This is a genomic window from Streptosporangium sp. NPDC000239 (assembly GCF_040300765.1).
In the GTDB taxonomy this organism is placed as follows: Bacteria; Actinomycetota; Actinomycetes; order Streptosporangiales; family Streptosporangiaceae; genus Streptosporangium.
This window is the reverse complement of sequence record NZ_JBEPEI010000033.1, coordinates 1-56259: the sequence shown is the minus strand read 5'-3', so window position 1 is coordinate 56259 and position 56259 is coordinate 1. Positions and strand designations below refer to the sequence as shown.

General features: G+C 70.7%; 55 protein-coding genes and 3 tRNA genes (1 of these 58 only partly in view). 42 read left to right on the top strand and 16 right to left on the bottom strand.

Annotation, left to right across the window (positions count from 1 at the left end):
* From ABT340_RS41080 to ABT340_RS40975, 22 genes are all read left to right on the top strand, one after another.
* Window positions 1–402: the 3' end of a bifunctional folylpolyglutamate synthase/dihydrofolate synthase gene (locus tag ABT340_RS41080; protein ID WP_352016365.1), read on the top strand. It extends 891 nt beyond the left edge of the window; only the last 402 of its 1293 coding nucleotides appear in the window; the start codon falls outside the window, past its left edge; its stop codon occupies window positions 400–402.
* On the top strand, window positions 399–755 hold the full coding sequence (locus ABT340_RS41075; protein ID WP_352016363.1) for a DUF4233 domain-containing protein: 357 nt from the start codon (window positions 399–401) through the stop codon (window positions 753–755). Before ABT340_RS41080 ends, ABT340_RS41075 begins: the two co-directional genes overlap by 4 nt.
* Window positions 756–766: 11 nt before the next feature.
* A complete protein-coding gene (locus ABT340_RS41070) occupies window positions 767–2461 on the top strand; it encodes an ICP22 family protein (protein WP_352016362.1) in 1695 nt (564 codons plus the stop codon).
* A 91-nt stretch (window positions 2462–2552) separates the two neighbouring features.
* The gene (gene ndk / locus ABT340_RS41065) at window positions 2553–2963 is read left to right on the top strand and encodes a nucleoside-diphosphate kinase (protein WP_352016361.1); all 411 of its coding nucleotides are present in this window, start codon (window positions 2553–2555) and stop codon (window positions 2961–2963) included.
* Between the two features lie 182 nt (window positions 2964–3145).
* Entirely contained in the window at window positions 3146–4177 is a 1032-nt protein-coding gene (locus tag ABT340_RS41060) for a rod shape-determining protein (RefSeq protein ID WP_352016360.1), read from the top strand.
* Window positions 4177–5100 (top strand): rod shape-determining protein MreC, encoded by a 924-nt coding sequence (mreC, locus tag ABT340_RS41055; RefSeq protein WP_352016359.1) that lies wholly within the window; start codon window positions 4177–4179, stop codon window positions 5098–5100. Before ABT340_RS41060 ends, mreC begins: the two co-directional genes overlap by 1 nt.
* On the top strand, window positions 5090–5617 hold the full coding sequence (gene mreD, locus ABT340_RS41050; protein ID WP_352016358.1) for a rod shape-determining protein MreD: 528 nt from the start codon (window positions 5090–5092) through the stop codon (window positions 5615–5617). Before mreC ends, mreD begins: the two co-directional genes overlap by 11 nt.
* Before the next feature lie 52 nt (window positions 5618–5669).
* Complete coding sequence (gene mrdA, locus ABT340_RS41045; RefSeq protein WP_352016357.1) at window positions 5670–7748, top strand: penicillin-binding protein 2; 2079 nt, start codon at window positions 5670–5672, stop codon at window positions 7746–7748.
* Entirely contained in the window at window positions 7745–8908 is a 1164-nt protein-coding gene (gene rodA / locus ABT340_RS41040) for a rod shape-determining protein RodA (RefSeq protein WP_352016356.1), read from the top strand. Before mrdA ends, rodA begins: the two co-directional genes overlap by 4 nt.
* Before the next feature lie 114 nt (window positions 8909–9022).
* Complete coding sequence (locus ABT340_RS41035; protein WP_184715420.1) at window positions 9023–9247, top strand: hypothetical protein; 225 nt, start codon at window positions 9023–9025, stop codon at window positions 9245–9247.
* Window positions 9248–9350: 103 nt separating this feature from the next.
* A complete protein-coding gene (locus tag ABT340_RS41030; RefSeq protein WP_352016355.1) occupies window positions 9351–10778 on the top strand; it encodes an NsdA family TPR-like regulatory protein in 1428 nt (475 codons plus the stop codon).
* Complete coding sequence (locus ABT340_RS41025; RefSeq protein ID WP_352016354.1) at window positions 10775–11671, top strand: phosphotransferase family protein; 897 nt, start codon at window positions 10775–10777, stop codon at window positions 11669–11671. The genes ABT340_RS41030 and ABT340_RS41025 overlap by 4 nt, the downstream gene beginning before the upstream one ends.
* Window positions 11672–11688: 17 nt before the next feature.
* Window positions 11689–13599 carry a TIGR03960 family B12-binding radical SAM protein gene (locus tag ABT340_RS41020; protein ID WP_352016353.1) on the top strand — a complete coding sequence of 637 codons (1911 nt, stop codon included), beginning with the start codon at window positions 11689–11691 and terminating at the stop codon, window positions 13597–13599.
* Between the two features lie 69 nt (window positions 13600–13668).
* Window positions 13669–14493 carry a TIGR03936 family radical SAM-associated protein gene (locus tag ABT340_RS41015; protein ID WP_352016364.1) on the top strand — a complete coding sequence of 275 codons (825 nt, stop codon included), beginning with the start codon at window positions 13669–13671 and terminating at the stop codon, window positions 14491–14493.
* A 97-nt stretch (window positions 14494–14590) separates the two neighbouring features.
* Window positions 14591–17290 (top strand): Rne/Rng family ribonuclease, encoded by a 2700-nt coding sequence (locus ABT340_RS41010; RefSeq protein WP_352016352.1) that lies wholly within the window; start codon window positions 14591–14593, stop codon window positions 17288–17290.
* Window positions 17291–17511: 221 nt separating this feature from the next.
* Complete coding sequence (gene rplU, locus ABT340_RS41005; protein WP_352016351.1) at window positions 17512–17814, top strand: 50S ribosomal protein L21; 303 nt, start codon at window positions 17512–17514, stop codon at window positions 17812–17814.
* A gap of 19 nt (window positions 17815–17833) precedes the next feature.
* A complete protein-coding gene (gene rpmA, locus ABT340_RS41000; RefSeq protein ID WP_352016350.1) occupies window positions 17834–18091 on the top strand; it encodes a 50S ribosomal protein L27 in 258 nt (85 codons plus the stop codon).
* A gap of 104 nt (window positions 18092–18195) precedes the next feature.
* On the top strand, window positions 18196–19548 hold the full coding sequence (gene obgE, locus ABT340_RS40995; RefSeq protein WP_352016349.1) for a GTPase ObgE: 1353 nt from the start codon (window positions 18196–18198) through the stop codon (window positions 19546–19548).
* 58 nt (window positions 19549–19606) lie between these two features.
* Window positions 19607–20731, top strand: a complete 1125-nt coding sequence (proB, locus tag ABT340_RS40990) for a glutamate 5-kinase (protein WP_352016348.1) — start codon at window positions 19607–19609, stop codon at window positions 20729–20731.
* Between the two features lie 17 nt (window positions 20732–20748).
* Window positions 20749–22041 carry a glutamate-5-semialdehyde dehydrogenase gene (locus ABT340_RS40985; RefSeq protein ID WP_352016347.1) on the top strand — a complete coding sequence of 431 codons (1293 nt, stop codon included), beginning with the start codon at window positions 20749–20751 and terminating at the stop codon, window positions 22039–22041.
* A gap of 49 nt (window positions 22042–22090) precedes the next feature.
* Window positions 22091–22264 carry a hypothetical protein gene (locus tag ABT340_RS40980; protein WP_352016346.1) on the top strand — a complete coding sequence of 58 codons (174 nt, stop codon included), beginning with the start codon at window positions 22091–22093 and terminating at the stop codon, window positions 22262–22264.
* 166 nt (window positions 22265–22430) lie between these two features.
* Complete coding sequence (locus ABT340_RS40975) at window positions 22431–24011, top strand: serine/threonine-protein kinase (protein ID WP_352016345.1); 1581 nt, start codon at window positions 22431–22433, stop codon at window positions 24009–24011.
* Window positions 24012–24103: 92 nt separating this feature from the next.
* Here ABT340_RS40975 and ABT340_RS40970 read toward each other — a convergent pair whose 3' ends face one another.
* Window positions 24104–25129, bottom strand: coding sequence for a M48 family metallopeptidase (locus ABT340_RS40970; protein WP_184715434.1), 1026 nt, complete (start codon window positions 25127–25129; stop codon window positions 24104–24106).
* A 74-nt stretch (window positions 25130–25203) separates the two neighbouring features.
* Between ABT340_RS40970 and nadD the strand changes: the two genes are divergently transcribed.
* The 5 genes from nadD (at window position 25204) to ABT340_RS40945 (ending at window position 30509) form a co-directional block, all read left to right on the top strand.
* Window positions 25204–25872 (top strand): nicotinate-nucleotide adenylyltransferase, encoded by a 669-nt coding sequence (gene nadD / locus ABT340_RS40965; protein ID WP_352016344.1) that lies wholly within the window; start codon window positions 25204–25206, stop codon window positions 25870–25872.
* A gap of 90 nt (window positions 25873–25962) precedes the next feature.
* Entirely contained in the window at window positions 25963–26370 is a 408-nt protein-coding gene (gene rsfS, locus ABT340_RS40960) for a ribosome silencing factor (protein WP_352016343.1), read from the top strand.
* Entirely contained in the window at window positions 26367–26999 is a 633-nt protein-coding gene (locus tag ABT340_RS40955) for a histidine phosphatase family protein (RefSeq protein ID WP_352016342.1), read from the top strand. The genes rsfS and ABT340_RS40955 overlap by 4 nt, the downstream gene beginning before the upstream one ends.
* Window positions 27000–27120: 121 nt before the next feature.
* A tRNA-Ala gene (locus tag ABT340_RS40950) sits at window positions 27121–27193 on the top strand.
* Window positions 27194–27326: 133 nt separating this feature from the next.
* Complete coding sequence (locus ABT340_RS40945; RefSeq protein WP_352016341.1) at window positions 27327–30509, top strand: AfsR/SARP family transcriptional regulator; 3183 nt, start codon at window positions 27327–27329, stop codon at window positions 30507–30509.
* A gap of 9 nt (window positions 30510–30518) precedes the next feature.
* Here ABT340_RS40945 and ABT340_RS40940 read toward each other — a convergent pair whose 3' ends face one another.
* On the bottom strand, window positions 30519–31877 hold the full coding sequence (locus tag ABT340_RS40940; RefSeq protein ID WP_352016340.1) for a sensor histidine kinase: 1359 nt from the start codon (window positions 31875–31877) through the stop codon (window positions 30519–30521).
* Entirely contained in the window at window positions 31874–32551 is a 678-nt protein-coding gene (locus ABT340_RS40935) for a response regulator transcription factor (protein ID WP_352016339.1), read from the bottom strand. The genes ABT340_RS40940 and ABT340_RS40935 overlap by 4 nt, the downstream gene beginning before the upstream one ends.
* Before the next feature lie 50 nt (window positions 32552–32601).
* Here ABT340_RS40935 and ABT340_RS40930 point away from each other — a divergent pair, with 50 nt between their 5' ends.
* Window positions 32602–33321 (top strand): hypothetical protein, encoded by a 720-nt coding sequence (locus ABT340_RS40930; RefSeq protein ID WP_352016338.1) that lies wholly within the window; start codon window positions 32602–32604, stop codon window positions 33319–33321.
* A 7-nt stretch (window positions 33322–33328) separates the two neighbouring features.
* Here the strand turns inward: ABT340_RS40930 and ABT340_RS40925 are convergent, their stop codons facing one another.
* The gene (locus tag ABT340_RS40925) at window positions 33329–33826 is read right to left on the bottom strand and encodes a 2-thiouracil desulfurase family protein (protein WP_352016337.1); all 498 of its coding nucleotides are present in this window, start codon (window positions 33824–33826) and stop codon (window positions 33329–33331) included.
* Between the two features lie 87 nt (window positions 33827–33913).
* Between ABT340_RS40925 and ABT340_RS40920 the strand changes: the two genes are divergently transcribed.
* The 7 genes from ABT340_RS40920 to ABT340_RS40890 all read left to right on the top strand — a co-directional run bounded on the left by ABT340_RS40920 (window position 33914) and on the right by ABT340_RS40890 (window position 39443).
* Window positions 33914–34276 (top strand): hypothetical protein, encoded by a 363-nt coding sequence (locus ABT340_RS40920; protein WP_352016336.1) that lies wholly within the window; start codon window positions 33914–33916, stop codon window positions 34274–34276.
* Window positions 34273–34653: a hypothetical protein gene (locus tag ABT340_RS40915; protein ID WP_352016335.1), complete on the top strand. Its 381-nt coding sequence runs from the start codon at window positions 34273–34275 to the stop codon at window positions 34651–34653. The genes ABT340_RS40920 and ABT340_RS40915 overlap by 4 nt, the downstream gene beginning before the upstream one ends.
* A gap of 60 nt (window positions 34654–34713) precedes the next feature.
* Window positions 34714–35397, top strand: a complete 684-nt coding sequence (locus ABT340_RS40910; protein ID WP_352016334.1) for an SRPBCC family protein — start codon at window positions 34714–34716, stop codon at window positions 35395–35397.
* Between the two features lie 200 nt (window positions 35398–35597).
* On the top strand, window positions 35598–36830 hold the full coding sequence (locus tag ABT340_RS40905; protein WP_386192425.1) for a CynX/NimT family MFS transporter: 1233 nt from the start codon (window positions 35598–35600) through the stop codon (window positions 36828–36830).
* Window positions 36831–36936: 106 nt separating this feature from the next.
* Window positions 36937–37776, top strand: a complete 840-nt coding sequence (locus ABT340_RS40900; RefSeq protein WP_352016332.1) for an alanyl-tRNA editing protein — start codon at window positions 36937–36939, stop codon at window positions 37774–37776.
* Between the two features lie 142 nt (window positions 37777–37918).
* Window positions 37919–39349: an MFS transporter gene (locus ABT340_RS40895; RefSeq protein WP_352016331.1), complete on the top strand. Its 1431-nt coding sequence runs from the start codon at window positions 37919–37921 to the stop codon at window positions 39347–39349.
* Between the two features lie 21 nt (window positions 39350–39370).
* Window positions 39371–39443: transfer RNA gene (locus ABT340_RS40890), tRNA-Ala, on the top strand.
* A 120-nt stretch (window positions 39444–39563) separates the two neighbouring features.
* On the opposite strand, the gene ABT340_RS40885 is transcribed toward ABT340_RS40890, so the two are convergent.
* The 7 genes from ABT340_RS40885 to ABT340_RS40855 form a co-directional block, all read right to left on the bottom strand.
* On the bottom strand, window positions 39564–40034 hold the full coding sequence (locus tag ABT340_RS40885) for a S26 family signal peptidase (protein WP_352016330.1): 471 nt from the start codon (window positions 40032–40034) through the stop codon (window positions 39564–39566).
* Window positions 40031–41905 carry an ABC transporter ATP-binding protein gene (locus ABT340_RS40880; RefSeq protein ID WP_352016329.1) on the bottom strand — a complete coding sequence of 625 codons (1875 nt, stop codon included), beginning with the start codon at window positions 41903–41905 and terminating at the stop codon, window positions 40031–40033. Before ABT340_RS40880 ends, ABT340_RS40885 begins: the two co-directional genes overlap by 4 nt.
* Window positions 41902–42459, bottom strand: coding sequence for a TlpA family protein disulfide reductase (locus tag ABT340_RS40875; RefSeq protein ID WP_352016328.1), 558 nt, complete (start codon window positions 42457–42459; stop codon window positions 41902–41904). Before ABT340_RS40875 ends, ABT340_RS40880 begins: the two co-directional genes overlap by 4 nt.
* 46 nt (window positions 42460–42505) lie before the next feature.
* Entirely contained in the window at window positions 42506–43015 is a 510-nt protein-coding gene (locus ABT340_RS40870) for a MauE/DoxX family redox-associated membrane protein (RefSeq protein ID WP_352016327.1), read from the bottom strand.
* 95 nt (window positions 43016–43110) lie between these two features.
* Window positions 43111–43320 (bottom strand): hypothetical protein, encoded by a 210-nt coding sequence (locus ABT340_RS40865; RefSeq protein WP_352016326.1) that lies wholly within the window; start codon window positions 43318–43320, stop codon window positions 43111–43113.
* Window positions 43321–43352: 32 nt separating this feature from the next.
* On the bottom strand, window positions 43353–43517 hold the full coding sequence (locus ABT340_RS40860) for a hypothetical protein (RefSeq protein WP_352016325.1): 165 nt from the start codon (window positions 43515–43517) through the stop codon (window positions 43353–43355).
* Window positions 43518–44007: 490 nt separating this feature from the next.
* Window positions 44008–44550 carry a hypothetical protein gene (locus ABT340_RS40855; protein WP_352016324.1) on the bottom strand — a complete coding sequence of 181 codons (543 nt, stop codon included), beginning with the start codon at window positions 44548–44550 and terminating at the stop codon, window positions 44008–44010.
* 63 nt (window positions 44551–44613) lie between these two features.
* Between ABT340_RS40855 and ABT340_RS40850 the strand changes: the two genes are divergently transcribed.
* The 5 genes from ABT340_RS40850 to ABT340_RS40830 all read left to right on the top strand — a co-directional run bounded on the left by ABT340_RS40850 (window position 44614) and on the right by ABT340_RS40830 (window position 48636).
* A complete protein-coding gene (locus ABT340_RS40850; protein WP_352016323.1) occupies window positions 44614–45504 on the top strand; it encodes a hypothetical protein in 891 nt (296 codons plus the stop codon).
* A 66-nt stretch (window positions 45505–45570) separates the two neighbouring features.
* A complete protein-coding gene (locus ABT340_RS40845) occupies window positions 45571–45840 on the top strand; it encodes a metal-sensitive transcriptional regulator (RefSeq protein ID WP_352016322.1) in 270 nt (89 codons plus the stop codon).
* Between the two features lie 125 nt (window positions 45841–45965).
* Window positions 45966–47303, top strand: a complete 1338-nt coding sequence (locus ABT340_RS40840; protein WP_352016321.1) for an MBL fold metallo-hydrolase — start codon at window positions 45966–45968, stop codon at window positions 47301–47303.
* A complete protein-coding gene (locus tag ABT340_RS40835; protein WP_352016320.1) occupies window positions 47300–47869 on the top strand; it encodes a rhodanese-like domain-containing protein in 570 nt (189 codons plus the stop codon). The genes ABT340_RS40840 and ABT340_RS40835 overlap by 4 nt, the downstream gene beginning before the upstream one ends.
* Entirely contained in the window at window positions 47866–48636 is a 771-nt protein-coding gene (locus ABT340_RS40830) for a sulfite exporter TauE/SafE family protein (RefSeq protein ID WP_352016319.1), read from the top strand. Before ABT340_RS40835 ends, ABT340_RS40830 begins: the two co-directional genes overlap by 4 nt.
* A gap of 81 nt (window positions 48637–48717) precedes the next feature.
* Here the strand turns inward: ABT340_RS40830 and ABT340_RS40825 are convergent, their stop codons facing one another.
* The 4 genes from ABT340_RS40825 to ABT340_RS40810 all read right to left on the bottom strand — a co-directional run bounded on the left by ABT340_RS40825 (window position 48718) and on the right by ABT340_RS40810 (window position 53511).
* Window positions 48718–49536, bottom strand: coding sequence for a MerR family transcriptional regulator (locus ABT340_RS40825; RefSeq protein ID WP_352016318.1), 819 nt, complete (start codon window positions 49534–49536; stop codon window positions 48718–48720).
* A 46-nt stretch (window positions 49537–49582) separates the two neighbouring features.
* Window positions 49583–50182: a hypothetical protein gene (locus tag ABT340_RS40820; RefSeq protein WP_352016317.1), complete on the bottom strand. Its 600-nt coding sequence runs from the start codon at window positions 50180–50182 to the stop codon at window positions 49583–49585.
* A gap of 87 nt (window positions 50183–50269) precedes the next feature.
* On the bottom strand, window positions 50270–51658 hold the full coding sequence (locus ABT340_RS40815; RefSeq protein ID WP_352016316.1) for a selenium-binding protein SBP56-related protein: 1389 nt from the start codon (window positions 51656–51658) through the stop codon (window positions 50270–50272).
* 83 nt (window positions 51659–51741) lie between these two features.
* Window positions 51742–53511, bottom strand: coding sequence for an asparagine synthase-related protein (locus ABT340_RS40810; protein ID WP_352016315.1), 1770 nt, complete (start codon window positions 53509–53511; stop codon window positions 51742–51744).
* Window positions 53512–53766: 255 nt separating this feature from the next.
* On the opposite strand from ABT340_RS40810, the gene ABT340_RS40805 reads away from it, so the two are divergent.
* Together ABT340_RS40805 and ABT340_RS40800 are read left to right on the top strand one after the other, a co-directional pair.
* Complete coding sequence (locus tag ABT340_RS40805) at window positions 53767–55239, top strand: vWA domain-containing protein (protein ID WP_352016314.1); 1473 nt, start codon at window positions 53767–53769, stop codon at window positions 55237–55239.
* A gap of 118 nt (window positions 55240–55357) precedes the next feature.
* Window positions 55358–55430 (top strand) — tRNA-Ala (locus tag ABT340_RS40800).
* 161 nt (window positions 55431–55591) lie between these two features.
* Here the strand turns inward: ABT340_RS40800 and ABT340_RS40795 are convergent.
* Complete coding sequence (locus ABT340_RS40795; RefSeq protein WP_352016313.1) at window positions 55592–56074, bottom strand: hypothetical protein; 483 nt, start codon at window positions 56072–56074, stop codon at window positions 55592–55594.
* Window positions 56075–56259: the final 185 nt, after the last annotated feature.

Here is a 56259-nt window from a genome sequence, read left to right as displayed (position 1 = left end):
GTGCTCGTGGACGCCGCGCACAACCCGGGCGGGGTGCAGGCGACCCTGGAGGCCGTCCACGAGTCCTTCGGCTTCGGCAAGCTCATCGGTGTGGTGGCCATGTTCGCGGACAAGGACGTCCAGGGCATTCTCGAGCTGATGGAGCCCATGATGGACGAGATCGTGGTGACGAGGAACTCCTCGCCGAGGTCCATGGAGCCGGACAGGCTCGCGGCGCTGGCCGGAGAGATCTTCGGAGCCGACCGGGTTCGTCTGGCCGAACGACTCGACGAGGCGATCGACATGGGGATCGGCCTGGCCGACGAGGAGGGGGAGCTCGCCGGTGCCGGTGTGTTGATCACCGGCTCCGTGGTCACGGCCGGAGACGCGCGGTTGTTGCTGAAGGCGGAGGAGGCCACGTGAGCGAGAGGCGGGGCATGTTCACCGTCACGCCGGGTATGCGGCGGCTCTGTGCCAGTGTGCTGGGCATGGAGGCGATCGTCGTCGGCCTTTTCACGCCGGTGGCGATCAACACCCAGGGGGTCGAGCCCGCTTTCGCGGTGACGGTCGGGCTGGGTCTGGCCGTCCTCTGCGTCCTGGTGGTGGGTCTGTTGAAACACCCCTTCGCCTACATCGTGGGAAGCGTGATCCAGGTTCTGGCCATAGCCGCGGGTTTTCTCGTTCCGACCATGTTCTTCCTTGGGGCGATCTTCGCCGCACTGTGGATCACGGCGATATTCGTCGCTCGCCGTGTCGAGGGCGTGACTTCCCGCTAAAGTCGGCCAACATGGCCGTCCCTCCCATGCAGCCGGCCCGGGGGGTGGCCGCCGGGTCCGCTGACCTGGCGCGTCCTCTCCGTGCCTCGCTGATGCTCGACGTCATCCTAGGGCTGCTCGTCGCGGTGACCCTTCCCCTGGCGATCGTCGCCGTTCCCAACACGATCTCGGTGGTCGCGGCACTGCTGCCGCCCGACGTCTCCCAGATCGAGATGGTCAGGGCACACGGGCTCGCCCTACCCGCGATGGTGCTGACCGTGCCGCTCGCCGCACTGTTCTTACGCCAGGTCCGGGCGGTGCCGGTCCTGGTCGCCGGACTGGCGTTGCTGGCGCTCGCGGACGCGGCCGGGGGCTACGCCGGGTCGGCGTCCCTGGTCGGGGTGCTGCGGGCTCTGCACGGTGTCGGAGCCGGGCTGCTGCTGCCCGCCAGCCTTGTGACGGTCTGGGAACGCTCCGCCGTCCTGCGTGCCCTCTGGGCGGGCATGCTGGCGGTGAGTCTCACGGCCGCTCAGGCATTGGCCCTGTGGCCGCTCAACGAGGTCAGGTCCTGGAGGGTCACGCTCCAGCCGTACCCCATGTTGACCGGAGTGGCGTTGGTGCTGGCCGCCGTCTATCTCGTGTTCTGGATAAGGAGCGGCGAAGGTTCCGCGAGTCCCGAGGCCATGCGGGGCGGTCGCCTGCCGGTCGCGGCGGGGTCGGCCGCGGCGGTGGCGACACTGGCCCTGGGCACGACGTTCGACTGGCCGCCGGGCCTGCTCGTTCTCGTCGCGGTGCTGTCGATCATCGGGCTTTTCCTCCTGGCTTCGGCGAGCGGGTTCGGGGAAGGGGCGGGCAGGGCTCCCGCCTACACGATGCTGGTGGTCGGCGTCGTCGTCCTGCCGACCGCGGCGCAGGTCACCAATGTCGAGCTGGGTGGGTTGAGTGGTCCCGGGCTCAGCGGGCTGTGGCCGGCGTTCCTGGTCGCCGGGGTCCTCGGACTGGCCGCGGCCGTCGCGGTGAGCAGACTCGGAGAGTCCACCGCACCGCTGTGCGCCGCGGGTGGCCTGGCCGTCCTGGTCGCCGGGCTGTGCGCGGTCAGGGCATTGCTGCCCACCGCGGAGGGGCTCGCGCTCCTGTTTCCCTTCGCACTGCTCACGGCGGGTGCCGCCGTGGCCCTGACAGCCGTGCTGCGTCCTTCGGGAGTGGGAGTGGCGCTGTTCGCTCTCTCGCTGTTCCTGCCGGGGATCCTGTCCGGCTTCCTGCTGGGGACCGGCGTCCAGCTCACCATGCTGCGGCAGGCGGAGACCCCGCAGGCGATGGTGGACGCGTTCGTCGGGGCACTGCATCTGTGGGCGCTCGTCGGTGGCGGTCTGGTGGTCGCCACGATCGTGCTCGGCGCCGCGCTGGCCCGCCGTACGGTCGTGGTCGGTGCCGGGGCCGTCGAAGACGAGGCGTCGCAGGAGGGGGCGGCGGGGAACGAGAGGAGCGTTTCGGTCCCGGCGCCCGCGCCGCCGGTCGACTCGGCCCCATCTCCGGTGGGGTCCGCGGGCGATGACCGATCCGCCGAAGAGGCCGAGGAGGAGGGGCCCGACGGGGCCGTTCCCGAGACCGGTCCCGGGCGAGATCCGGGAGCGGCGGGCGCACCCGAGCCGGGGACGTTGCCGGTCGTGCCGCCGCCGACTCCGTCCCCGGAGGGGGCGCTGGGAGACGGGGCGGACCGCCCATGACGTCGCCGACCACGGGGAACCGGGCCGAGGGCGATAAACTTCGCGCGTTCCTCGCAGTCCGCGAGTCATCCCCGTTCAAAGGAGAACCTCAGTGTCCGAGCGCACTCTTGTCCTGATCAAGCCCGACGGTGTCGCGCGTGGTCTCATCGGTGACGTGATCGCCCGGATCGAGCGCAAGGGCCTGAAGGTCGCGGCGCTTGAGCTGCGCACCCTGGACGTCGACACCGCCAAGGCCCACTACGCCGAGCACTCGGAGCGGCCGTTCTTCGGCGAGCTGGTCGAGTTCATCACCTCCGGCCCGCTGGTCGCGCTGGTCGCCGAGGGTCCTCGCGCGGTCGAGGCCTTCCGTGCCCTGGCGGGTCTGACCGACCCGGTGAAGTCGGCTCCCGGCACGATCCGTGGTGACCACGCCCTGGAGATCGGTGAGAACGTCGTGCACGGCTCCGACTCTCCCGAGTCCGCCGCCCGCGAGATCAAGCTCTTCTTCCCGGACCGTTTCTAGGTCTCCGGCTTCGCGGAGCCCCGTCGCCTGGGAGGGTGACGGGGCTCCGCGTGTTTGAGACGCTCTAAGATTTTCCCGGATCTGGTGGGCTCATTGCGCTCAGTGGTGGGTACGTCACGTTACGATTCGAGTGCGTTCTGTAGTTTTCGCCGACGACCTGACGGAAGGAGGCCGCCTTCCTCATGAGCAGCAAGCTTGCATTTCTCGGCCGCGACATGGCGGTCGATCTCGGCACCGCCAACACTCTCGTCTACGTGCGGGGCCGCGGTGTGGTTCTCAACGAACCCTCCGTCGTCGCGATAAACACGACCACGGGAAAGATCGTGGCCATCGGCATCGAGGCCAAGCGCATGATCGGCAGGACACCGGGGAACATCATGGCGATCCGCCCCCTCAAGGACGGTGTGATCGCCGACTTCGACGTCACCGAGCGCATGCTCCGTTACTTCATCCAGCGGGTGCACCGGCGCCGTCAGTTCGCCAAGCCGCGCATCATCATCGCGGTGCCGAGCGGGATCACCGGGGTCGAGCAGCGGGCGGTCAAGGAGGCCGGCTACCAGGCGGGGGCCCGGGGGGTTTACATCATCGAGGAGCCGATGGCCGCCGCGATCGGGGCCGGGCTTCCGGTGCACGAGCCCACGGGCAACATGGTGGTCGACATCGGCGGCGGGACGACCGAGGTGGCGATCATCTCGATGGGCGGGGTCGTGACCAGCCAGTCGATCAGGATCGGCGGTGACGAGCTGGATCAGGCGATCATCACCTTCGCCAAGAAGGAGTACTCGCTGATGCTCGGTGAGCGGACCGCCGAGGAGATCAAGATGGCCATCGGCTCCGCCTGCGCGCTTCCCGAAGAGGGGCACGCCGAGATCCGGGGTCGTGATCTGGTCACCGGCCTGCCCAAGACGGTCGTCGTTTCCGCGGCCGAGATCCGCAAGGCCACCGAGGAACCGGTGAACGTGATCGTCGACGCGGTCAAGACGACGCTGGACAAGTGCCCGCCGGAGCTCTCCGGAGACCTGATGGACCGTGGGATCGCGCTCACCGGGGGCGGCGCGCTGCTCAAGGGCATGGACGAGCGGCTCAAGGACGAGACGGGCATGCCGATCCACCTGGTGGACAACGCGCTGGACTCCGTCGCGCTCGGTTCGGGTAAGTGCGTCGAGGACTTCGAGGCGCTGCAGCAGGTCCTGGTGTCGGAACCGCGACACTGATGAGGGACACGCGCCGGGCACGGATGAGTCTGGGAGTGCTGCTGGCCGCGGCGCTGGTGCTCATGACCGTCGACCACCGGGCGGGGGCGAACTCCCCGCTCAGCCCGCTCAGAGGAGTTGGCGCCGAGCTGTTCGGCGCCGCGGAGAACTTCGGGGCGGGGCTGGTCCGGCCGGTCGGGCACTTCTTCGAGACGATGGCGGCCGCACCGGACGCGCAGCGCCGCATCGACGTGCTGCGCGCGGAGAACCAGCGGCTCAGACGGGACCTGACGGCGCAGGCGCTGGATCGTGGGCACGCGCAGGAGCTGAGCCGTCTGCTCGGTGTCGCGGGGGCCGCCGGATACCGGCTGGTGCCCGCCCAGGTGATCGCCCGGCGTGGCACGCCCGGCTTCGAGGAGGCCGTACAGCTCGACGTGGGCAGCGCCGACGGGGTGCGCTCCGAGATGACCGTGCTGAACGGCGACGGCCTGGTCGGCAGGGTGGTGCAGGTGGGCACCTCGACCTCGACGGTGGTGCTGCTCAGTGACCCGGCCTCCGCGGCGGGGGCGCGCCTTGAGGGGAGCAACGAGATCGGGCTGGTGCACGGGATCGGGCAGAACGGTCGTCTGCTCCGGTTCCGTCTGCTCGACTCCTCGGCGCAGATCGTGCCGGGACGCCGCATCGTGAGCTTCGGCTCCCAGCGGGGCGCGCCGTACGTGGCGGGGGTGCCGATCGGGGTGGTCGAACGTGTGGTGGCGACTCCGGGGGAGCTGACCAGGGTGGCCTACGCGCGGCCGTACGCCGATCTGACGGCGCTGGACGTGGTCGGGGTGGTGGTGCAGGCGCCCCAGCGTGCCCCGCGGGACACCGTGCTGCCGGCTGTGCCACGGGGAAAGGCCCCGCGTGGGGACGGGCCGCGTGAGGAGGCGGAGGGTGAGCCGTGACCTGGGGGCCGTCGCGGTGCTTCTGCTGGCCCTTGTCGTTCAGGTGACGTTCGTGAACCGGATTCCGCTGCCTGGCGGGGCCGCGCCCGACCTGGTGCTGCTCACCGTCGTGGGGTACGCCCTGGTCCGTGGCGCGGCCGCGGGGGCGGTGATGGGGTTCGGCGCAGGGTTCGCCGGTGACGTGCTGCCGCCTGCCGCCCATGTGCTCGGGCAGTACGCGCTGGTGCTGTGCCTGATCGGGTTCGCCGCGGGCAGGGCGGGGGAGAGCCGTCCCGACGCGAGGCTGCCGGTCGCGCTGGCCTGCGCCGCGGCGGGGCCGCCCGCCGTCGCGGTGGTCAGCGTGCTGCTCGGGGAGCCCGGTGCGGGCGGGGACGTGCTGGCCTCTCCGCTGCCCTGGGCGATCGGCTACAACCTGCTGGCGGCGCCTCCGACGGTGTGGTTGGTGATGAGGATCGTCAAGGGGCCGCGCGAGCGGGAGTTGCGGCCGGTCACGCATCTGGTTCGGGGACGTAGATGAGCGGACGGCGAGGCTGGGGCGGGACGCCGGTCCCGGCCCGCGGGAGGCGGGCATGATCAGGACACGGACCAGGCTGGTCGTGATCCAGGTCCTGGTGGCCTCGCTGCTGGCGTTGCTCGCCGTACGGCTGTGGCAGGTGCAGGTGGTGCGCGGGGCCGAGTTCGTCGAGGCGGCGACCGAGACGCGGACCCGTGACGTGGTCGTACCCGCGGTGCGTGGGCAGATCCTCGACTCGGCGGGGCGTCCGCTGGTACGCAACCGGACCAGGCTCGTGGTCTCCGTCGACCGTACGAGCCTCAACCGGATGGAGGGCAACGGCAGGGAGGTGCTGCAGCGTCTGGCGGCGGTGCTCGACCGTAAGCCGTCGGAGCTGCGCATGCGGATCAGGGCGTGCGGGCCGGGGGTCACCAGGCCGTGCTGGCCGGGCTCGCCGTACCAGCCGATTCCGATCGACGACGACGTCACGACGCGTGAGGCGCTGCAGATCCTGGAGCGGCAGGAGGAGTTCCCTGGGGTGACCGCCGAGGTGCAGGCGGTCAGGGAGTATCCCGGCAACTCGGCGGGGGCGCAGGTGCTCGGCTACCTGCAGCCGATCACACAGGAGGAGATGGAGAGGCGCGACGGGTTCAAGGCGGTCTTCTCCGGGGTCGACCTGGTGGGCCGTGACGGTCTTGAGGCGGTCTACGACAAGGAGCTCCGAGGGGTTCCCGGGTTGAGACGGGTGCAGGTCGACCGGCTCGGCAAGGTGATCGGGGTGGAGCGGCAGGTGCAGCCGACCCCGGGTGACACGCTCATCACCAGCATCGACGCCAGGGTGCAGGCGGTGACGGAGAAGGCGCTGGCGGAGGCGATGAAGTCGGCGCCGTCCGCGGACGGAGCGGCGGGGGTCGTGCTCGACGTGCGGACCGGCAGGGTGGTCGCGCTGGCCAGCGCGCCGACCTACAACCCGGCGGTGTGGACGGGAGGCATCTCGGAGCCCGAGTACCAGCGGCTGCTGTCCGGCAAGGCGGGCAGGCCACTGGTGTCCAGGGCGATCAAGGGGGAGTTCGCGCCGGGCTCGACGTTCAAGATCTCCTCGGTCTCCGCGATGCTCAGGGACGGGTATCCGCTGCACGGGCACTATGACTGCCCGGGGTCCTTCATGGTCGGCAGCAGACCGTTCAACAACTTCCACGGCATCGGGATGGGCACCCTGACCCTGCACACGGCGCTGGTGAAGTCCTGCGACACGATCTTCTACCGGGCGGCGTACGAGCAGTGGTTGCGTGACGGAGGGCTGCGGCCCAGGGGCAAGACGAAGGAACCGATGGCGGTGATGGCGCGGGCCTTCGGATTCGGCAGGCCGACGGGGATCGACCTGCCGGGGGAGTCGGCGGGGCGCATCCCCGACCGCGAGTGGAAGAAGCAGCTGTGGGACGCGACCAAGACGGAGAACTGCAGGCGGGCCAAGAGCGGATATCCGGAGGTCGCCAGGTCAAGTCCGTCGCGGGCGGCCTTCCTCAAACAGCTGGCGTACGAGAACTGCCTGGAGGGCTACCAGTGGCGGCCCGGAGACGCGGCCAACTTCTCCATCGGGCAGGGTGACGTGCTGGTGACTCCGTTGCAGCTCGCCGCGGCCTACTCGGCGCTCGTCGGTGACGGCAAGCTACGCAGTCCCCGTATCGGCTGGGCGCTGGTACGGCCGGACGGCACCATGGTCAAGGAGATCAAGGTCCCGGTCGTCGGCAAGCTGCCGCTCTCCCAGGCCGAGCGGTCCTACATCAGGGGGGCGCTCAGCGAGGTCGCCTCGGACGGCACGGCCGCCGGCGCCTTCGGCGGGTTCCCCATGGACAAGGTCAGGGTCGGCGGCAAGACAGGGACCGCCGAGGTGTACGGCAAGAACGACACCTCCTGGTTCGCCTCGTTCGCCCCGGCGCAGAAACCGCGTTTCGTGATCGTCGTGATGGTCTCCCAGGGCGGGATGGGCGGTCAGACCGCGGCTCCGGCCGCGCGGAAGATCTACGAGGGCATCTACGGCATCGCGCCGCAGGACGGTCAGGGCAAGGGGAAGCCGGTGCGCGCGGCGCTGCCCGACCACCGGCCCGCGACCAGGTTGCCGATGATCGAGCGGGACGGGACCGTGGCCCGATGAACCGCACGATGGCCGTGCCGGCCGGTGGTTCCCTCACACGCAGGGCGGTCGCGGCCTCCTCCGCGGTGCGCAGGATGGACGGGGTGCTGCTGGTCGCGGTCGCCGCGCTGACGGTGATCGGGACGTTGCTGGTCTGGTCGTCGACCAGGACCTGGGCGCCCGGCTCGACCGGCCTCGTCAAGAAGCACATTCTCAACGTGGCCATCGGGATCGCGCTGACCAGCGTGGCGGTGATGGTCAACCACAGGTCGCTGCGGGTCTACGCGCCGCTGGTCTACGTCATGAGCCTGGTCGGCCTGGTGCTGGTGATCACGCCGCTCGGCTCGACGGTGAACGGCGCCCACTCGTGGATCATGCTGGGGGGTGGGTTCGCCTTCCAGCCCTCGGAGTTCGCCAAGCTCGGGCTGGTGCTGATGCTCGCCATGCTGCTGGCCAGACCGGTCAGAGGCACCGACAGGCCCCGCACGCTGGACATCGGGCTCTCGCTCGGGGTCGCGGGGTTCACCATGGGGCTGGTGATGCTCCAGCCGGATCTGGGCACCACGATGGTCCTCGGCGTGATCACGGCCGGGGCGCTGGTGATCGGGGGCGTCAGGAAGCGGTGGATTCTCGGGCTGGCGTTGCTCGTGGTCTGCGGGGTGGTGGCCGTCTGGTTGCTCGACGTGCTTGAGCCGTACCAGATCGCGCGGTTCACCGCTTTTCTGAACCCCGCGAGTGATCCGCGGGGGGTCGGCTACAACAGCACCCAGTCGCTCATCGCGATCGGGTCGGGGGGGCTCTTCGGCAAGGGGCTGTTCGAGGGGGGCCAGACGACGGGGCGGTTCGTGCCGGAGCAGCACACCGACTTCATCTTCACCGTCGCCGGGGAGGAGTTCGGCTTCCTCGGGTCGGTCGCCGTGGTGGCGTTGATCGGGGTGATCCTGCTGCGCGGCATGAGGATCGCGCGGTTGTGCGACGACCGGTTCGGGACGCTGGTGGCGGGGGTGATCGTCTGCTGGCTCGCCTTCCAGGCCTTCGTCAACATCGGGATGACGATTGGAATCATGCCGATTACAGGTCTTCCGCTGCCGTTTGTCTCGTATGGTGGTACTGCGACCTTCGCCAATATGATCGCCATAGGCCTGCTCCAGGCCATCCACATTCGCGAGCAACCATTCTGAATCGGCGAACATGAGAGCCGTCCGCATGTTCGCACCCCTGGATTCTCACTGGATTTCCGTGCGTCAAGCGAACATTCTGGGAACGATGACGGAACTCGCGATGACGGAGGGGCCGTGACATCGGAGCTCGCCGAGCGGCAACGGGCACTGGAACTGCTACGTACCGCGTTCCCCGATTATCGGATCGTGTTCAGCAAGGGTCGCTGGGCCGCTGTTTCGGCCGGGAACCCACCTGCGGTATGGTTCGCCGAAACTCCGAGCAGCCTGTGCGGGCAGCTGTTCCAGGCTCAGCTGCGCAACGGTGGGACGGTGGTTCCCTTCGGCGGTAACGGTTCATGAGGGAGAAACTCCCCTTAACCGGCGAAATGCTCTCAGGTCCACCCGATGTCGATCAGACCACTAGCGTGGGGGCGACCCCATCGGGAAAGGGCCGAAAAAGCCTATGACCCAGAGTTCGAGGGGCGGAGACCGTGCCGCCCTCGCCTGCGCCACCATCATCCGCAACCGTACGCTCGCCGCTCTGCCGGGACCGCCGTCCGCGGCCGTCATACAGCAGATGGTCGAGGAGATCCACAGCTGCTGCCCGCAGCAGAGCCTGTTCAAATGCCGCAGGCTCGCCCACGGGTGGACCGTCGAGGAGGCCATAGAGCACTTCCACGCCCTGTGCGACAGGGAGGGCATCAAGCGACGAGGCCTGACCGAGCGTTCGTGGCGGGAGTGGGAGGCGGGCGCGCGACCCGACCGTGACTACACCGATCTGCTGTGCAGGCTCTTCGAGACCGGCCCCGTCCAGCTCGGCTTCGCCAACGACTACACACCTGAGGGGCTTCGGGCTGTGCCGTCGGCGCCGCCCGCCTTCGACATGATCACGGTCGCGGCCGACGAGGCCGGTGCGCACGCGGAGGAGGCGGAGGCGAGCGAGCTGGGCACGGGTGCGCTGGAACGGCTGCGGACACAGGTCATCTGGGTCGGCAAGCGCTACGTCGCCGAGGCGCCGCTGCCGCTGTTCGTCGAGATGCGCGAGTTGCAGGAGCGCACCAGGAAGGCGCTGGACAAGCGCATCCACCCCGGGCAGGCCAGGGAGCTGTACTTCCTCACCGGCGCGCTGTGCGGGCTGATGGCCAACGTCAGCATGGACATGGACCGCCGTATCCCCGCCGACACCCTCGCCCGGGCCGCGTGGACCTACGGCAAGGTGGCCGGGCACATCGCGCTCATGGGCTGGGCGCGTGGCATGCAGTCCTCCGTCGCGCTGTGGGACAGACGCTACGGCGACGCCGCCAGATACGCCGAGGAGGGCCTGAGCTACCTGCGTGCGGGGTCGGGCGCGGCCCGCCTGCACATGCTGTGCGCCCGCTCCTACGCCATGCTCGGCCGCAGGAGAGAGGCCGCCGACCAGCTGCGCAGGGCCGAGGACGCCAGGGCGGCGGGCTCCGACGAGCTGCACGACGAGATCGGCGGGGAGTTCGCCTTCCGCCCGGCCAAGGAGCGCTACTACGCGGCGGTCACCCACCTGCACCTCGACGAGCCCGCCTCGGCCATCGAGGCGGCCCGTGAGTCGCTGGCGCTGTACGCCGCGGGGGAGCCGGAGAACCGCTCCTACGGATGTGAGTCCATGGCCAGCGCGCACCTGACGGTCGCCCACATCATGGAGGGCGACGCCGCGGGAGCCGAACAGGCGATGGAGCCGATTCTCGCGCTTGCGCCGGACAGACGCATCAGCAGCCTGGGCGCGACCCTCAGCACAGGTCGTGAGCTGCTGGCATCCCGGCCCGGCGGGCAGCAGCTGGCCAGGCAGATCGAGAGTTTCTGCGCGGTGGGTCTGCCCCAGCGGGCCCGCCACGCCATTTCAGACAGGAGTGGACGATGACGATTGCCGCGGAGGGCTCGCTCCTCACCAGGGCAGCCATGGCACTCAACGAGGCATGCCGGAAGGCCGATCTGGACGCGGACGGGGTCACGCTGCTGCGTGACTTCGCCAACACCGTCTACCACCTGCCAGCCGAGCGCGTCGTCGTACGGCTGGCGCAGGCGAACACCCCCGGGAAGTTCGACCGCCTGGTGACCTCGGTGAAGGTCACGCGCTGGCTGGTCGAACAGGGCTTCCCCACGATCAGGCCGCTTGAGATCAAGCAGCCGATCGTCGCCGAGGGGTTCCTGGCCACCTTCTGGCACCACGAGGAGCACATCGGCCCCCCGCCGGACCCGGCTCAGCTCGGGCCGCTGCTGCGGCGGCTGCACGACCTTCCGCCGGTGCCGTTCGAACTGCCGACCCACGACCCGTTCGGCACCGTGCGCAGGTCGATCCTGGCCGGTCTCGCCCTCGGGGAGGCCGACCGCGCCTGGCTCCTGGAACGTTGCGAGGCGCTGGCCGAGACCTACTACGAGCGGCTTGAGTTCGCGCTGCCGTACGGGCTGGTGCACGGGGACGCCCACCGGGGGAACATGATCCGCACCCGTGACGGGTTCCTGCTGTGCGACTGGGATGGGGTGTGCGCCGGGCCGAGGGAGATCGACCTGATTCCCACGCTCGCGGGCGTGCGCTTCGGGCTGACCGAGCGCCAGCGGAGCAATTTCAGCCAGGCCTACGGCTACGACGCGACCAGGTGGGAGGGGTATCCGGTGCTGCGCGACATGCGCGAGCTGCAGACCCTCACCGCCGTGCTGCGCAACGCGCACCGCGACGAGACCGCCTTCGCCGAGCTTCGGCACCGCCTCGACTCGCTGAGGGCGGGCGACGATCGCCAGTGGCACCCTTTCTAGGCGGATAGTCTTGGCCTATGCCTGTCGAGTCGTTGTTTCCCCGCCTGGAAGCGCTCCTGCCCAGGGTGCAGAAGCCGATCCAGTACGTCGGAGGTGAGCTCAACTCGACCGTCAAAAGCTGGGACGAGGCGACGGTCCGCTGGGCTCTGATGTATCCGGACGCCTACGAGGTGGGCCTGCCCAACCAAGGCGTGCAGATCCTCTACGAGATCCTCAACGAGATGCCGGAGACCCTGGCCGAGCGGACCTACGCGGTCTGGCCCGACCTGGAGGCGCTCATGCGGGCCGAGGGAGTGCCCCAGTTCACCGTCGACGCGCACCGCCCCGTGCGGGCGTTCGACGTGTTCGGGATCTCCTTCTCCACCGAGCTCGGCTACACCAACATGCTCACCGCGCTCGACCTCGCCGGCATCCCGCTCGACGCCGCCGACCGGGGCGAGGACGACCCGATCGTCCTCGCCGGAGGTCACGCGGCCTTCAACCCCGAGCCGATCGCCGACTTCATCGACGCCGCGGTGCTCGGGGACGGCGAGCAGGTCGCCATCGCGATCACCGAGGTGATCCGCGAGTGGAAGGCCGAGGGCTCGCCCGGCGGGCGCGACGAGCTGCTCATGCGCCTGGCCGAGTCCGGCGGGGTCTACGTGCCCCGCTTCTACGACGTCGAATACCACCCCGACGGCAGGATCCAGCGGGTGGCGCCGAACCGCTCGGGCGTGCCCTGGCGCATCCACAAGCACACGGTCATGGACCTCGATGAGTGGCCCTATCCGAAGAAGCCGCTGGTCCCGCTGGCCGAGACCGTGCACGAGCGGTTCAGCGTCGAGATCTTCCGCGGCTGCACGCGCGGCTGCCGCTTCTGCCAGGCAGGGATGATCACCCGCCCGGTCAGGGAGCGTTCGATCACCACGATCGGCGACATGGTCGAGGCCGGGATCAAGGCCTCGGGCTTCAACGAGGTCGGCCTGCTCTCACTGTCGTCGGCCGACCACTCCGAGATCGGCGAGGTCGCCAAGGGACTGGCCGACCGCTACGAGGGCACCAACACCTCGCTGTCGCTGCCCTCGACCCGGGTCGACGCCTTCAACATCGACCTGGCCAACGAGTTCTCCCGCAACGGCCGCCGTTCCGGCCTGACGTTCGCCCCCGAGGGCGGATCGGAGCGGATGCGCAAGGTGATCAACAAGATGGTCACCGAGGAAGACCTGATCAGGACCGTCACCACGGCCTACAGCCAGGGCTGGCGGCAGGTGAAGCTCTACTTCATGTGCGGCCTGCCGACCGAGGAGGACATCGACGTCCTGGGCATCGCCGACCTGGCCAGAAAGGTCATCAAGGCCGGTCGCGAGGCCACCGGGTCGCGTGACGTGCGCTGCACGGTCTCCATCGGCGGGTTCGTGCCCAAGCCGCACACCCCCTTCCAGTGGGCGGCCCAGGCCTCCCACGAGGTGGTCGACCACAGGCTTAAGGCGTTGAAGGACGCCCTGCGCGGCGACAAGGAGTACGGCCGCGCCATCGGCATGCGCTACCACGACGGCAAACCCTCGATCGTCGAGGGGCTGCTGTCCCGGGGCGACCGCAGGGTCGGTGAGGTCATCCGCGCGGTGTGGCAGGACGGCGGCCGGTTCGACGGCTGGAGCGAGCACTTCTCCTACCAGCGCTGGATGGACGCCGCCACCAAGGTCGGCATCGACGTCGACTGGTACACCACGCGGGAGCGTGAGGAGAACGAGGTGCTCCCCTGGGACCACCTCGACGCGGGCCTCGACCGCGAATGGCTCTGGCAGGACTGGCAGGACGCCGTCAACGACGTCGAGGTCGAGGACTGCCGCTGGAGCCCGTGTTACGACTGCGGCGTGTGCCCGACCATGGGCACCGAGATCCAGATCGGGCCCACGGGGAAGAAGCTGCTGCCACTGACGGTTGTCTGAGATAGGCCGTGCGTGAGCACGGCCCGCTGACAAAGGCGACCATCACGACTTGGGAAGGACGAAACCACTCTGAAACCCGTTCCCGATGGGCCGGCGCCCGCGCCGGTCGCGCAGCGTCTACGCGTCCGATACGCCAAGCGCGGCCGTCTGCGCTTCACCAGTCACCGTGACATCTCCCGGGCGGTGGAACGTGCCGTCCGCCGCGCCGACGTGCCGGTGGCGTTCAGCGCGGGCTTCTCACCCCACCCCAGGATCTCCTACGTGGGCGCCGCCGCGCCGACCGGAGTCGCGAGCGAGGCCGAATACCTTGAGATCGCCGTGACCCGGCGATGCGACCCCGACCGGCTGCGCGCCGCCCTGGACGACTCGCTCCCGCCGGGCCTCGACGTGCTGGCGGTCGTCGAGGCGGCCGGGGAGAACCTGTCCGACCGGCTCGAATGCTCCGCGTGGGAGGTACGGCTGCCGCAGGCGGATGCCGCCCTCGCGGCCGTCGCGGTCGAGGAGTTCAAGGCCGCCGAGCGCGTCGAGGTCGAGCGCCTGACGAAGAAGGGGCTGCGCCGCTTCGACGCCCGGGAGGCGGTGCTGGGTCTTGAGACCCGTGAGGCAACTGAGGGAATTGGGACAACAGCAGGTCAGGGGTCCAGTCAGCCATGTGTCATACTTCGCATGGTTGTACGGCACGCTACTCCTGCCGTTCGACCCGACGACGTTCTTACCGGACTGCGTCTTGTGGCTGGCTTCGCGCCGCCGGTGCCCCCCGAGGTGACCAGGCTGGCGCAGGGACCGCTCGACGTGATGACCGGTGAGCCCGCCGATCCCTTCGGCCTGGACCGCGACACCACGCGCGGCGGCGAAACGGAACCGGTGGGCGGGCACGTCGGCGGCGACCTATAGGACTTGGCGCCGGACCCGCGGGCCCGGCGTACAGCGAGAGACGAGAGCTCCCGCGCGGCGCGGAGACGCGCCCGGGAGCTGACGGGAGAACGCCCGCATGCTCGACAACGAGCCCGGAACCGGGGCCACAGGCCCTGGCGGGGACACAGAGGAACAGCCGAAGCAGGCACCGCGCAGGCGGGCCGCGAGCAGGCCGGCGGGCCCTCCGCCGGAGGAGCCGGAGACCGCCCCGCCAGTGGTCGTGGTCACCAGACCCGAACCGGAGCCCGAGCCCGTAGGGGAGCCGGTCGCCACGGCGGCGCCTGAGGTGACGGCGCCCGAGCCGGCTCAGGAGGAGGCGCCCAAGCGCGCCACCAGACGAAGGACGACCGCGGCGACGGGTACGACCACGCGGCGGAGCCGTACGAAGAAGACGGCCGAGGAGACGGCGGAGCCGGTCGCCGCGGCTGAGGAGAGCGCCCAGGAACCGGCGCAGGAGGCCCCCGCGCCCGCCAGGCGCAGCCGTACGCGGAAGAAGGCCGTCCCGGAGGAGACGCTCCCCGAGCCGGTCGCCGAGTCGGTTCCGGCTGAGGAGGCCGAGGAGGTCGCCGAGGGGCTCCTGCTCGCGATGCCCGCCGACGAGCCGCTGGACGACGAGCCCGCCGGCGAGGACGTCGCCGAAGAGCGTCCCGGTCTGTTCGCCGACCCGTTCGGCCTGGCCGCACAGGAACGTTTCGAGGTTCCCACCGTCACCTTCCAGGCGCCCGCCGCGGTGTTCCAGCCGCTGTTCCAGGCGCCCGACCCCTACCGTGCGGAACCGCCCGCTCGCCCCGCCGCGCCGCAGCCGCCCGAGCCGCCGCAGCCTGAGCCCGAGGCCGTGGAGGATGAGGCGGAGGGCGCCGAGGAGCCCGAGGACGACGACTCGGAGGGGGACGAGTTCGAGGGCAGCCGTCGCCGTCGCCGCCGCAGGGGCGGCCGGGGCCGGGGCAAGACGCGTGAGCTCGACGAGGCCGACGAGGACGACTCCGAGCAGCGGCAGCCGCAGGAGGAGGAGACCTCCGCAGAGGCCGTCCAGGAGGAGGAGCAGGACAGCGGCGGCACCTCCCGCCGTCGCCGCCGTCGCCGCCGCAGGGGCGCCGACGACGCGGGTGAGCTCAGCGACGACCCGCCGAACACGGTCGTGCGCATCCGCGCGCCCAGGGCCGGTCGCAGCACCTCCGCCGACGAGGTGCAGAGCGTGCGCGGCTCGACCCGCCTGGAGGCCAAGAAGCAGCGTCGCAGGGAGGGCAGGGAACTCGGCAGGCGGCGTCCGCCGATCATCACCGAGTCGGAGTTCCTGGCCCGCAGGGAGTCGGTCGAGCGCGTCATGGTCGTGCGCCGCACCGGTGGCCGTACCCAGATCGCGGTCCTTGAGGACGGCGTGCTGGTCGAGCACTACGTCAACCGTGAGGCGAGCCAGTCCTACGTGGGCAACGTCTACCTCGGCAAGGTGCAGAACGTCCTGCCCAGCATGGAGGCGGCCTTCGTCGACATCGGCAAGGGCCGTAACGCGGTGCTCTACGCCGGTGAGGTCAACTTCGACACCGTGGGCCTGGAGGGCCAGCCGAAGCGGATCGAGGTGGCGCTGAAGTCGGGCCAGTCGGTGCTGGTGCAGGTCACCAAGGACCCCATCGGGCACAAGGGCGCGCGGCTCACCTCACAGATCAGCCTTCCCGGCCGTTACCTGGTCTACGTGCCCGACGGCTCGATGACCGGTATCAGCCGCAAGCTCCCCGACAAGGAGCGCACCCGGCTCAAGGGCATCCTGAAGAAGGTGATGCCGGAGAACGCGGGCGTCATCGTCCGCACCGCCGCCGAGGGGGCCTCCGAGGAGGAGCTCGGCCGCGACGTGGCCAGGCTGTCGGCCCAGTGGGAGAACATCCAGCGCAAGGCCAAGTCGGCCAGCGCGCCCGAGTTGCTGTCGTCCGAGCCCGACCTGACGGTCCGGGTGGTCCGCGACGTGTTCAACGAGGACTTCACCTCACTGGTCGTCGCGGGTGACGACGTGTGGGAGACGGTCGACGAGTACGTCCACTACGTGGCGCCGCACCTGGCCGACCGGCTCGTCAGGTGGCAGGAGCAGGGCGACGTCTTCGCGGCCTACCGGATCGACGAGCAGATCGCCAAGGCGATGGAGCGCAAGGTCTGGCTGCCCAGCGGTGGCTCGCTGGTGATCGACAGGACCGAGGCCATGACGGTCGTCGACGTCAACACCGGCAAGTTCACCGGCCAGGGCGGCAACCTTGAGGAGACCGTCACCCGCAACAACCTGGAGGCGGCCGAGGAGATCGTCCGTCAGCTCAGGCTGCGGGACATCGGCGGCATCATCGTCATCGACTTCATCGACATGGTGCTGGAGAACAACCGGGACCTGGTGCTGCGGCGCCTGCTTGAGTGCCTGGCCCGCGACCGGACCAAGCATCAGGTGGCGGAGGTCACCTCGCTCGGCCTGGTCCAGATGACCCGTAAGCGGGTCGGGCAGGGGCTGCTCGAGGCCTTCTCGACCGTCTGTGAGTGCTGCAACGGCCGGGGCCTGCACGTCTCGACCGAGCCGGTGGAGAGCAAGCCCGAGCCGCGTGGCACCCAGGGCAAGATGGCCGTGGAGAAGGCCGTCGCGGAGAAGCTCGTCAAGGACGGCCACGCCGTCGCGGCCAGCGAGGTGTCCGGCCGTGATACGGTGACCGATGCGCTTGATGACGTCCGAGGTGAGGACGCGCAAGCCGTACAGGCTTCGGGCCGGGGGCGGCGACGCTCCCGTAAGGCCAAGACGGCCGACTAGACCCGTTCCACAGGATTTCCACGAGGGACGGGCCTGGCCCGGCCTACCGACGTTCCGCCCGGTTCGACCAGGAGACCGGTAATCCGGTACCCTGGTGAACCGGTGCGCTCATGGCGTGCCCTGTTCGCGCGCCTACCTGGTTCGTCGGTCACAATCAATGCCCACGGCCGGATGCGGGGCGCAGCATCCAGCGAGCAAACAGTCAGAAGAAGGGTTCCGCGGTGTACGCGATCGTTCGTTGCGGCGGCAGGCAGCAGAAGGTCTCCGTCGGTGACGTCCTTGAGGTGGACAAGGTCGCCGGCGAGGTCGGTTCCACGGTTTCGCTGCCGACGGTGCTCGTCGTCAACGATGGCGATGTGACCACCGAGGCGGGCAAGTTCACCGTCGCCGCCGAGATCCTCGGCGAGACCAAGGGTCCGAAGATCCGGATTCTCAAGTACAAGAACAAGTCCGGCTACAAGAAGCGCCAGGGTCACCGCCAGCGTTACACGCAGGTGAAGATCACCGGCATCAACCAGGCCTGAGTTTCGGGAGTTTTGCGAGATGGCACACAAGAAGGGCGCGTCGTCCACTCGGAACGGCCGTGACTCCAACGCCCAGCGGCTCGGTGTGAAGCGCTTCGGCGGCCAGCTGGTCAACGCCGGTGAGATCATCGTTCGCCAGCGTGGCACCCACTTCCACCCCGGCGACAACGTCGGCCGTGGTGGCGACGACACGCTGTTCGCGCTGGCCGCGGGTCACGTGAAGTTCGGCGTCAAGCGCGGTCGCCGCGCAGTGAGCATCGTCCCGGTCGCGGAGTAGATCCGCACCGACAGACGTCAACGGCAGGGGTGGATCGCATAGGCGGTCCACCCCTGTTCGCGTTTTAAAACGGGTATTTCCGCATATGGGGGTAGGGAGCAGGCATGCCGGACTTTGTGGACCAAGTGGTCCTGCACATCAAGGCCGGTGACGGGGGACATGGCTGCGCCTCTGTCCATCGGGAGAAGTTCAAGCCGCTCGGCGGCCCCGACGGAGGCAACGGAGGCCGCGGCGGCGACGTGATCCTTGAGGTCGACGCCAACACCGCGACGCTGCTGGACTACCACCGCCGCCCGCACCGCAAGGCGGCCAACGGCAAGCAGGGCCAGGGGTCCAACCGTGACGGGGCGAACGGCGACGACGTCGTGCTGCCCGTCCCCGACGGCACCGTCGTCAGGAACGCGACGACCGGCGAGGTCCTGGTCGACATGATCGGTGCCGGCACCCGCTACGTGATCGCCGAGGGCGGCCACGGCGGGCTCGGCAACGCCGCCCTGGCCTCGACCAAGCGCAAGGCCCCCGGTTTCGCGCTGCTCGGCGAGGCCGGCGACGAGCTCGACGTGATGCTGGAGATGAAGAGCGTCGCCGACGTCGCCCTCGTCGGCTTCCCCAGCGCGGGCAAGTCCTCGCTCATCGCCGCCCTCTCCGCGGCCCGACCCAAGATCGCCGACTACCCGTTCACCACGCTGATCCCCAACCTCGGCGTGGTCACCGCGGGCGACACGATCTTCACCGTCGCCGACGTGCCCGGCCTGATCCCGGGGGCGTCCGAGGGCAAGGGGCTGGGGCACGAGTTCCTCCGGCACGTCGAACGCTGCAACACCCTCGTGCACGTGATCGACTGCGCGACCATGGAGCCGGACCGCGACCCGATCAGCGACTACGAGGCGATCGAGGCGGAGCTGAGGGCGTACGGCAAGCTGGAGGACCGGCCACGTCTGGCCGTGCTCAACAAGGCCGACGTCCCCGACGCCCGCGAGCTGGCCGACATCGTCAGGCCGATGCTTGAGGAGCGGGGCATGCGGGTCTTCACGATCTCCGCGGCCACCCACGAGGGCCTCAAGGAGCTGACCTACGCGATGGGCGAGATGGTCGACGCCGCGCGGAAGGCCGCGCCGGTGGTCGAGCCGACCCGCCTGGTCATCAAGCCCAAGCAACTCGGCGACACGGGTTTCACGGTGCGCCGGGTCGACGACAACACCTTCCAGGTCACCGGGGCGAAGCCGGAGCGGTGGATCCGCCAGACCGACTTCACCAACGACGAGGCCGTCGGTTACCTGGCCGACCGTCTCGAACGGCTCGGGGTCGAGGAGGAGCTCACCAAGGCGGGTGCGAAGGCGGGCGCCGAGGTGATCATCGGCTCCATGGAGAGCGGCTACATCTTCGACTGGCAGCCGACCCTCAACGCCGAGGCCGTGCACCAGGGGCCGCGCGGTACGGACAACAGGCTCGGATAGCCTGCTGTCCGGCGGTGATCTCCGCGGCCCCTCCGACTCCGGGAAAGGTGAGCGTTTCGTGGACTCTGTGCGCGATCGAATCCGTACGGCCTCGCGCCTCGTCGTGAAGGTGGGTTCGTCGTCGCTCACGACCCCGCAGGGGACGATCGACGTCGACCGGGTCGACGCCCTGGTCGACGTGCTCGCCGCGCGCCGTACGGCGGGGACGCAGGTCGTGCTGGTCTCCTCCGGGGCGATCGCGGCGGGTCTCGGCCCGCTCGGTCTCTCGGCCAGGCCGCGTGACCTGGCCACCCAGCAGGCCGCGGCCTCGGTCGGCCAGGGGGTGCTGGTCGCCCGCTACACCTCCTCCTTCGCCCGCTACGGCCTGCGGGTCGGCCAGGTGCTGCTGACCGCCGACGACATGATGCGCCGCTCGCACCACGTCAACGCCCAGCGCACGCTGAGCAGGCTGCTCGAACTCGGCATCGTCCCGGTGGTCAACGAGAACGACACCGTGGCCACCGACGAGATCCGCTTCGGCGACAACGACCGGCTCGCCGCCCTGGTCGCCCATCTGACGCGGGCCGACGCCCTGGTGCTGCTGTCCGACGTGGACGCGCTCTACGACGGCGACCCGCGCCGTCCCGGTGCCAGCAGGCTGCGGGAGGTGCGCGGCCCGCAGGACCTGGTCGGGGTCGAGCTGGGCAAGGGCGGCGCCGTCGGCACCGGTGGGATGGTCACCAAGGTGCAGGCAGCCAGGATCGCCACCGGTGCGGGCGTGCCGGTGGTGCTGACCGCGGCCGCGCACGCCGCGCAGGCCCTCGCGGGCGCCGACATCGGCACCTGCTTCCACCCCGACGGCCGTCATCCGGGCACCCGCCTGCTCTGGCTGGCGCACGCGACCACCGGGCGGGGCAGGCTCCACCTGGACTCGGGTGCGGTGGACGCCGTGGTCGGGCGCCGCAAGTCGCTGCTGCCCGCCGGGGTCACCGCCGTCGAGGGAGACTTCGCCGCGGGTGACCCGGTCGATCTGTGCGGGCCGCTCGGCGGGGTGGTCGCCAGGGGACTGGTCAACTTCGACGCCGTGGAGATCCCGGACCTGCTCGGCCGTTCGACGCGTGAGCTGGGCGCCAGCCTGGGTCCGGAATATGAACGCGAGCTCATCCACCGTGACGACATCGTCATACTGGAGTCCCACCACTAGTTCTTTTGGAGCGCGACATGTCCGAGGACTTCCTGAAGGTAGCCCTGGCGGCTAAGGAGGCCGCCGCCGAGCTGGCCCCGCTGCCGCGGGCCCCGAAGGACGTCGCGCTCCGCGCGATCGCCGACGCCCTGGTCGCCAGGTCGGCCGAGATCGTCGCCGCGAACGCGCTCGACGTCGAGCGGGCGGAACAGAACGGCGTCCAGGCCTACATGATCGATCGGCTCAGGCTCGACGAGGGACGGGTCGCCGCCATCGCGGACGCCGTACGCCAGGTCGCCGACCTGCCCGACCCGGTCGGTGAGGTGATCCGGGGCGGCACGCTGCCCAACGGCCTCGAACTGCGCCAGCTCAGGGTGCCGCTCGGCGTGATCGGCATCATCTACGAGGGCCGTCCCAACGTGACCGTGGACGCCGCCGCGCTCTGCCTGAAGAGTGGCAACGCGACCCTGCTGCGCGGCTCGTCGAGCGCCTACGAGTCGAACACGGTCCTGGTGAGGATCATGCAGGAGGCGCTGGCGGGCACCGACGTCCCGGCCGGGGCCGTACAGCTGGTGCCCGGGCAGTCCAGGGAGTCGGCCAAGGAGCTCATGCGGGCCCGTGGCCTGGTCGACGTGCTGATCCCGCGCGGCGGGGCCTCACTGATCAACTCGGTGGTCGAGGAGTCGACGGTCCCGGTCATCGAGACCGGTGTCGGCAACTGCCACGTCTACGTGGACGCCGAGGCCGACCTCGACCTCGCCCTGGAGATCCTGGTCAACGCCAAGGCGCAGCGCCCCTCGGTGTGCAACGCCGCCGAGACGTTCCTGGTGCACGCCGACGTCGCGGACGCCTTCGTGCCGCGCGCGCTGGCCGCGCTGGCGGCCGAGGGCGTGACGGTGCACGGCGACGCCAGGATCGCCGCCCACGGTGACGGCGTGGTGCCCGCGGGGGAGGAGGACTTCCTGGCCGAGTATCTCTCGCTGGACATCGCCGCGGCCGTCGTGGACTCCCTGGAGGAGGCGGTCGCGCACATCAGGAGGTACGGCTCGGGCCACACCGACGCCATCGTCACCCGCTCCGTCACGGCCTCCCGGCGGTTCATCGCCCTGGTCGACTCGGCCGCGGTCGCGGTCAACGCCTCGACCAGGTTCACCGACGGCGGCGAGTTCGGGTTCGGCGCCGAGATCGGCATCTCCACCCAGAAGCTGCACGCGCGCGGGCCCATGGGCCTGCCGGAGCTGACCTCCACCAAGTGGGTCTACACCGGTGAGGGGCATCTGCGCACCAGTGCGGGCACGGTCATCGCCTCCTCGGGTGCTACGAACGGTTAGAGCGTGTCGCTCCGGGTGATCGGGGCCCAGGATGGTTTGACTGGGCCCCATGGAGACCGTGATCGCGTTCCTGTTCGTCGTCGTCGTGCTGGCGTGCCTCGACCGCCTGATGCTGTGGCTTGAGGGCAGGGGGCATGTGCGCTGGCGCCGTACCGGAAGGCGGGACCTGTCGGCCGAGCCGACGGCGGAGCTGGACAGCCTCCTGGAGGACTCCCGCCCCTGAATCGGCACGGATCTTTCCCCTCCTACGGCGCGCCTCCGGAAAATCGTCATATTCGCCCGCTAGGGTGAGGACTCCTATGGCTGGAGAGCAGGGAAGCACGGGCGAACGTGCGACCCGGTAGGCACAGCGGTCCCCCCAGGGCCATGTGGCCGACGCAGGAGGTCACGTGGGTCGTCTCGGGCGCGTCGGCTCCTACACGTTGGTTGAGCGCTTAGGCCGGGGCGGCATGGGTGAGGTCTACCACGCGACCAACAAGCGTGGTGAGAGCGTCGCCCTCAAGATGCTCCACGACGCCGTCGACGCCGACGCGGAGTCGCGAATACGCCTCGAACGCGAGGTGCGCGCGCTGCGCCGGGTCGAGAGCCCCTACGTCGCGCGGGTCCTCGACGCCGACCTCGCCTGTGAACGCCCCTACCTCGTCATGGAGTACATCGAGGGAGACACCCTCCTCGACCGCGTACGGCGCGGCGGCCCGCTCGGAGGGACGGCGCTGATCAACCTGGCCCACGGCCTGGCCACCGCCCTGTCGATCACCCACGCGGCCGGGATCGTCCATCGTGACCTCAAGCCCGCCAACGTCCTGATCAACGTGGAGAACGACCCGGTCCTGATCGACTTCGGCATCGCCCAGGTGCTGGACGCCACCCGGCTCACCCTGACCGGAACCTTCCTGGGCACCCCCAGCTACGCCGCTCCCGAGGTGTTCGCCGACGAGCCCGTCGGCGAGCCCGCGGACGTGCACGCCTGGGCGGCGACCGTCGCCTTCGCGGCGACGGGGCGCCCCACCTTCGGCAGGGGACCCGCCGAGGCGCAGATGTACGCCATCCTCAACGGCCAGGCCGACCTGGCCGGTGTCCCGGCGGCGCTGCTCCCACTGGTGCGGGCGGCCCTGCACCGGGAGGCGGCCAAGCGCCCGACCGCGGCCCTGCTCACCGCCCGTCTCAGCCGCCTGGCCAGGGCCGCGGGAGCGGAGCAGCGGCCGCGCGGCGCGACGCGCCAGGTTCCGGTGGCCGCCGCGGCGGGTGCGGCGCGCAGAGCGGAGGCGCGCCCGCGCGGGACGGGCACCAGGACGGAGGAGCCGCCGCGGGCCGGACGGCCCGTCCAGGGGCACGAGGGGGTCACGCGTCAGCCCGTGACCGGTGAGCCGTCCGGGGACAGGCCCGTCCGGCGGATGGTCAGGAGGCCGCGGGCGGGAAGCGCAACAGAGGACTCCGCGCCCGGCAGGCCGTCCCAGAAGGGCAGTGCGGCGCTGGGGTTGCTGCTGGCCGTACTGGCCGTGCCGTGTGTCGTGGCGACCGTGATCTGGCCGGTGGCCACCTTCGCCGTGACGGGGGCCTGCGCCGCGCTGGTCCGTTCGGTCTGGGCCGGGCACCGGCTGGCGCGCGGACGCAGGACGGCCAGGTCGCGGGGTGTCCTGCGGGCCGCGTCCTTCCCGCCGGTCTTCGCGATCTCGCTGCTGACCGTGCTCGCCTGGCCGGGGGTTCCCGCCGCCGCGGCGGCCTGGGTGACCCTGTGGCTGGCCTGCGGGGGTTCACCGCCGCCTGAGTGGTGGTTGCAGCCTGCCCCGGTGATCCTCGCGGGCGTCGTGTTCGGCGTCCTCTGCGGCATGATCGTCAACCGGGAGGTGGAGCGGGTCGGCGCGAGGTTCCCCGAGCTTCACAAGGAGGGGCTGCGCATGCTCGCGTTGCTGGGCGGGTTCGTCGCCCTGTGCGCGGCCGCGGTGCGCGCGCTCGCGTTCCTGATCTAGCCTCCGGAGCGCCTCACGAGGCCTCCGGAAGGGGTGGCCTTCGGAAAAGGCCCGGAAGGCGGCCTTCCAGACCTTTTCAGGGAGCCACGCCCTCAGTTGCCGTCGCGGCGGGCGAAGCGGTTGAAGATGCGCTCACCCGCGTTGACCGCGCCCTCGGCGACGTCGCGAAGGACGCCGATGAAGGGGTCCTGCGACTGGGACCAGGACTCGCGGTAGGAGCGGGCGGCGGCCCTGACCTCCTCGGAGATCTTGGCGTTCGCGTCGTCGGCCCGGCGGGGGTAGTCGCCGGAGAGGATGGTCTCGTACTCGCCGCTGCGGCGCCACTTGTCCAGCTCGGCCACCCGGGAGACGGCGAACGGGTGGGTCGTGCCGAGCAGGTTGAGGACCTTGAGCAGGCCGTCGCGGACGTCACCGGCCGTGTCGTACTCGCGGGCCTGGTCGAGGAAGGCCTCGATGTTCATCTCGTGCAGGCGGGAGCCGCCGGCGAGCTTCATCAGCGCGCGCAGCGCGGCCTCCGGGTCCTGGCCGCAGAGCAGACCGCCGCGGTCGGCCGACAGCTCCGACTTGCGGTGCCACTCCTCAAGGCCGGCGACGATCGCGCGCAGCCCGATGTAGCCGAGCGGGATCCAGGCGACGCGGGTGGCCAGACGGGTCAGGATGTCCAGCATGGTGCGGTAGACCGCGTGGCCGGACAGGATGTGCGCGGTCTCGTGGCCGACGACGAAACGCAGCTCCTCGTCGTCCATGAGGTCGAGCAGGCCGGTGGTGACGACGATGAACGGGTCGTCGAACCCGATCGCCATGGCCTGCACCTGCGGGCTCTGCTGGACGTACACCTCGGGAATGCGGTGCAGGTCCAGGGTGTAGGCCGCGTCACGGCCCATGTCGTGCAGTGTGCGGAACTGGGTCTCGCCGGTGCGCACCGCGGAGGCGAGATAGATCAGGCGCAGGCGGCGCTCACTGATCAGGCCGGACATCTGCTTGAGAACCGTGTCGAACCCACTGAGCGAGCGCAGGGCTACCAGCGCGGACCGGTCGGCGGGATGTTCGTAGGCACGTGAGCTTACGCCGGGAAGCTGCACGCGATTGCGATCCGGGGTGGTGGTCATGTCCGGCATGCTACGTCGGGCCCGCCGGGCATGCGCGGGGGGTGATTAAAAGCCGGGTACGGCTTACGCGTATGGTCCGTTTCATGATGAAAGCGGCCAACGGCACGGGGAAGAGACGCCTGGGAGTCATGGGCGGCACCTTCGACCCCATCCATCACGGGCACCTCGTCGCCGCCAGTGAGGTCGCGCATCACTTCCACCTCGACGAGGTGATCTTCGTGCCGACGGGGCGGCCGTGGCAGAAGGCCGACAGGACCGTCTCGGCCGCGGAGGACCGCTATCTGATGACGGTCATCGCGACCGCCTCGAACCCGAGTTTCTCGGTGAGCCGGGTGGACATCGACCGCCCCGGGCCCACCTACACCATCGACACCCTCAGGGAGATCGCCGCGGCGGGGGGAGCCGACGTCGAGCTGTACTTCATCACCGGGGCCGACGCGCTGTCGCAGATCCTGGGCTGGCACGACGCCGACGAGCTCTTCACCATCGCGCACTTCGTCGGGGCCACCCGGCCCGGTCACATCCTGCGCGACCCCGGGCTGCCCGAGGGCAAGGTGAGCCTGCTGGAGATTCCGGCGCTGGCCATCTCGTCGTCGGAGTGCAGAGAACGTGTCTCTTCCGGACAACCCATCTGGTATCTGGTCCCTGACGGTATTGTGCAGTACATCAACAAACGCGGCCTTTACCGTCATGTGCGCTCTTCGCCGGACCATCAATCCGTTTGCGACGTGGAATCGGGTGGCACACGATAGGCGTTGTACCCGAAGGCGGCTCTTCGACAGGCGTTCGATCGGGCACCCTGATAGGTGACAGCGCCGACTACTGGAGGACTAACCGAAACCGTGACCGCAACCGACAGATCCGTCCAGCTCATCAGGATCGCCGCCGAGGCCGCGGCCGACAAGCTGGCCGACGACATCCTCGCCTATGACGTGAGCGACCAGCTCGTCATCACCGACGCCTTCCTGCTCTGCTCCGCCACCAACGACCGTCAGGTCCGCTCCATCGTCGACGAGATCGAGGAGCGGCTGCGCGTCGAGGCCCACGCCAAGCCCGTCCGCCGTGAGGGAGAGCGTGAGGGCCGCTGGGTTCTCCTCGACTACGTCGACATCGTCGTGCACGTCCAGCACGAGGAGGACCGCACCTTCTACGCCCTGGAGCGGCTGTGGAAGGACTGCCCCGCCATCGCCCTGCCCGACAGCGTCGCGCAGGCCGCCGCCCAGCGTGCCCGCCCGGCGGTAACTGAGTGAGCCGCCGTGTCGTCTGCCTGAGACACGGCCAGACGCTGTGGAACGTCGAACACCGCTTCCAGGGCCACAGCGACATCCCGCTCGACGAGACCGGCGTCGCCCAGGCGGCCAGGGCCGCCTCGCTGCTCGCCGCGCTCCGCCCCACCATGATCGTTGCCTCCGATCTCCAGCGGGCCTACGACACCGCCTCCGCGCTCGGCCGTCTCACCGGTCTGAGCGTGTCGGTCGACAAGGACCTGAGGGAGCGGGGCGGCGGCGAGTGGGAGGGGCTCACCCGCGAGGAGATCTCCGCCGGGTGGCCCGAGCAGTACGCCGCCTGGGAGGCCCCCGGCGGTGAGGAGGTCGCCGACGTCGCCGCGCGTGTCTCGGCCTCCATCCGCAGATGGGCCGAACGGCTCGACGAGGACGGCCTGCTGGTCGTCGCCTCTCACGGAGCGGCGATCCGGCTCGGCATCGCCCACCTGCTCGGCCTGCCTGAGGATCTCTGGTCCGCCCTCGGCGGCCTGGGCAACTGCTCCTGGTCGGTGCTGGAGGAGGGACGCAGGGGCTGGCGCCTGATGGAGCACAACGCCGGAACCCTCCCCGAGCCCGTCCAGAGCGACGACAGCCCCGAGGTGACGCAGAGCTGACCCCTCGTACGGCTCACGCCCGGTGAAGGGCGAGAGCCGTACGGTCGTCGATTAGGTGAACCCCCGGGTGTCCTTGTATGCTTCCCAAGCGCCGCAACGAGAGCACTCGGAGCGGTGACCAGGGGCTATGGCGCAGCTGGTAGCGCGCCTCCATGGCATGGAGGAGGTCTGGGGTTCGAATCCCCATAGCTCCACAGGACCGGCGAGATCCCGTCCGATCAGCTGATCGGGCGGGATCTCGTGTTTTCTGCAGTTCTTCGGCAGTGGGCAGACAGGCCTGAGACGCCCTGATCCGTGGGGCGGGGCCGGCGCACGATAATCGATGACATGTGGTTCGGCTTGCTCGGCGCGACGGAGATCAGGGACGCCGAGGGCGGCCCGGTCCCCGTCGGCGGGCCCAGGACGCGCGCGCTGCTGGCGCTGCTGGCCCTCGACGCGGGCCGGGTGGTGACCGTCGAGCGGCTGATCGACGGCCTCTACGGTGAGGAGACGCGTGGCAACGCCGCCAACGCGCTGCAGGCTCAGGTCTCCCGGCTCAGGAGACTGCTCGGGCACGCCGGGACGGTCGAGTTCACCCCCGCCGGTTACCGGCTCGCGGTGAGCCCGCAGAAGGTGGACGTTCACCGGTTCGAGGCACTGGCCGTCCGGGGACGGCGAGCCCTGGAGGAGGGGGACGCCCCGCGCGCGGCCGGCCTCCTGCGCGAGGCGCTGGCCCTGTGGCGGGGGCCCGCGCTGTCCGACGTGGACGGTGCCCCGTTCGCGCGCGGGCAGGCCGTACGGCTTGAGGAACTGCGGCTCTCGGCCGTGGAGGAGCGGGTCGAGGCGGAGCTCGCCATGGGCGGGCACCGGGCGCTGGTGGCCGAGCTGACCGGCCTGGTGGCCGCGCACCCGTTGCGGGAGCGGCTGCGGGGTCAGCTGATGCGGGCGCTGTACGGCGGTGGCAGGCAGGCCGAGGCCCTGGCCGTCTACGAGGAGGCCAGAGGACTCCTCGCCGAGGAACTCGGCGCCGATCCGTCGGCGGAGCTGGCCGCCACGCACCTGGCCGTGCTGAGGGCGGACCTCTCCCTTCTCTCCGGGCCGGTGGTGCCCGCCGCTCCGGAGAGGCACGCGCTCACGGCCCAGCTCACCAGCTTCGTGGGCAGAGGGCGGGAGCTTGAGCGGGTCGGCGCGCTGCTCGAACGGGCACGCCTGGTCACCGTCACCGGGCCGGGAGGGGCGGGCAAGACCCGGCTGGCGGTCGAGGTGGCCACCCGGCACCCGGGGGAGGTCCGGTTCGTCGACCTCGCGCCGTTGAGCCGGGACGCGGAGGTGCCCCAGGCGGTCTTCGACGCCCTCGGGCTGCGCGAGGCGTGGCTCACCCCCGGACTCGGCAGACCGGGAGGTGACGCGGTCGAGCGGATGGTCGCGGCGCTCGCCGCACGGAGCGTCCTGCTGATCTTCGACAACTGCGAGCACCTCGTCGAGGCCGTCGCGGCGCTCGCCGGGCGGCTGCTCGGCGCCTGTCCCCGGCTGCGGGTCCTCGCCACGAGCAGGGAGGCGCTGGGCATCACCGGCGAGAGCCTGTGCCCGATCCCCGCGCTCGCGGTGCCGCCGAGGGGAACCCCGGCGCGGGAGATGCCCGGTTACCCGGCTGTCGAACTGTTCGCCGACCGGGCCGCCGCCGTGCTGCCCGGGTTCACCGTCGGGGAGGACAACGCCGAGGCCGTGGGACGGATCTGCCGGGCACTCGACGGTCAGCCCCTGGCGATCGAGCTGGCCGCGGCCAGGCTGCGTTCCCTGCCGGTCGGCGAGGTCGCCGCCAGGCTGGACGACCTGTTCGGGCTGCTGTCGCGCGGCAGCCGTACCGCGCAGCCGAGGCACCGCACGCTCAGGGCGGTGGTCGAGTGGAGCTGGGACCTGCTGGGGGCGGAGGAGCGGGCGCTGGCCGGGCGGCTGACCGTCTTCGCCGGGGGCGCGACGCTTGAGGCGATCTGCGCGGTGTGCGGGCTGCCGGACGGCGGCACGGTCGAGGCGCTCACCGGCCTGGTGGACAAGTCTCTTGTGGAGGTCTCGGGAACCCGCTACCGCATGCTCAACACGATCAGGGCGTTCTGCGCGGAACGGCTCGCTGAGGCGGGGGAGACCCGGCGGACGCGGAGCGCGCACGCGGAGTACTTCCTCGGCCTGGCGGTACGGGTCGAGCCACGCCTGATCACCGCCGAGCAACTGGAGTGCCTGGCCGCGCTGGACGCCGAGCGCGACAACCTGCACGCCGCGCTCCGCCACGCCACCGAGGCGGGGGAGGCGGAGCGGGGGACGGCGCTGCGGCTGCTGGCGCGCCTGACGACCTACTGGTGGCTGCGGGGACTGCGCAGCCAGGGGGCGGCGCGGGCCGAGGAGCTCCTGCGCGGGATCGGCCCGCATCCTCCGGAGGGGCTGGAGGAGGAGTACACCGTGGGCGTCCTGAGCATCGCCTCCGGCGGGCCGCGCGGCGAGTTCGACGCCCATCTGGGCAACGCCGTCGCGACGATGCTGGCCGGGGGCCGTCCGCCCAGGCAGCCCTTCATGACCATGTTGCTCGGCATGGCCATGGGCATCCCGGAGGCACACACCGCGAACCTGGACGACCGGTGGTACGGGCTGGTCGGCACCGACCCGTGGAGCCGGGCCCTGAACCACCTCGGCGAGGGGCTCGTGGCGGCCTACACCGGGCGGCTCGGTGAGGCGGAGGACAGCCTGTCCGCCGCGCTGGCCGGTTTCCGGGCGGTCGGAGAGCGGTGGGGGACGTCGGTCGCGCTGTCCGAGCTCGCCAAACTGGCCTCCTGGCGTGGAGAGGCCGAACGGGCGTGGGCGTTGTGCGACGAGGCCCTGCGGACGGCCCGTGAGCTCGGGGCCGAGGAGGACGTCGCCGGGACCCTGTGCCAGCGGGCCGGTGTGCGCCTGCAGACGGGGGATCTCCGGGGGGCCGCGGAGGACGCGGAACGGGCCGCCGTGCTGGCGCGCCGTACGGGGGCCTCCGAGGTGTTCGCCCTCACCCGTCACGTGCTGAGCACCGTCGCCAGGGCGCGGGGTGAGACGGCACGGGCCAGGAGCCTGGCCGAGGAGGCGCTCGCCGGGTGCCCCTCCGGGTGGTTCGGCGGCGAGGAGGCCCGGGCCACGATCATGATCGGTCTCGGGCTGACCGCCGAGGCGGAGGGCGTCGCGGGGGAGGCGCTGGCGTGGTACCGCCGGGCGCTGGCCTCCACGGCGGACCTGCACAACGTGACGATGACGGCCCTGGTCGTCGAGCTGATGTCCGGGGTCGCGCTGCTTGAGGGCGACCCGGCCAGGGCCGCCCTGCTGCTGGGCGCGGGTACGGCGGTGCGTGGAACCGCGTCGGCCGGTGACGTGGACGTGGTCCGGCTCGCCGGGGCCGCCAGACGCGCGCTCGGCGACCGGGCCTACGAGGAGGCGTACGGCCAGGGCGCCCGTATGACACGTGAGGAGGCGTTGGCGATGACCGGGGCCGGTGTTTCCGGAGAACCCGCCTGACGGCGCGGGTCAGTCCTGGGCGTCCTGCGTGGCGTCCTTCCTGCGCGGCCAGCGTCTGGCCTGGGGGCGCCGGGCCGTACGGAAGAGGGGCTCGTACTGGTCGGTGCGCAGCCACAGCTGCACATGGGCGCCGCCGAGGACCGATGAGTCGATCCGCAGCGCGCCACCCGAGCCCTCGGCGAGCCTGCGGGCGATGTCCAGACCGAGGCCGGTCGAGCCCGCGCCGCTGGCCCCGCGCCGCAGCGCCGCCTCGGGGTCGGCGATTCCGGGGCCCGCGTCGGCGATCAGGATGCCGACCGCGTCCGGTCCCTGGTGCAGCGTCACCGTGAACGCGGTGCCCTGGGGGGTGTGCCGGAAGACGTTGCCGAGCAGCGCGTCGACGACCGCGCTGAGCTCGGTCGCCGCGACCGGGATCCTGACCGGCTCCGTGGCGCCGATCAGCTGCCAGGGCCGTTGCTGGTCGTCGGCCAGCGCCGACCAGAAGGTCAGCCGCTCACGCAGTACGTGGGCCGCGTCGCAGTGGACGAGGGCGGGGGCCCGTGAGGGCTGCCTGGCGGCCGCGATGATCTCGTCGACCTCGGCTTCGAGACGGCCCAGGGCCCGGCGGCTCTGTTCGGCCTCCGGGCCCAGGTGGTCCAGGCTGAGACGTAACGCGGTCAGCGGCGTGCGGAGCCGGTGCGAGAGGTCGGCCGCCATCTCCCGTTCCGCGGCGAGCAACTGGATCACCCGGTCGGCCATGGTGTTGAACGCCTCGCCGACCGCGACCAGCTCCGTGGGCCCCTCGGGGGCGATCCTGACGGTGAGGTCACCGGCTCCCAGGGAGGTCGCCGCGTTGCCGAGACGCTGGGAGGCACGCACCAGCCGGGCCCCCAGCCGGTCGGCGACGAGCACGGAGCCCGCCATCAGCACCAGCGCCACCCCGGTCAGCACCGCCCAGGAGACGGCGACCCCCCTGGTGAGTTCCTGGACGGGTACGAAGATCTCGATGACCGCGGTCCTGCCGTTCTCCAGGGTGACGGGGCGAAGCAGCAGGGAGTCGTCGCCCAGCTCGTCCGAGGTCGCGGCGCGGGTCAGCCGGACCGCCGTGGCGACGGTCAGCGCCGAGGCCCTGGGGGTGCCGATCTTCCTTCCGTCGGGCAGGTGGAGCGCGATGCGCTCCGGCTGGCCCGTGCTGGCGACCGCGCGGGCCAGCCGGGTCGGCGTGGTGGTGATGGCCAGTACCGGGACCAGCGCCGAGGCCTGCCGTTCCGCCTCGGCGATCGCCCGGTCGTGTGCGATGTCCCTGACGATGATCCCGAACGGGACCAGGAAGGCCAGGGCGATCATCGAGGCGCCGGCGAGGGCGAGCAGGGCCAGGGTGCGTCTCACGACGGTGTGATCAGCATGACGCCGACGCCGCGCACGGTGTGCAGATAGCGGGGGGCGGAGGCGCTCTCACCGAGCTTGCGCCGCAGCCACGACAGGTGGACGTCGATGGTCTGGTCGTCACCGTAGGACTGCTGCCACACCTCGGTGAGCAGCTCCTTGCGCGGGACGACCCGGTCGGCGCGGGCCGCGAGGTAGGCGAGCAGGTCGAACTCCCGCCGGGTCAGCGAGAGAGGCTCCCCGCCCAGGGAGGCCTCACGCCGGTTGAGGTCGACCGAGAGCGCGCCGACGCGCAGCACCGGGGGCGGCCCCGCGGCCCGGGCCCTGCGCAGCACCGCGTCGAGCCGCGCGTTGAGGTGGTCGCCGGAGAACGGCTTGACCAGGTAGTCGTCCGCGCCCGCCTCCAGCAGGCGGACGATCTCCGCCTCGTCGTCCCTGGCCGTGGCCACGATGACCGGAACGCTGGAGACGCTGCGGACCATCTTCAGCGCCTCCGACCCGTCCAGGTCGGGCAGGCCGAGATCGAGGATCACCGCGTCGGGGGGATTCTGGGTGATCTCCCGCAACGCGTCGAGCGCACGTCCCGCGCTGCGCACGGCGTGTTGGCGCCTGCCCAGTTCCTGGATCATCGCGGAGCGCACGTACTCGTCGTCTTCTACCACGAGAACCGTCGCCATACGACGTAACCGTAGTGAACAAAGAAGCACATGAGGTAATAATTCACCGCATGAGGCAAACCTGGGGATTCGTTGTGGTCTGGTGTGCTGCCACGGTCCTGGCTGCCGGGATCACCTGGCTTGGTGTCCGTGACGTGCTGACCAGCCAGGTTTTCGACGACGCGAGGGTCGAGTCCCTGGACGCGGAGCTGTCCCGGATAGGGGCCGTCGCGATTCCCTCGAAGCCGCCGACCGGCACGGCCGTCGTGACGGGCCCGCCGAGCGCCTCTCCCCAGGGCAGGCGCACCCCGGGGGCCTACGTCTCCCCCCTGGGCCGCCGCGGCACCTCTCACCCGCGGGCCACCGGTCTGCCGAAGGGCGACACGAAGGGGTCGGTCGGATCCAGGCGGATCTCCGGCCACGAGCGCCAGACGGACGACTCCCCGGCCAAGCCGACCGCGACCGGAACCCCGACCCGGACCACGACCAAGCCCCCGGCCAAGGCGCCGACCGCAACGCCCGAGCCGGAGAAGGCCTCCGCCACTCCCAGCCCCACGCCCCACCTCGCGGCCGAGGGCGGGACCAAGACGGTGAGCTCAAAGAACGGCTCCGTCGCCTTCAGCATCGAGGGGGGCGTGTGCCGGGTGGTCTCCGCCAACCCCAACCCGGGCTACGAGGCCAAGGTGACCCAGGCCGAGGGATGGATCAGGGTGGACCTGGTCCAGGGGGAGCACGGTTCGGCGATCTACTGCGTCGGAGGGGAGAGCCGCACCGACGTGTGGGAGTACTGAGAACGCCTCAGGACCGCGACAACTCGCGCAGCCGTACGGCGGCGGCGGGAATCCTGTCCTCGCCGAACACCGAGACGCCGTGCTGTTCGAGCAGGGCGGTCGTGACCCCGGCACCGGCCAGCCGCCCGCCGCCGAAGGTGCCGTCGTGGATGGTCAGGCTTCCGCAGGAGGGGCTTGCCTCCTTCAGGATCGCCACCCGGGCGCCGCAGGAGAGCGCGGCGGCGAGCGCCGCCCGCGCCCCGGTGAGGAAGGCCTGGGTGACGTCGGTGCCGTCGGCCGTGAGCACCCGGGCCGCCCCGGCGAGCACGGCCGCGCCGCCCGCCCCGCCCTCGATCTCGGCGGGAGGACGCGGCACGGGCAGGCCGCCCTCGACCTCGGGGCAGAACGGCACCAGCCGTCCCTCGGCCCGCCAGGCGGCCAGCAGCGCGTCACCGCTGGTCTTGGCGGCCCCGTCGTAGCGGACCCGCCGTCCCATGAGACAGGCGCTGACCAGGATCGTCTCCACGTGTCCAGGGTATGCGGAAGCGGAGAGGAGGGCGGCGGCACCGGGCAGTAACCTACTGCCCATGCCTCCTGCCACGGTGATGTCCCGATGATCGGCCCGCTCGCGACCGCCCTGATCATCCTGGCCCTGGTCATCGTGCTGTCCGCCATCGTGGCCGCGGGCCGGAACAGGCCGATGGGCACCGTGCTGCTCGTCATGCTCGCGCTGCTCGAACTCGGCCTGCTCGTCCAGGCGGGCTTCGCGGTCGCCGGGGTGATCGGGGGCAGGGGGCCGGCGGAGACGGCGACCCTGATCGGCTACCTCGCGGGGACGCTGGTGATCCCGCCAGGGGCGGTCTTCCTCGGCCTCGCCGAGCGTTCGCGCTGGGGGTCGGCGGTGGTCGCGGTCGGCGCCTTCGCGGTCTGCGTCATGGTGGGACGGCTGCTGCAGATCTGGCAGGGGACGGCATGAGCGAACCGGTGATCGGCTCGGGGCCGGGACGCGCGCTGGTCGCGGTCTACGGTGTCTTCGCCCTGGCCGCGGGCGCGCGTGCCGCGGTGCAGATCGCGACCCGTTTCGGTGAGGCGCCGCTGGCCTACTCGCTGTCGGCGTTCGCCGCGCTGGTCTACCTCGTGCTGGCCGTGGCGCTGGTCAGGGGGAGGCGGGGCCTCGCCCTGACGGCCTGCGGCGTCGAGCTGGCGGGCGTGCTGGTCGTCGGCACGCTGAGCCTGGCCGACCCCGAGGCCTTCCCGCACGCGACGGTCTGGTCGGGCTACGGCAGCGGTTACGTGTTCATCCCCCTCGTGCTGCCGCTTGTAGGCCTTTACTGGCTTTTGCGGCGTAAGTAGTTATGTCCGCGGATCGTCGGGCAGGTCGGCCTACCGAACCCACGAGAGGGAGGCAGACCTGTGAGCACGATCGAACAGTCCGTCGATGTGAACGTCCCGATCAGGACGGCCTACAACCAGTGGACCCAGTTCGAGACCTTTCCCGAGTTCATGGAAGGCGTCGAATCGGTCAGGCAGCTGAGTGACACCCGTACGGCCTGGGCCGTGGAGATCGCGGGCGTCCACCGTGAGTTCGAGGCCGAGATCACCGAGCAGCACCCGGACGAGCGGGTGGCGTGGAAGTCCCTGGACGGCCCGCACCAGGCGGGGGTGGTGACCTTCCACCACCTGTCCCCGGAGACCGCCCGTGTCACGCTCCAGATGGAGTACGAGCCGGAGGGCTTCGTCGAGACCGCGGGTGACTGGCTGCAGCTCGTCCGGCTCCGGGTCCGGGGCGACCTGGAACGCTTCAAGACGTTCATCGAGTCGCGCGGCGGGGAGAGCGGCTCCTGGCGCGGTGAGGTCCCCGCGCCGCACGACCGTCCGGGCGGTTACGGCGCCGGCGGTGGCGCGACCGTCACCGACAGGCCGGAGGGCGGCGCTGGGAACGGCGGTTACGGATACGACGATCCGGTTCCGCCGCGCACGGTCGGCGGAGAGTACCCGCCGTCCTCCCCGCTCGCTCCTCCCGGTGGCGGCCCGCTGCCCGGGGCGGGCAGGCGGCCGGGCGAGGAGCCGCCCGCCATGCCGGGCCCGCGCGTCTGAGCCGGTCATCGCCCTGAACTGACGGGAAGGAAGCCGGATCACGCCCTGTAAAGGAGGGCGTGATCCGGCTTTCACAGTGTCAGGGCTTCGGGCGGGGCGCGCATTGCCAGGAACAAACCAAGTTTTAGGTCCTGTTACAGTTGGAGTCAGCCAATCATCCTACGATTGGGTGAATCGATTGAAGGAGGACTGAACCCCGCATGAGCGTGCTAACCCATCAGACTCGGGGCCGCACCGGTGGAACGACGGGATCTCTCGCCTGGTTGCTCGTGCTGGGAATCGTCCTCGCCGCACTGAACCTGCGCACCGCGGTCACCAGTGTGGGACCGGTGCTCGACCGCATCTCCTCCGGCCTCGGCATGTCGGGCGTCGGAGTCGGGCTCCTCACCACACTACCCGTTCTCATCTTCGCCTCGGTCGGCGCCGTGACACCGGCCCTGGCCAGGAGGATCGGCGAACACCGGCTGCTGCTGACCGCCCTGGTCGCCCTGGGCTCCGGACTGCTCATCCGCGCGATGGTCGGCTCGGCCGAGGTCTTCCTGTTCAGCAGCGCGCTGGCGCTGTCCGGCGGCGCCGTGGGCAACGTGCTCATCCCCACCCTGATCAAGCGCCACTTCCCCGGCCGGGCCGGGACCATGACCACCGTCTACACCACCGCCCTCGCGGCCGGCACGATGCTCGCGGCCGCCGCGACCGTCCCGATCGAACGGGCCGCCGACGGCAACTGGCACGTTGCCCTCGGGGTGTGGGCGGCGCTGGCCGCTGTCGCCGCCATTCCGTGGCTTGCGCTGTCGCGCAGTGAGCCGGAGCGGGACACGGGCAGCAGCGATCTCGGTCCCCGGAGCCTGGTCAGGAGCAGGCTCGCCTGGGCCGTCGCCGCCTACTTCGGCACGCAGAGCATGGTCGCCTACATCATGTTCGGCTTCCTGCCGAAGATGCTCATCGACGGTGGCTACACCCCCGGACAGGCCGGGCTGACGCTGGGCGTCTTCACCGCGATCGGCATCCCGGTCTCCATGGTGGTGCCGTGGATCGCCTCGAAGTTCGCCGACCAGCGGCCCGTCGTGGCGGCCTTCGTGGTCTTCTACACGATCGGCTTCCTCGGCCTGTGGCTCGCCCCCGTCAACCTGGCCTGGCTGTTCGCCGTACTGGTCGGGATCGGGATGGGATCGTTCCCGCTGGCGCTGACCATGCTGGCCCTGCGGACCCGGACCCCCGAGGCCACCGCCGCGCTGTCCGCCTTCGGACAGAGCGCCGGATACCTCATCGCGGGCGCGGGTCCTCTGGTCGTCGGCGTGATGCACGAGGCCAGCGGAGGCTGGACGCTGTCGTTCCTGCTGCTGTTCGCGGTCGTCGGCGTGCAGCTGGCCACCGGCTGGTACGCGGGCAGGGCGCGCTATCTGGAGGACGAGAAGGGCGTCCCCGCCCTCTGATCCCCCCTCCCTCCGCCGTATGGCCCGTGCCTCCTCAGGGGTGGCTCGGGCCATACTCGTTTGGCTGAGATGATGAAGGAACCAACAGGGGCAGAAGGGGGAAACGGTGATCGAGGGATCGACGCTTGTCAGCTATCCGGCGGGGGAGACCGGGGGCCGCTCCACAGTCGTGGCGAGGGTCCCCGTGGGGGAGGGGCACGGGACGGTCGTGGCCGAGACCCCCTTCCATCCGCTCGACCACACCTGGCCCGACCAGCCCGCGGACCGGGGGACCATCGCCGGGATCGCGGTGACCGACTGCGTGACCGGGGCAGTGGCCGACGGCGAGCAGCGGATCCACCTCGGCGAGGACATCCCGGTACGGCGCGGCAGCTCCGGGTGGAGCTGGCTGGTCGTCCACGTCACCCGGGAGCCGGTCCCCGACGGGGAGGTCGAACTCGCCGTCGACGCCGAGTACCGTCACGCGCTCTCCACGGGGCACACCGCCTGCCACCTCGCCGCGCTCGCGCTCAACGCGGCGCTGGCAGACCGGTGGCGCAAGGAGATCTCCGCGGACGGCCTGGGCAACCCCGACTTCGACCAGACGGCCATCGCCTCCTCGCGAATCCTGCCCGGGGGCAGCCTCGACGTCTATCGCCTCGGCAAGTCGCTGCGCCGCAAGGGCTTCGTCACGGAAGGGCTGCAGGAGAGCCTTCCGGAGATCACCGGGAAGGTCTGCGACACGCTGAAGGAGTGGGTCGCGGCCGACGCCGAGGTCCGGATCGAGAGCCCCGGGCGCGAACTGACCGCACGCCGTACCTGGCGGTGTGGCCTGCCCGAGGGAGAGGTGACCATTCCGTGCGGCGGCACCCACCTGCCGAGCACCTCCCGGCTCGGCGCCGTCACCGTGTCCTTCGAACTGTCCCAGGACGGCACCGAGCTCACCATGCGCACCACCGCGGGCTGAAGGCGGCGCTCCCCGGGAGTCCACGGACATGGCGCCCAAGGCGTATCACGCCATCCGTGACGCGACATGACCCAGTAGATGACGTTTTCTGACGAGCATTTACCATCTCATTGCCGCAAGCTGATGGGAAAAGAGGGGGAGCATGGCAGGAGTGGCCGTCGCCGGGCCCGGTGCCGCGATCCGGAGCAGACAGCTCTGGCTCACCCTGCTCGCCCTCTCCATGGCGGGGATGGTCGTCTCCGTCCAGCAGACCGTGGTCATTCCGCTGCTGCCGAGGATGATGGCCGGCTTCGGCGTCTCGGTCGACGAGGTCGCCTGGGTCTTCACCGCATCGCTGCTCGTCGGCGCGGTGGCCACGCCACTGCTGTCCCGTCTGGGGGACATGTACGGCAAGAAGCGGATGATCCTGTTCACCGTCGGCCTGCTCGTCCTGGGCTCCGTGATCTGCGCCGTCTCGCTCACGCTGCCGGTGCTGATCGTGGGCCGTGCCCTGCAGGGAGCCTCCGCGGCGCTGATCCCCCTGGCCATCGGCATGATCAGGGACAGCTTCCCGGCCCAGAAGGTGATGACCGCGATCGGCGTGGTCAGCGCGACCATGGGCATCGGCGGCAACCTCGGCATGATCGTCACCGGCGTCATCGCCGACCGGACGCCCAGCCACCACCCGGTCTTCTGGATCACCGCCGGACTCGGCGTGGTCGCGATCGTCCTCATCGCCCTGAGCGCCCACGACAGCGGGGCCCGCGCCGGGGGCCGCCTCGACCTCGTCGGCGCGTTGCTGTTGTCGATCTGGCTGGTCTGCCTGCTGCTCGCGGTGTCCAAGGGAAACGACTGGGGATGGGGATCCCCCCAGGTGGTCGCCCTGTTCGCGGCCACCGCGGTGGTCTGCGCGGTGTGGGTGTTCAGCCAGCTCAGGCTCAGGGCGCCGATGGTCCGTCTCGACCTGCTCGTCGGCCGCCGGTCGCTGCCGGCCAACCTGGCCGCGCTGCTGCTCGGCTTCGCGATGTTCGGCTCCTTCACGCTGGTCTCCAGCTTCGTCCAGACCCCCTCCTCGGCCGGGTACGGCTTCGGCGGATCGGTCCTCGACGTCGGCCTCTACGCCCTGCCGAGCACCGTCACCATGCTGGTGTCGTCCTTCATGGCGGGACGGATCTCCGGACGCCTCGGCCCGGCGCGTTCCCTGGCCGTCGGCGCGGCCATCACGGCGGCGGCCTTCGGCTGGTTCGCGATCTTCAACGCCTCGGTCTCGGATCTGATCGTCGCCAACACGCTGCAGGGGCTCGGGTTCGGAGTCGCCTACGCGGCCCTCGGGGCGCTGGCCGTACAGCATGTGCCGATGGACCAGAGCGGCATCGCCAGCGGGGTCAACTCCCTGGTCCGCTCCATCGGAGGCAGCGCCTCGGGGGCGGTGACGGCCGCGCTGCTGACCTCGATCACCGTCGCGGGCACGGCCGTCCCCGCCCGCGGTGCCTACGTGCTGTCCTTCACGATCGTCGCGGTGAGCGCCGTCGCCTCCGTCCTGGTCGCCCTCGTCGCCGCCGCGATGGCACGAGGGGTCCCGGAAGTCGGCTAAGATTTCTTCTGCACCACACAAGGGGCTATGGCGCAGCTGGTAGCGCGCCTCCATGGCATGGAGGAGGTCTGGGGTTCGAATCCCCATAGCTCCACAGCGAAGTGGTCGACGAAGATCCCGCCTGATCGGTCCGATCGGGCGGGATCTTCGCTTTCCGGGACGGCGAGGCCGTCGAGGGGCGTTTCGCGGTCCGGTGGTGACGGTCCGCCTCCGATCACGGCCGCGGGAGCCGCCCGGCTCTCCTGCGGACGGCCACGCCGAGGATCCGGTCGCCGGAGTACAGGCCGACCTGACGTGAGTCGTGACTCTCGCCGGCGTCGCCGAACACGATCAGCGAGTTCTCCGGGACGGTCTCCCGGCCGTCCGACGCGGCGCGCGCCGACACCGGGATCCGGTCGCCGGGCAGCGCCACCACCCGTTTGACCTTCCACCGTGTACGCGGTCGTGCGGGCGCGACGACGACGACGCCCCTTGGGTGAACCGGGCGGGGCGGCTCCAGGACCACGATGTCGCCGACCTTCAATCCGGTGATGCGGCACCGCCGTACCAGGAGACGGTCTCCCGGCTGGAGGGTGGGCGTCATGCTGGTGCCGCTCACGGTCACCAGCACCCAGCGCCGCCGCAGACGGGCGAGAAGGACGGCGGACGCGGCGAGGACGGAGACCGAGGTGAGAAGTCCGATCACGAGGAGACCGCCTGCGGTTCCTGCCCGGTGTCGTAACCCAGCGCCTGCAGGAGGAAGAGCCGGGCGTAGTCGCCGTCCACGGTCATCAGTTCCTCGTGCGTGCCCTGTTCGGTGATCCGGCCGTCGGCGAGGACGACGATGCGGTCGGCCATCCGGACGGCGTTCAGCCGGTGAGAGATGATCACGCTGGTGGCGCCGTGCCGGTGCTCGACCAGCCGCCGGTGGATCGTGTGCTCCGCCTCGGCGTCCAGGCCCGAGCTGGGCTCGTCGAGGACGAGCAGATCCCGCCTGCCCCGCATGAGGCCGCGCGCGAGGGCGAGCCGCTGCCACTGGCCGCCGGACAGTGTCACACCCGCCGTCCTGCCGTCCGACCGGGAGTTCATGAAGAAAATCCTGCTCAGGAGCGTGTCATATCCGTACGGCAGGCCCGAGACGGTCTCGTGGGCCTCCGCGGCGGTCGCGGCGGCGCGGATCCTGTCGCGGTCCTCCAGCGCCGTCAGGTCGCCGATGCCGATGTTCTCGGCGGCGGTGAAGTCGTAGTTCATGTGGTCCTGGAAGACCGTGCCGATCCGGTCACGCAGTTCCGCCACCGGAATGAGACGGATGTCCACCCCGTCCCAGGTGATCGTCCCGCGCGTGGGCTCGTACAGCCGGCACAGCAGCTTCACCAGGGTGCTCTTGCCGGCGCCGTTCACGCCGACCACGGCGAGCAGGGCACCGCGGGGGATGCGCAGATCGACGCCGCGCAGCACCCACGGCTTGTCGGCGTCGTAGCGGAACCAGACGTCCTTCAGCTCGATCGCGTCCCTCAGCGGCAGGGCGGGCAGCGGGGAGTCCGGCCTCGTCAGGTCGGGTCCCGCGTTCAGGACGGTGAGATAGTGGCCGAACTGCAGGAGCCCCTGGTGCCCGCTCGCCAGTAACGTGATCAGCCCGGACAGCCCGGACTGCACACCCGCGACCGCCGCGACGAAGACGACCACGTCGCCCGGGGTCAGCTCGCCCACCCGGGCCAGCTGGACGGCCCAGACCAGCCCGCCGCCGGACACCGCGGCGGCGAGCGCGGCCAGGCCCACCTGAGCGCGGAAGGCCCGCCGGTCGAGTTCGTGCTCCGCGCCGTTGACCTGTCGTAGTTCGGCCAGCATCCGTTTCCGCATGAAGTCGCCCAGGCCGAACAGCCGGATCTCCTTGGCCGCCGCGCGGTCGGTCATGAGCTGGGAGTAGAACAACTCCCGGCGCGCGTTGGGGCTGGTCGTCCAGAGCATCTCACCGCGCCTGCGGCTCAGGGCCAGCTCGGAGACCACGGCGGGCACGGCCGAGAGCACCACGAACCCCGCCATGACGGGACGCACCGCCAGCAGCGTTCCGGCGAACCCGATCATGGTGACGGCGGCGCGTACGCCTCCCAGCGCCGCGTCGATGACGATCTGCGGCGCCGTCCCGCTCGCCTGCCGTGCCAGGCCGATGCGGTCGTGGAACTCGGGATCCTCGAACCGGGCCATACCCTCGAAACGAGACAGCGTCTCATACAGCCGGTCCCGGGTGCGGAACCGGATGCTCCGGCCAAGCTCCGCCTGCACGTACCGGGAGAGGAACGGCAGCGTCGCCGTGAGCAGTCCCAGGCACGCCAGCAGGACGGCCTGCGTCACCAACCGGCCGACGGGCACCCGCTCGGCCGACAGCCCGTCCAGAACGTACTTGGTCAGCCAGGCGACGCCGACCGGCGCGGCGCCCGTGACGAGCGCGGCGGCCAGATAGGTCAGCAGCAGGGCCGGTCCGGCGTGCCACGCGACGCCCAGGGCGGCGACCGCTCTCTCCCGCCAGGTCGCCTCACCGCCGACGTGGCTGGCGGTGAGGCCGAGTCCGCTCGTCACCGCGCGGGGACCTGGGGTGAGGCCAGTTCGCGGACGCTCACCGCGCTCGTGCGCACGGTGCCGTCCCGGTCGAGCAGGACGAACGTGGGTGAGCCCTGTACGCCGAACGCGCCGGTCACCGGACCGTCCTGCGGCTCCACGACCACCCGCGCCACCCGGCCTACGGCGTCGATGATGTCGGCGCCCTGTTCCAGGGTGCCGGAGACGACCACCAGTTTCCGCTCCGGGCCGCCGGGCATGGCGGCGGCGTACTCGACGAAACGGGGAACCTCCTCCCGGCAGGACGGGCACCCCGTGGAGAAGAAGCCCGTGAACAGGGGAGTTCTCAGATCGCGCAGGGACACGGTGGCGCCGTCGAGCGCCGTCGCCTCGAAGTCGGCGACGCGGTATCCGGACTCCGGCGACGACCTGCGCTCCACGAGCCGGTCGAGGCCGGCCCGTGCCCATTTCGCCTCGTGGTCCCGTAACCGGCGCAGGACCGCGAGCGACAGCAGCAAGTTGAGCAAGCCCAGAAAACCGACGACGACCACAGCGGCGATCAGTACGGCATCCATCGACACTCCCAGCCTGAGAGGACCTGCAAGAGAATTCAGCGGACGTTCAGCGGACAAGGATCAGCGCCACGAGGTCGTCGTAGGCGATGACCAGCGTGGCCAGGACGACGGCCACGAAACCGGAGAGGAGCATGGCGGTCACGTCGAGTCCGCCGGAAGCCAGGAGGGTCCCCGCCATGCCGGCCGCCGCGACGGACAGGAGGATCACGTTGCGCACCACGTGCCGCACACCCAAGGGCTGATCGGACGCGCCGAAGCACCGGCAGCTCGTCGTCGCGCCCCGCCGTACGGCCGAGCCGATCGCTCCCGTGAAGGCCGCCAGCAACATCGCGGCGAGTCCCAGGCCCACGGGAGCGGTGGCGTCGATCAGCATCAGCGACGCGGAGACCAGTTCGCCCGCGATCACCGCACCCGAGACGGCGGAACTCCAGCGCGGGGCCACACCGAACTCACCGACCGCGGCGCGGAACCGCGCCAGATCACCTCGCCCGCGTAACTTACCGGCGACGGCGGCGAGGAGAACCAGGGCGAGAGACAGGCGGCATATGAAACTCAAATATGCCACCGATATCACGAGCCTCCCGCTGAACGGGGGCGGTGTGATTGCGGGAACATTTCAGAGGAAATGCGTGCCGTCACGGGATTCGCCGTTCAGCAGAACCACGGTCCGTGATCGCAGCCTCCGGCGGTACACGTCCCGATGCGGTACCAGTCGCTGCAGCCGCCGGGGCCGCAGATCTGCTGCCAGAGTTCGCAGTTCTTGCAGGTGCACCGCAGATATGTCGGGTCGGCGGACGCCTCGGCCCGGGGGGCGGTCAGGGAGAGGAGTGTGTCCCCGACCCTGTTCAGCAGACGAGTCATGTGAACCTCCAGGGGTTTGAGCTGGGTAAACCTCAGCAGGAGTAGACGCCGGTCGGCTTGGTGCACCCTCCGGCGAGGTACCAGTCGCTGCAGCCGCTGGGGCCGCAGATCCGCTGCATCAGCCCGCACGTGTCATTGCAGTAACACTGCAGATATGTCGGGTCGGCGGACGCCTCGGTCCGCGGCGCCGCCATCATGAGCATAAGATCGCCCGCGGCTCTGAACATACGAACCATTTCGCTTCCCTCGGGTCGGTGATTTATCGAAATCATAATTATGTGCGACCGGCCGATCCAGGAGCTTTTCTGCCATAAATGGACGGTCGGCTGCCAAATCCGAACCCGAATTATTTCTCCGGCCGTAGCCGGGCGGGGGAGCGGTCATGTGGTCGATTTCGAGTAATCGTGCGGTGGCGACGACGTCCGGCAGGGCGTGTGCGAAAGACCGTCACAGTGGTCGCAGGCCGGGCACCGGGGGGTTCGGGGCCGCCGGACGCTCAACCGGCGCGGTTTCGGAGGCGAGCCGAGCAAGGAGACCGGTGCGCCGGGGCCGCCGTCTCGCTGGGACCGCCGCGAACCCCGGGGACGATCTCACGGATCGCTCCGCCAAGCGTGAGCCGGTAGGACCCGGTCGGGCCGTGTTCAGCCTCGGCCCAGGGCGGTTCGAAGGGACTGGCGGGGTCCGGGGTCACCCGCTGATCGGTTCGTAGGCGCCTCCCCACTCGTTGAGCAGGACGAAGCCGGGCGATGCCACCGTCTCCATGAGGAGGGTCAGCGCGTCCGTCGTCGACGGGAGGCGCAGCCCGAGCAGTCCGGTCAGCGAGGTACGGCACGCGTCGAGGTCGATGTCGTGGTCGGCGTACTCCTCCTCCAACTCCGGAACCACCGACGACATCGCTTCGAGCCCGCCGGAGACGCGCCAGACACAGTCCCTCCAGTACGGGACCCGCACGATCAGCTGGATCGCGGAGGTCAGGTCACCGCCGATCAGCCCGGCCTGCCCCTCGGAGTCGGCGTAGAGCACGGGCCGCCGCCCGGCCGCGTCCCCGCAGAGGAAGTACGTCCCGCCCGCGCCGTCACCGGCGACCGCCTCAAGGGTCTGTCCGGACTGCAGCGTCACCTTCTCGACGTGGTCGGTGCGGGAGACGTCGAAGTCGAACGGCCAGGTCAGCAGTTCGGCGGCGGCCGGAGTGCGGTGGATGAGGCCGAGCAGGGGGTCGGGGTGCGTCATGGGGAGCACCGTAACAGTCGTTCGCGGGGCGAACCGGTCATCCCAGTCGCGCGTCTACTGATCATGAGATTGCTCCCGATCGCGCTGCTCGTCGTGCTCGTGACGGCCTGCGGTCCCGGACACGCGCCGGTCACCGACGACGAGTTCGCCGCCCGTGCCCGCGAGGTCGTCGAACACTGGCGGGGCTCGGCGGAGCGGGAGGCCTGGGTCTCGGGGTTCGTCCCGCTGCGGAACCTGACCCTGGAGCCGGACTGGAGGCGCACACCCCGCTGGGTCGGACGGAGCGCGATCAACAGCGTCTGGAGGCTGGAGACCGAACCGCCGTCCGGGACGCCCGCCCCGGCGAGGTTGCGCTGGGCCGACGGAGGCTCGCTGGAGGTGCCGGTCCTGACGGCGGAGGCCGCCTACGCGGGGCTGAGCAAGCCCAAGTCCTTCGCCGACGAGAAGTGCCCGGCCGAGGGCTGCCGGCCGTTGAGCGTGGTCGCGGTGGCGCGGGGCGAGGCCACGGTGCCCAGCAGCAGGGGAGAGGTACGGGTTCCGACGTGGGACTTCACCGTGCGGGGCGTGCCGGAGCCGTTCCGGCGGGTGGCGGTCGACCCGGCCGCGATGGGCGGTCCGCCCCGGCCGCTGGACGACGGGATCCAGGAGGTGGACACCTACGAGGCGAGCGCGCCGACCGAGCTCCGGCTGAGCTACCTGCACGGCGACTGCGACACGACGTACGGCTCGCGTGTCCACGAGACGCCCGAGGCGGTGGTCGTGGACGTCGACGTCCGGGACGACGACGACGTGAGGATCTGCCCCGACGTCGGCAGGGCCGGCCGGATCGACGTCACGTTGCACGAGCCCCTGGGGCGCCGGGTGATGCTGGACTCCGGCAGCGGGGTGCCCCTGCTGCCGGAGAGCAATGTCCGCCTGATCGAGTTCCGGAACTACGACCCACGCCGTTCCTAACGGGAGTTTCGGCCGTTGACATGCGCTGATTTGCCGAAACGGACACCCATACATACCCTAGGGGGTATGGAGCTGACGGAATCGATGGTGGGCGACGCCGTGACACGGCTGCGCCGTGCCCATGGGCAACTCGCGGGTGTGATCTCGATGATCGAGGCGGGGGAGGACTGCGTGAAGGTCCTGACCCAGCTCGCGGCCGTGTCCAAGGCGCTCGACCGGGCGGGGTTCAAGATCGTGGCCAGTGGCCTGAAGTGCTGCCAGGACGCCCAGGCCCGTGGTGAGGAGGCTCCGATGAGGGTCGAGGAACTGGAGAAGCTCTTCCTGGCCCTGGCCTGAACCGAAGGGCGGCGAGCGGTTGGGGCACCCGCTCGCCGTGTGTCCCGCATATACCCCCGGGGGTACCTGGCCCCTCTCATGTCTCACTGATACCCCCCGGGGTATTTACCAAAGGAAGGACCACGATGGAGGTCATCTCGTTCCGCACGCCCGGTCTCGGCGACCAGAGTCACCTGCTCGTCCACGAGGGGCGCGGTGTCCTGGTCGATCCACAACGCGACATCGGCCGCTTCCTGGACGTGGCCGCCGAACGCGACGTCGAGCTGCGCTTCGTGCTGGAGACCCACCTGCACAACGACTACGTCTCGGGAGGCGGACAGGCGGCGCTGCGCACCGGCGCCGAGCTGGTGCTCCCGGCGGCCGCCGCGGCGGCGTACCCGCACACCCCGGCCTTCCATCTGGAGGACATCGACGGTGGGGGCGGCCTGACCATCCGCCCGATGCACACGCCCGGCCACACGCCGGAGCACACCGGCTATCTGGTGCTGATCGACGGCGAGCCCGTCGCGGTCTTCTCCGGCGGCAGCCTGCTGGTCTCCTCCGCAGGGCGGCCTGACCTGCTCGGACCCGAGCGCGCCCGCACTCTGGCCAGGCTGCAGTACGGCTCGCTGCACCGGCTGGCCGCGCTGCCCGGTGAGGTGGACCTGTTCCCGACGCACGGCGAGGGATCCTTCTGCAGCGTGTCCGGCGTCGGCCGCCACACCTCCACGATCGCCGACGAGCGACGGGACAACCCGCTGCTCGCGCTGCCCGACGCCGAGGCCTTCGCCGACGAACTGCTGGCCGCGCCGATGCCCATCCCGGCCTTCTACGCCCACATGGGATCGGCCAACCTTCTCGGAGCGCCCGCCATGCCGGCCCTGCGTCCGCCGGAGACAACGGTCGAGGAGATCCCCGAAGACGCGCACGTCGTGGACGTCCGCCCGCGTGCGGTGCAGGCGGCGGGGTTCCTGCCGGGATCGACCGGCATCGCGCCCGGCGACGACTTCGGCAGCTGGGCGGGCTGGCTGGTGCCGTACGGAGAACCGATCGTGCTGGTGGCGGAACCCGATCAGGACGTCACCGAGGCCCTCACCCAGCTGGCCAGGATCGGCGTCGACGACGTGCGCGGCGTCGTCCGCGACCTCGGCGGGCACGCGAGCGCCGGCTTCGAGCTGCTCGGCCTGACCGACTTCCTCGAAAGGATGCCCGGAGCCCGGGTGCTGGACGTGCGCATGCCCGGTGAACGGCGGGCCGACCCGCTGCCCGGCGCCGTCGAGCGATTCCTGCCGGACCTGCTCACCCAGGGTGTCCCCGAACAGCTGCGGGGCGAGCGGCAGGTGCTGGTCGTCTGCGGCTCGGGCCGCCGGGCCTCGATCGCCGCCACCGTCCTCACCCGCCACGGCCTGCACCCGGTCGTGCTCGGCGACGCGGGCGCCTCGCAGGTGGCGGCGGCCCTGGCCGGAAAGGGGGAGGCGCGGTGAACGCCGTCGACGTGGCCACCGTCCGGGCGCTGACCGCGGCCCGGGAGACCGAAGGCGCCGTGCTGCTGCTGGACGTGCGAACCCCCGCCGAGTTCGAGAGCGCGCACATCGACGGGTCCGTCAATGTGCCCCTCGACCGGCTGGAGGCGTATCTGCCGCAACTGGCCGGCGCGATGACCGGCCGGAGCGTGCTCGTCTGCCAGTCCGGCGGACGAGCCAGGACGGCCCAGGACAAGCTCACCGCCGCCGGGCTGCGCGGGACGGCCGTCATGACCGGCGGGCTGAACGCCTGGATCACCTCGGGAGCGCCCGTCAACCGGGGACGGCGCCGCTGGAGCCTGGAGAGGCAGGTCCGCCTGGTCGCGGGGCTGCTGGTCCTCGGCTCCGTCACGCTGAGCCTCTGGTGGGCACCGGCCCTGTTCGTCACGGCGTTCGTCGGCGCGGGGCTCGGCTACGCGGGAGCCAGTGACAACTGCATGATGGGCATGCTGCTGGCCCGCCTGCCGTACAACAGGGCCGGTGCCGGTGATCCCGCCGCCGCGCTCGCGCGGGCCTGTCGGCGATGACTCTCACCGTGGCCCTCGTGCTGGCCGGCGCGGTGGTCGTGGGCGTCAGCCTGGGACTGCTCGGCGCGGGTGGCTCGGTGCTGGCCGTGCCGGTGCTGGTCTACGGCGCGGGCCAGCCGGTGGCGGTGGCCGTCCCGACCTCGCTGGCGGTTGTGGCGATCTCCAGCGTGGGGGCGCTCGTCCCACGCCTGCGCCGGGGACAGGTCCGCTGGAGCGTCGCGGCGGTGTTCGCCGCGGGAGGCGTGCCTGCCGCCCTCGCCGGGGCGGTACTCGGCCGTGGGCTGCCCGGCGAACTGCTGCTGCCCGCGTTCGCGGTCATCATGGTCGTGGTCGCCGTGCGGATGCTGCGCGACGCGGAGTCGACCGGCGGTGCCTGCCGTACCACGGCGGGGCGGGTGAACCGCCGCCGGTGCCTGCCGAGGGCGCTGGCCGCGGGAGGCGGTGTCGGGGTGCTGACCGGGGTGTTCGGCGTCGGAGGGGGGTTCGCCGTCGTCCCCGCCCTGACCCTGCTGCTCGGCCTGACCGCGACCGATGCGGTGGGGACCTCGCTGGTCGTCGTCGCGGTCAACTCGGTGGCGGGGTTCGCCGGGCACGTGGGCACGCGGCTGGACTACGGCCTGGTGCTGCTCTTCGCCGGTGGGGCGCTGCTCACCTCGCTGGTCGCCGGGCGCCTGGCCACGCGGCTGCCCGCCGACCGGATCCGGCGCTGGTTCGCCTGGACCGTCCTGGCGCTGGCGCCGCTGGTCGCCGCGGGCGCGTGGATCTAGGACCGGGATCGGCGTCACCGTGGAGAAGGGGATCCGTCCAGGTGGGCGACGAATCCCCTTCTTGGACGAACCGGGTCAGGGCTACCCGGCCGTCACGGCGAGCTGGATCTCCGTCACCCATTTCTCGTGGTCGGCCGGGCACTCAAGGCTGATCTCCCTGGCCAGGCCCAGACTGCGGTAGCCGTGCTCCTCGACCCAGTGGGCCAGGATCTGGTAGGTCGAGTCGACGTGGTCCATCGACCCCCGGTGGACGATGGTCGCGGCCGTCCCGATCTCGGGCAGGTCCACGATCTCGAAGTCGTGCCCCGGGGACGGCTGAGCCGTCACCTCGACTCCGGCGTGCACGACCACCGAGCCGTCCTGGACGGGTTCGTAGTGGGCGATGCCGTACCCGGACGGTGCGACCCCCGCCCTTTCGAGGCGCTGGAACAACTCCTCGTACAGGGGCTTGATGACGGGGCCGATCTCCTCACTGTCGTAGCTCGCCGCGACGGCGCTGACCTCCGCCAGCCGCACCGGCGGGACCCGCTTGACGACGACCTCTTCGACGGCCATGTGGCCCTCCCTCTCCATCGTCCGGAGCCTCGCCTCGATCCGCAGCAGCCGCGCGGTGTCCGCGGCGATCCGCTCCTCAAGCTCCGCACGGCGCAGCCGTACCATGCCCTGGAGTTCGGCCACGGTCACCTTCTCGTCGAGGATCGAGCTCACCTGCTGCAGGGTGAGGCCCAGGTCCTTCAACGCGATGACGCGGTTGAGGCGCGAGAGCTGCGCCGCGTGGTAGAAGCGGTAGCCGCTGGCCGGATCGACGTGGGCGGGCCGCAGCAGCCCGAGCGCGTCGTAGTGGCGCAGCATGCGTACCGAAACGCGGCCGAGCTGGGCGAAGTCTCCGATGCTGAACATGATGGTTCCAGGTGTACGGGCTCACACGGTGTCAGGGTCAAACGTGTCAGGTGAGGGCGGCGAAGGCCCCGGCGCCGACGAGGGCCACGGCCCAGGCGAGGTCGAGGTTGAACCACGCCTTGCGCAGCACCGCCACCCCCAGTTTCTCGTAGACCAGCAGGGCGACGGCCGTGACCGTCGTCAGCATCGCAAGGGTGTGGACCGCCGTGGCCAGCAGACTCTGCGAGGCCAGTACGGCGGCGCCGTGGCCACCGCGCAGGGTGACCGGGAGCACCATCAGGCCCGCCCCGTGCGCGGTGGCCATCAGGAACGACCACCCGGCGAGCTGCCACCGGTTCACCCGCATGCCGACCCAGCGGGGGTGGCGCCGCCGTACGATCCGCCAGATCCCGAACCCGCACACCACGGCCGCCACGCCGTAGGAGACGGCCCTGGGAGGCACGGCCAGTCGTGCGAGGGACACCAGCGCGAGCGTGACCAGCACCGAGCCCGCGTGGCCGAGCACGATGGGCGGCAGGGCGCGCAGCACCGCGGAGCGCGAGCGTTCCTGCAGGCCGAGGGCGACGGCGAACAGCCAGCCCATGGCCGGGTTCAGGCCGTGGAAGGCACCGAGACCGGCCAGGACCAGCACGGACGTCAGGTCCATCTCGCGCGCTCCGTCCTGTTCTTCGGGGCGGGGCCCGCAAGAGCGTTCATGGAGGAGGCCGACTCCTTTCTGCGGTCGTCGCGGGGATCAGGAGGGGAAGCAGTAGGAGTCGGAGGAGGAGTCGCCTCCCTGCAGCCTGATCTGGTGGGCCCGGCGGCCATCGGCGGCGAAGTCGACGAAGAAGCCCTCGTCGAGGGAGAGCGAGCCGTCGTCGCCGATGTCCACCTTGGCGATCCAGCTGGAGATGCCGTCGGGGTAGAAGACGTCGTCCCAGGAGCGGTAGAGCGAGTTGGAGAAGTAGACCCGCCGGCCGTCCCTGCTGGCCTCGACCATCTGCGGGCCGCCGTTCAACGCCCGTCCCCGGCGCGCCGGGTGCGGGGTCCTGCCGACGATGCCGCCGAGGCGCACCGAACCGGTCTCGCGGGGGGAGAACGGGTCGGAGACGTCGTAGGCCTTCAACTCGCCCGTGCCCCAGCAGGAGACCAGCAGGATGCGGTCGTCGAGGGTCAGCGAGATGTCGGTCACCAGCGGCGGAACCGCTCCGAACTGCTTGAGCGGCTCGGGCAACAGCTCGGGGTCGGCGGGCTCGGCGGGGATGGTGATGACCTTCTCCGCCTTCCAGACCCCGTTGTCCTGGTACCACGTGAAGATGCCGGCCGACAGGTCCTCGACGCTGATGACCGTGTTGACGAAGCCGTGGGTCTTGGACGGGTCGTGCGCGGGGCGCAGTTCGAGGGCCATCTGGTGCTGGTCCCCGAGGTCGATCTCCTGCAGGTGCCTGCGCTTGGTCAGGTCCCAGACGTGCAGCTTGTGGCCGTACTTCCTGCCGACCAGCAGGTCGAGCGAGGGGCCCGCCTCGATCTGGTTGGGGGTGCCCCACTCACTGGTGATCATCGTGTCGTGGCCGAGGTGCCACCAGAAGTCGTAGTGCAGCTCCTGCGGGCCCCGGTCGACCTCCCAGCGGCCCTTGGGCTCGAAGGTGTCGTGGTCGAGGGTGAAGACGCCGCCGGGCGCGTCGCCGTCCACGTTGCCGAGCGCGCTGACGTAGATCGCGTCGGTGCCGCAGTGGACGGTGTGCGGGCGGCTGTAGCCGGTCTTGTCGAAGACGGTCTCCGGCTCGATCGTCTTGACGAGCCTGGGCCGCCGGGGGTCGTCCTTGACGTCGAACACGTAGATCCTGCTGGAGCGCAGTCCCGGCAGGACCAGGTAGCGCCGCTCGACGTGCGGGTGCGGGGCGTACGGGCACAGGGCGGCGCTGCAGACGTTCCACCCGAAGTGGTGGAGCTCGTCGCCCGCGTGGGGCATGTCGCCGACGCTGACGATCGACCCGTCCGACAGGTCGATCGTGGCGAGCCCGTCGGGACGGCCCTGCCCTTCGGCGTCCAGCAGGGCGACGTAGGCGAGCTCCTCCCGAGGCGCCTGCATGGCGTCACGGGCCGACGGATAGAAGGTGGGATCGGGCTGAATGAGTGCCACGGGAACTCCTAGGCCGAGATCAATATCCCACTAATGTTGTAGGAAAACTCTCCGCTGTCTAGGGGTGATTTTACGTAGCCGGATCAGGAGGGGACCTGGACGTGGATCTCGTCGAGTCCCTCGGGGGCCTTGCCCGGGTACGCGCCCGACAGCATCGTGGCCACCGTGTAGAGATGCCAGACCTGGGCGGGCTTGGTGACCACGGGCGCGGCGAACAGCTTGCGGACCTCGTCGGGGGAGACGATCGGGGCCAGCAGGTCGAGGTGCTCCAGGACGTGGTCGCGCAGCACGCCGCTCAGCGCCTCACCCGGGCTGGTGCGCCAGCTCCAGCCGCCCCCGGTCTTCGGAGCCGTCAGGAATCCCGGCTTACGCTGCCAGGGGTAGTAGCGCCTGTCGGCGGTGAAGCGCCACGGCTTGCCCTCGATGGGGATGTGGCGAAGTTTCGGGGCGAAGATCGTGATGAGTTCGTGGACGACCTCCTCCGACAGCCGCCACGCCTGGTCGAGCCCGAGGGCCGCGCGCACCACCCGGTTGTCGAGGAAGGGCCAGACCGGGTCGCCCCGGCGCTGCGATCCCGCCCTTGAACCGGCCTGCCAGCGGCCGATCCGGTAGAAGACGTACATCTGGTCGAGGGCCTCGACCCCCTCGCGCTCCTGCCAGGGGCGGGCCAGTTCACGGGCGTGGTCGTTGGCCTCGGCGCTGAACAGGGCCTTGTCCCGCATGAAGGTGGTGTCGATCCGGCGCCGCAGCGCCTTGGGACTCAGGTCGCTCTGGAGCAGCAGGAAGCTGCCCGCGCGCAACACCTCCCCGCTCTGCCCCGACATGGTCGGCCTGGCGTTGTACGGCAGGTAGCCGACGATCGACTCGTAGGCCGAGGTCATCCCCTCGCAGGTCCGCAGTGTCTCGTAGGTCCTGGCGAGCGGGTGCTCGACCAGGACGGCGTCCCTGCGCTCGGTGCGCGCCGGGGGGATGACCGTGTGCTCGACGCCGAGCGCCCCGGCGATCCGCCCGGCGAGGATCACGTCGGGGTGGCTGTCGAGGCCGTTCGTGGTCGCGCGCAGCGGAATCCCCGCCGCGTGCAGCACCGCGGCGGCCAGCCTGCTGTCCCGGCCGCCGGTGAGGGCGAGGTTGACCGGCTCGCCGGCCGCGCGCAGCGGCTCGACCGAGGTCAGCAGGGCGTCGGCCAGCCCCCCGATGAGGGCCCTGCGCCGCCTGGCCGAGGACGGCGCGGCGACGGCGACCGGCAGCGGCGCCTCGGTGACCGTACGGCTGCCGCCCCTGACGGTGACGGTCGAGGAGGGCGGCAGCGCGCTGACCCCCCGGTAGGGCGTCTCGTCGGACAGGAAGTAGCCCTGCCGGATCATCGACTGCAGGGCGAGCACGTCCCACTCGATCCGCTCGCCGAAGGCGGCCAGGCTGACCAGCAGAGCCCTGCTGCCGATCACGTGCACGTCCGGGGTCTCGGCGTAGTAGACCGGGCAGACCCGGTGGATCGCGGTTGCGGCGGCCAGTTCGGTACCGGTCGCGCGGAAGACCGAGAAGCAGCCGCCGACCGCCTCGGCGCTCAGTTCGGGGGCGCCCGCGAGCCGGTCGACGTCGCCGGGCACGGCCAGGTTGCCGTTGACCCCGGTCACCCTGTCGTGGCCGGTGGCCAGCAGCGGGGGAGTCCGGGAGTCGTCGGGCTCGTTGGTCCAGGCGAAGAGGCTGACGCCGGGCCTGTGCCACTCGCGGGGCCTGATGACCTCGGCCGGGACGGGGAAGGCGGTCTCGATCGAGGCGCGCACGGTGTGCAGCACCGCCTCGGGAATTCCGGCTTCGGGACGCTTGGCCGCCAGTCCGAGATACACGCGCATGATCCCGAATCCTATGTCCCCTTTTTTCCGCACGAAGCCTGATTAATGAGGAAAACGTGTGGTCGCTTGAGGTGCCGAGCGGGGAGAGGCCGATCACGCGCCGGGCACGGTTTGCGCTCGCTTGGGTCAAGCGCCAGGCCCAGGTCATGAGGGGGTCGTCGTACGGGATGGCGCGCGAATCCCGCGAGTCCCCGTGAATCCATGCAAATCCAGATAAATCACGGCGAATCCTTGTGAATCTCTGCGGAGGCGAACATGAAACCACGCACGCTCGCCGTCGTCCTGGCCGTCCTCGCCCTGTGGGTCACGGCCGCCTGCGGGAGCTCGGCGAATAGGTCGCCCAGCACCCAGCCCAGGGGCGACGCGAACGCCCAGGCACCCGAGGAACGCGAGAACGACACCGGCACGTCCAAGGACATGAACGACACCACCGTCGACCAGATCTCCACCTTCGCCCTCGACGTGGACACCGCCTCCTACGACTACGCCAGACGCGCCATCGGGGAGGGCAGACTCCCGGAGCGGGACAGGGTGAGACCGGAGGAGTTCGTCAACTCCTTCCGCCAGGACTACCGGGAACCCGAGGACGACGGTTTCTCCGTACAGCTGGACGGCGCACGGATGCCCGGCAACGGTACGGCGCTGCTCAGGGTCGGTCTGCGCACCCGTCAGGCGCAGTCACGGGAACGACGCCCGGCGAACCTGACCTTCGTGGTCGACGTCTCCGGCTCGATGGGCGAACCCGGCAGACTCGACCTGGTCCGTGAGGCGCTGCACCGGCTCATCGGACAGCTCGGGCCCGGGGACAAGATCTCCATCGTCGCCTTCAGCGACCAGGCCCAGGTCGTGCTGTCCATGACCCCCGCGACCGAACGGCAGGAGCTGGACGCGGCCGTCGAGCGGCTGGCCGTACAGGCCTCGACGAACCTGGAGGCGGGGCTGACCACCGGGTATCAGGAGGCGGCGAAGGCCTTCAGGCCGGTGGCGACCAACCGGGTCATCCTGCTCTCCGACGGCCTGGCCAACAACGGCGACACCAGCTGGCAGGGCATCCTGGACCGGGTCGAGGAGTACGCGGGCAAGCAGATCACCCTGCTGTGCGTCGGGGTCGGCCGTGACTACGGGGACCAGCTGATGGAGCAGCTCGCCGACAACGGGGACGGCGCCGCCGTCTATGTCAGCTCGGTCGACGACGCGCGCAAGGTGTTCGTCGAGCAACTCGCCGCCACCCTCGACCTGCGGGCCCGCGACGCCAAGGCGCAGGTCGTGTTCAACCCCGCCACGGTCGAGTCCTACAACCTGATCGGCTACGAGAACAGGCGGATCGCGGCCGAGGACTTCCGTGACGACAGCAAGGACGGCGGCGAGGTCGGCCCCGGTCACACGGTGACGGCCCTGTATGAGGTACGGCTGCGCCAGGGCGCCTCCGGCCAGCTCGCCACCGCGACCGTGCGCTGGCAGGACCCCGACACCCGCGCCCCGGGTGAGGTCAGCGGCTCCATCGGGCGGGCCGACCTGGTCTCCTCTCCGTGGGAGAAGTCGTCGCCGCGGTTCCAGGTGGACATGGTCGCCGCGGCCTTCGCCGAGTATCTCCGCACCGGAAGGCCGGTCGCCGGGGTCGAGACCGAGGAGCTGGCCGGACACGCCGGTCGTCTGGCGGCCTCGACGGAGGACCCCGCGGTGTCCGAGCTGGCGACCCTGATCACCCGCGCCCTGTCGCTCGGCTGACCGTACGGCCGCCGGGGCGGGCCTGTCCCGGCGGCCTCGACGGTCACCTCGCCGGTTACGGAGCAGGGTGCGATGTCCTATACACTGGCGTGGTGCCGCTGGGCGGTGCGAAACGCAAGGGGCTATGGCGCAGCTGGTAGCGCGCCTCCATGGCATGGAGGAGGTCTGGGGTTCGAATCCCCATAGCTCCACAGCGACAGCGTGTTGACGAGATCCCGTCCGATCGGACGGGATCTCGTCGTTTTCCGGCCCGGATGACCTGCCTGCGTCTCCATCCCGCGCGCCCCGCAGCATGGCTGCGAAACCGTGGACCCGGCAGTGGAGGCCGGCCGCCGGCGGACCACAGGGGTGGTCAGCCGTTCGGGAAGAGCGTGTGAAGGAGCGTGTGGCCCGGCATGGCCCGGGCCGGGAGCACGCCCACGGCGAACATCTCCGGGGTGTCGAACACGGGCTCCCCGCCGGGGCGGCGCGCGTAGGGGACCCGGCCGTAGTCCACGCCGTCGCCCTCGTGGAAGCTCATCCAGGTGATCGTCTCCTGTTCGCCCTCGCGGAGCGGGTGGTTGGACACGGCCCGGCTGTAGACGGTGCCGGAGGCGGTGACCCAGACCAGGGGGACGGCGAGGACCCATCGCGTCGCCCTGATCTCCCGAGCCCTGGCGGCCGCCCGCGTCTCGAACGAGACGGCCGACCGCGGGTCGCGGAGATAGTCGTAGTCGCTGAGCACGAGCCGCCGCTCGCCTTCGAGGGCCGCGACCGCCGGGCAGTGGCGGGCGGCGATGCTCCGCTGGAGACGTTCGACCACCTCGAAGAGCAGCGCGGCCGTCTCGTCGTTCATCGTGTCCTCCGGAACTCACGGTACGGACCGGTACGCCGGGCCCGCGCCGGAGAGGAGGCGCGGGCCGCGTGCGCGAGCCGTCAGATCTCCTCGACGCTGCTCGGCTCGCGCCGGGACAGGTCGATGCCGAGCTCTTCGGCGGCGCGGAAGACGTCCTCGTCGGTGTCGCGCATCTCGATGGACAT

What these genes read in the sequence shown, in the direction of transcription:
- ABT340_RS41070 (WP_352016362.1), top strand. Translation starts at nt 767, where the DNA reads ATGGCCGTCCCTCCCATGCAGCCGGCCCGGGGGGTGGCCGCCGGGTCC.
- ABT340_RS41060 (WP_352016360.1), top strand. Translation starts at nt 3,146, where the DNA reads ATGAGCAGCAAGCTTGCATTTCTCGGCCGCGACATGGCGGTCGATCTC.
- mreC (WP_352016359.1), top strand. Translation starts at nt 4,177, where the DNA reads ATGAGGGACACGCGCCGGGCACGGATGAGTCTGGGAGTGCTGCTGGCC.
- mrdA (WP_352016357.1), top strand. Translation starts at nt 5,670, where the DNA reads ATGATCAGGACACGGACCAGGCTGGTCGTGATCCAGGTCCTGGTGGCC.
- rodA (WP_352016356.1), top strand. Translation starts at nt 7,745, where the DNA reads ATGAACCGCACGATGGCCGTGCCGGCCGGTGGTTCCCTCACACGCAGG.
- ABT340_RS41030 (WP_352016355.1), top strand. Translation starts at nt 9,351, where the DNA reads ATGACCCAGAGTTCGAGGGGCGGAGACCGTGCCGCCCTCGCCTGCGCC.
- ABT340_RS41025 (WP_352016354.1), top strand. Translation starts at nt 10,775, where the DNA reads ATGACGATTGCCGCGGAGGGCTCGCTCCTCACCAGGGCAGCCATGGCA.
- ABT340_RS41020 (WP_352016353.1), top strand. Translation starts at nt 11,689, where the DNA reads ATGCCTGTCGAGTCGTTGTTTCCCCGCCTGGAAGCGCTCCTGCCCAGG.
- ABT340_RS41010 (WP_352016352.1), top strand. Translation starts at nt 14,591, where the DNA reads ATGCTCGACAACGAGCCCGGAACCGGGGCCACAGGCCCTGGCGGGGAC.
- rpmA (WP_352016350.1), top strand. Translation starts at nt 17,834, where the DNA reads ATGGCACACAAGAAGGGCGCGTCGTCCACTCGGAACGGCCGTGACTCC.
- obgE (WP_352016349.1), top strand. Translation starts at nt 18,196, where the DNA reads ATGCCGGACTTTGTGGACCAAGTGGTCCTGCACATCAAGGCCGGTGAC.
- ABT340_RS40985 (WP_352016347.1), top strand. Translation starts at nt 20,749, where the DNA reads ATGTCCGAGGACTTCCTGAAGGTAGCCCTGGCGGCTAAGGAGGCCGCC.
- ABT340_RS40980 (WP_352016346.1), top strand. Translation starts at nt 22,091, where the DNA reads ATGGAGACCGTGATCGCGTTCCTGTTCGTCGTCGTCGTGCTGGCGTGC.
- ABT340_RS40970 (WP_184715434.1), bottom strand. Translation starts at nt 25,129, where the DNA reads ATGCCGGACATGACCACCACCCCGGATCGCAATCGCGTGCAGCTTCCC.
- nadD (WP_352016344.1), top strand. Translation starts at nt 25,204, where the DNA reads ATGATGAAAGCGGCCAACGGCACGGGGAAGAGACGCCTGGGAGTCATG.
- ABT340_RS40945 (WP_352016341.1), top strand. Translation starts at nt 27,327, where the DNA reads ATGTGGTTCGGCTTGCTCGGCGCGACGGAGATCAGGGACGCCGAGGGC.
- ABT340_RS40935 (WP_352016339.1), bottom strand. Translation starts at nt 32,551, where the DNA reads ATGGCGACGGTTCTCGTGGTAGAAGACGACGAGTACGTGCGCTCCGCG.
- ABT340_RS40930 (WP_352016338.1), top strand. Translation starts at nt 32,602, where the DNA reads ATGAGGCAAACCTGGGGATTCGTTGTGGTCTGGTGTGCTGCCACGGTC.
- ABT340_RS40920 (WP_352016336.1), top strand. Translation starts at nt 33,914, where the DNA reads ATGATCGGCCCGCTCGCGACCGCCCTGATCATCCTGGCCCTGGTCATC.
- ABT340_RS40915 (WP_352016335.1), top strand. Translation starts at nt 34,273, where the DNA reads ATGAGCGAACCGGTGATCGGCTCGGGGCCGGGACGCGCGCTGGTCGCG.
- ABT340_RS40905 (WP_386192425.1), top strand. Translation starts at nt 35,598, where the DNA reads ATGAGCGTGCTAACCCATCAGACTCGGGGCCGCACCGGTGGAACGACG.
- ABT340_RS40895 (WP_352016331.1), top strand. Translation starts at nt 37,919, where the DNA reads ATGGCAGGAGTGGCCGTCGCCGGGCCCGGTGCCGCGATCCGGAGCAGA.
- ABT340_RS40875 (WP_352016328.1), bottom strand. Translation starts at nt 42,459, where the DNA reads ATGGATGCCGTACTGATCGCCGCTGTGGTCGTCGTCGGTTTTCTGGGC.
- ABT340_RS40865 (WP_352016326.1), bottom strand. Translation starts at nt 43,320, where the DNA reads ATGACTCGTCTGCTGAACAGGGTCGGGGACACACTCCTCTCCCTGACC.
- ABT340_RS40860 (WP_352016325.1), bottom strand. Translation starts at nt 43,517, where the DNA reads ATGATGGCGGCGCCGCGGACCGAGGCGTCCGCCGACCCGACATATCTG.
- ABT340_RS40855 (WP_352016324.1), bottom strand. Translation starts at nt 44,550, where the DNA reads ATGACGCACCCCGACCCCCTGCTCGGCCTCATCCACCGCACTCCGGCC.
- ABT340_RS40850 (WP_352016323.1), top strand. Translation starts at nt 44,614, where the DNA reads ATGAGATTGCTCCCGATCGCGCTGCTCGTCGTGCTCGTGACGGCCTGC.
- ABT340_RS40845 (WP_352016322.1), top strand. Translation starts at nt 45,571, where the DNA reads ATGGAGCTGACGGAATCGATGGTGGGCGACGCCGTGACACGGCTGCGC.
- ABT340_RS40840 (WP_352016321.1), top strand. Translation starts at nt 45,966, where the DNA reads ATGGAGGTCATCTCGTTCCGCACGCCCGGTCTCGGCGACCAGAGTCAC.
- ABT340_RS40830 (WP_352016319.1), top strand. Translation starts at nt 47,866, where the DNA reads ATGACTCTCACCGTGGCCCTCGTGCTGGCCGGCGCGGTGGTCGTGGGC.
- ABT340_RS40825 (WP_352016318.1), bottom strand. Translation starts at nt 49,536, where the DNA reads ATGTTCAGCATCGGAGACTTCGCCCAGCTCGGCCGCGTTTCGGTACGC.
- ABT340_RS40820 (WP_352016317.1), bottom strand. Translation starts at nt 50,182, where the DNA reads ATGGACCTGACGTCCGTGCTGGTCCTGGCCGGTCTCGGTGCCTTCCAC.
- ABT340_RS40810 (WP_352016315.1), bottom strand. Translation starts at nt 53,511, where the DNA reads ATGCGCGTGTATCTCGGACTGGCGGCCAAGCGTCCCGAAGCCGGAATT.
- ABT340_RS40805 (WP_352016314.1), top strand. Translation starts at nt 53,767, where the DNA reads ATGAAACCACGCACGCTCGCCGTCGTCCTGGCCGTCCTCGCCCTGTGG.
- ABT340_RS40795 (WP_352016313.1), bottom strand. Translation starts at nt 56,074, where the DNA reads ATGAACGACGAGACGGCCGCGCTGCTCTTCGAGGTGGTCGAACGTCTC.